The organism is Cellulosimicrobium composti, from assembly GCF_010287905.1.
Taxonomy (GTDB): domain Bacteria; phylum Actinomycetota; class Actinomycetes; order Actinomycetales; family Cellulomonadaceae; genus Cellulosimicrobium; species Cellulosimicrobium composti.
This window is the reverse complement of sequence record NZ_JAAFAN010000020.1, coordinates 1-55,819: the sequence shown is the minus strand read 5'-3', so window position 1 is coordinate 55,819 and position 55,819 is coordinate 1. Positions and strand designations below refer to the sequence as shown.

The 55,819-nt window shown below is 74.9% G+C and carries 55 protein-coding genes, 1 tRNA gene and 1 pseudogene (1 of these 57 cut by a window edge); 21 read left to right on the top strand and 36 right to left on the bottom strand.

Annotated elements, in window-relative coordinates; all coding sequences use genetic code 11:
- From GYH36_RS08025 to GYH36_RS08015, 3 genes are all read right to left on the bottom strand, one after another.
- Positions 1–880 carry the beginning of a ComEC/Rec2 family competence protein gene (locus GYH36_RS08025; RefSeq protein WP_162289586.1) on the bottom strand. It extends 1,796 nt beyond the left edge of the window, so only the first 880 of its 2,676 coding nucleotides appear in the window; the start codon lies at positions 878–880; the stop codon falls past the left edge of the window.
- Positions 877–2,145, bottom strand: a complete 1,269-nt coding sequence (locus tag GYH36_RS20315; protein WP_312028558.1) for a ComEA family DNA-binding protein — start codon at positions 2,143–2,145, stop codon at positions 877–879. Before GYH36_RS20315 ends, GYH36_RS08025 begins: the two co-directional genes overlap by 4 nt.
- Before the next feature lie 268 nt (positions 2,146–2,413).
- Positions 2,414–3,295, bottom strand: coding sequence for a DegV family protein (locus tag GYH36_RS08015; RefSeq protein ID WP_162289585.1), 882 nt, complete (start codon positions 3,293–3,295; stop codon positions 2,414–2,416).
- Between the two features lie 84 nt (positions 3,296–3,379).
- Between GYH36_RS08015 and GYH36_RS08010 the strand changes: the two genes are divergently transcribed.
- Complete coding sequence (locus GYH36_RS08010) at positions 3,380–5,344, top strand: helicase HerA-like domain-containing protein (RefSeq protein ID WP_162289584.1); 1,965 nt, start codon at positions 3,380–3,382, stop codon at positions 5,342–5,344.
- 130 nt (positions 5,345–5,474) lie between these two features.
- Here the strand turns inward: GYH36_RS08010 and leuS are convergent, their stop codons facing one another.
- Positions 5,475–8,474 carry a leucine--tRNA ligase gene (gene leuS, locus GYH36_RS08005; RefSeq protein ID WP_162289583.1) on the bottom strand — a complete coding sequence of 1,000 codons (3,000 nt, stop codon included), beginning with the start codon at positions 8,472–8,474 and terminating at the stop codon, positions 5,475–5,477.
- A 68-nt stretch (positions 8,475–8,542) separates the two neighbouring features.
- On the opposite strand from leuS, the gene GYH36_RS08000 reads away from it, so the two are divergent.
- Positions 8,543–8,983, top strand: coding sequence for a YbjQ family protein (locus tag GYH36_RS08000; protein ID WP_115942785.1), 441 nt, complete (start codon positions 8,543–8,545; stop codon positions 8,981–8,983).
- A gap of 10 nt (positions 8,984–8,993) precedes the next feature.
- Here the strand turns inward: GYH36_RS08000 and GYH36_RS07995 are convergent, their stop codons facing one another.
- The 6 genes from GYH36_RS07995 to GYH36_RS07970 all read right to left on the bottom strand — a co-directional run bounded on the left by GYH36_RS07995 (position 8,994) and on the right by GYH36_RS07970 (position 16,416).
- Complete coding sequence (locus GYH36_RS07995; protein WP_312028557.1) at positions 8,994–9,650, bottom strand: vitamin K epoxide reductase family protein; 657 nt, start codon at positions 9,648–9,650, stop codon at positions 8,994–8,996.
- A gap of 249 nt (positions 9,651–9,899) precedes the next feature.
- A complete protein-coding gene (locus GYH36_RS07990; RefSeq protein WP_162289582.1) occupies positions 9,900–11,168 on the bottom strand; it encodes an MFS transporter in 1,269 nt (422 codons plus the stop codon).
- A 100-nt stretch (positions 11,169–11,268) separates the two neighbouring features.
- Positions 11,269–12,012, bottom strand: a complete 744-nt coding sequence (locus tag GYH36_RS07985; protein ID WP_312028556.1) for a metal-dependent transcriptional regulator — start codon at positions 12,010–12,012, stop codon at positions 11,269–11,271.
- Positions 12,013–12,047: 35 nt separating this feature from the next.
- A complete protein-coding gene (locus tag GYH36_RS07980) occupies positions 12,048–12,752 on the bottom strand; it encodes a YceI family protein (protein ID WP_162289581.1) in 705 nt (234 codons plus the stop codon).
- Positions 12,753–12,803: 51 nt separating this feature from the next.
- A complete protein-coding gene (locus GYH36_RS07975; protein ID WP_162289580.1) occupies positions 12,804–14,750 on the bottom strand; it encodes a metallophosphoesterase in 1,947 nt (648 codons plus the stop codon).
- Between the two features lie 97 nt (positions 14,751–14,847).
- A complete protein-coding gene (locus GYH36_RS07970) occupies positions 14,848–16,416 on the bottom strand; it encodes an MFS transporter (protein WP_376739813.1) in 1,569 nt (522 codons plus the stop codon).
- Between the two features lie 225 nt (positions 16,417–16,641).
- Here GYH36_RS07970 and GYH36_RS07965 point away from each other — a divergent pair, with 225 nt between their 5' ends.
- Positions 16,642–17,286, top strand: a complete 645-nt coding sequence (locus GYH36_RS07965) for a TetR/AcrR family transcriptional regulator (RefSeq protein ID WP_024840814.1) — start codon at positions 16,642–16,644, stop codon at positions 17,284–17,286.
- Positions 17,287–17,396: 110 nt separating this feature from the next.
- Here the strand turns inward: GYH36_RS07965 and GYH36_RS07960 are convergent, their stop codons facing one another.
- Both GYH36_RS07960 and ku read right to left on the bottom strand, forming a co-directional pair.
- On the bottom strand, positions 17,397–17,849 hold the full coding sequence (locus GYH36_RS07960; protein ID WP_024840813.1) for a VOC family protein: 453 nt from the start codon (positions 17,847–17,849) through the stop codon (positions 17,397–17,399).
- Positions 17,850–17,982: 133 nt separating this feature from the next.
- The gene (ku, locus tag GYH36_RS07955) at positions 17,983–19,074 is read right to left on the bottom strand and encodes a non-homologous end joining protein Ku (RefSeq protein ID WP_162289579.1); all 1,092 of its coding nucleotides are present in this window, start codon (positions 19,072–19,074) and stop codon (positions 17,983–17,985) included.
- A gap of 101 nt (positions 19,075–19,175) precedes the next feature.
- Here ku and GYH36_RS07950 point away from each other — a divergent pair, with 101 nt between their 5' ends.
- Positions 19,176–19,478 (top strand): DUF1905 domain-containing protein, encoded by a 303-nt coding sequence (locus tag GYH36_RS07950; protein ID WP_024840811.1) that lies wholly within the window; start codon positions 19,176–19,178, stop codon positions 19,476–19,478.
- A gap of 37 nt (positions 19,479–19,515) precedes the next feature.
- Here the strand turns inward: GYH36_RS07950 and GYH36_RS07945 are convergent, their stop codons facing one another.
- Positions 19,516–20,214: a GTP pyrophosphokinase gene (locus GYH36_RS07945; protein ID WP_115943710.1), complete on the bottom strand. Its 699-nt coding sequence runs from the start codon at positions 20,212–20,214 to the stop codon at positions 19,516–19,518.
- 219 nt (positions 20,215–20,433) lie between these two features.
- Between GYH36_RS07945 and GYH36_RS07940 the strand changes: the two genes are divergently transcribed.
- The 3 genes from GYH36_RS07940 (at position 20,434) to GYH36_RS07930 (ending at position 24,505) form a co-directional block, all read left to right on the top strand.
- Positions 20,434–23,007 (top strand): ATP-dependent DNA ligase, encoded by a 2,574-nt coding sequence (locus tag GYH36_RS07940; RefSeq protein WP_162289578.1) that lies wholly within the window; start codon positions 20,434–20,436, stop codon positions 23,005–23,007.
- A 111-nt stretch (positions 23,008–23,118) separates the two neighbouring features.
- Positions 23,119–23,526 (top strand): VOC family protein, encoded by a 408-nt coding sequence (locus tag GYH36_RS07935; RefSeq protein ID WP_162289577.1) that lies wholly within the window; start codon positions 23,119–23,121, stop codon positions 23,524–23,526.
- Between the two features lie 43 nt (positions 23,527–23,569).
- A complete protein-coding gene (locus GYH36_RS07930; RefSeq protein WP_162289576.1) occupies positions 23,570–24,505 on the top strand; it encodes an NADP-dependent oxidoreductase in 936 nt (311 codons plus the stop codon).
- A gap of 10 nt (positions 24,506–24,515) precedes the next feature.
- Here the strand turns inward: GYH36_RS07930 and GYH36_RS07925 are convergent, their stop codons facing one another.
- Positions 24,516–24,896, bottom strand: a complete 381-nt coding sequence (locus GYH36_RS07925) for a cupin domain-containing protein (RefSeq protein WP_115942791.1) — start codon at positions 24,894–24,896, stop codon at positions 24,516–24,518.
- A gap of 109 nt (positions 24,897–25,005) precedes the next feature.
- On the opposite strand from GYH36_RS07925, the gene GYH36_RS07920 reads away from it, so the two are divergent.
- Entirely contained in the window at positions 25,006–26,172 is a 1,167-nt protein-coding gene (locus GYH36_RS07920; protein WP_162289575.1) for an aminopeptidase P family protein, read from the top strand.
- 9 nt (positions 26,173–26,181) lie between these two features.
- Here the strand turns inward: GYH36_RS07920 and GYH36_RS07915 are convergent, their stop codons facing one another.
- The gene (locus tag GYH36_RS07915) at positions 26,182–27,591 is read right to left on the bottom strand and encodes an MFS transporter (RefSeq protein WP_312028555.1); all 1,410 of its coding nucleotides are present in this window, start codon (positions 27,589–27,591) and stop codon (positions 26,182–26,184) included.
- A gap of 120 nt (positions 27,592–27,711) precedes the next feature.
- Here GYH36_RS07915 and GYH36_RS19640 point away from each other — a divergent pair, with 120 nt between their 5' ends.
- The 4 genes from GYH36_RS19640 (at position 27,712) to mqo (ending at position 31,458) form a co-directional block, all read left to right on the top strand.
- Positions 27,712–28,320, top strand: a complete 609-nt coding sequence (locus tag GYH36_RS19640; RefSeq protein ID WP_115942794.1) for a TetR/AcrR family transcriptional regulator — start codon at positions 27,712–27,714, stop codon at positions 28,318–28,320.
- On the top strand, positions 28,317–29,012 hold the full coding sequence (locus GYH36_RS07905) for a pyridoxine/pyridoxamine 5'-phosphate oxidase (RefSeq protein WP_162289573.1): 696 nt from the start codon (positions 28,317–28,319) through the stop codon (positions 29,010–29,012). Before GYH36_RS19640 ends, GYH36_RS07905 begins: the two co-directional genes overlap by 4 nt.
- Positions 29,003–29,806 (top strand): maleylpyruvate isomerase family mycothiol-dependent enzyme, encoded by an 804-nt coding sequence (locus GYH36_RS07900; RefSeq protein WP_162289572.1) that lies wholly within the window; start codon positions 29,003–29,005, stop codon positions 29,804–29,806. Before GYH36_RS07905 ends, GYH36_RS07900 begins: the two co-directional genes overlap by 10 nt.
- Positions 29,807–29,937: 131 nt before the next feature.
- Positions 29,938–31,458, top strand: coding sequence for a malate dehydrogenase (quinone) (gene mqo / locus GYH36_RS07895; protein WP_051471675.1), 1,521 nt, complete (start codon positions 29,938–29,940; stop codon positions 31,456–31,458).
- A gap of 60 nt (positions 31,459–31,518) precedes the next feature.
- Here the strand turns inward: mqo and GYH36_RS07890 are convergent, their stop codons facing one another.
- Entirely contained in the window at positions 31,519–31,926 is a 408-nt protein-coding gene (locus tag GYH36_RS07890; protein ID WP_162289571.1) for a hypothetical protein, read from the bottom strand.
- A gap of 90 nt (positions 31,927–32,016) precedes the next feature.
- On the opposite strand from GYH36_RS07890, the gene GYH36_RS07885 reads away from it, so the two are divergent.
- Positions 32,017–32,970: a helix-turn-helix domain-containing protein gene (locus tag GYH36_RS07885; protein ID WP_162289570.1), complete on the top strand. Its 954-nt coding sequence runs from the start codon at positions 32,017–32,019 to the stop codon at positions 32,968–32,970.
- 164 nt (positions 32,971–33,134) lie between these two features.
- Positions 33,135–34,244: a fatty acid desaturase family protein gene (locus GYH36_RS07880; protein WP_155099336.1), complete on the top strand. Its 1,110-nt coding sequence runs from the start codon at positions 33,135–33,137 to the stop codon at positions 34,242–34,244.
- Between the two features lie 54 nt (positions 34,245–34,298).
- Here GYH36_RS07880 and GYH36_RS07875 read toward each other — a convergent pair whose 3' ends face one another.
- The gene (locus GYH36_RS07875; RefSeq protein WP_312028554.1) at positions 34,299–35,126 is read right to left on the bottom strand and encodes a siderophore-interacting protein; all 828 of its coding nucleotides are present in this window, start codon (positions 35,124–35,126) and stop codon (positions 34,299–34,301) included.
- A 167-nt stretch (positions 35,127–35,293) separates the two neighbouring features.
- Here GYH36_RS07875 and GYH36_RS07870 point away from each other — a divergent pair, with 167 nt between their 5' ends.
- Entirely contained in the window at positions 35,294–35,512 is a 219-nt protein-coding gene (locus tag GYH36_RS07870) for an SCO4848 family membrane protein (RefSeq protein WP_024840795.1), read from the top strand.
- On the opposite strand, the gene GYH36_RS07865 is transcribed toward GYH36_RS07870, so the two are convergent.
- From GYH36_RS07865 to GYH36_RS07850, 4 genes are all read right to left on the bottom strand, one after another.
- The gene (locus GYH36_RS07865; RefSeq protein ID WP_162289568.1) at positions 35,499–36,377 is read right to left on the bottom strand and encodes an RNA polymerase sigma-70 factor; all 879 of its coding nucleotides are present in this window, start codon (positions 36,375–36,377) and stop codon (positions 35,499–35,501) included. The two genes, GYH36_RS07870 and GYH36_RS07865, sit on opposite strands and share 14 nt — an antisense overlap.
- Positions 36,374–36,967, bottom strand: a complete 594-nt coding sequence (locus tag GYH36_RS07860) for a carboxymuconolactone decarboxylase family protein (RefSeq protein ID WP_162289567.1) — start codon at positions 36,965–36,967, stop codon at positions 36,374–36,376. Before GYH36_RS07860 ends, GYH36_RS07865 begins: the two co-directional genes overlap by 4 nt.
- A gap of 146 nt (positions 36,968–37,113) precedes the next feature.
- Entirely contained in the window at positions 37,114–38,415 is a 1,302-nt protein-coding gene (locus GYH36_RS07855; protein ID WP_312028553.1) for an MFS transporter, read from the bottom strand.
- Complete coding sequence (locus tag GYH36_RS07850) at positions 38,412–39,422, bottom strand: LysR family transcriptional regulator (protein ID WP_024840791.1); 1,011 nt, start codon at positions 39,420–39,422, stop codon at positions 38,412–38,414. The genes GYH36_RS07855 and GYH36_RS07850 overlap by 4 nt, the downstream gene beginning before the upstream one ends.
- Positions 39,423–39,558: 136 nt before the next feature.
- On the opposite strand from GYH36_RS07850, the gene GYH36_RS07845 reads away from it, so the two are divergent.
- From GYH36_RS07845 to GYH36_RS07835, 3 genes are all read left to right on the top strand, one after another.
- Positions 39,559–40,419, top strand: a complete 861-nt coding sequence (locus tag GYH36_RS07845; protein ID WP_162289566.1) for an aldo/keto reductase — start codon at positions 39,559–39,561, stop codon at positions 40,417–40,419.
- A gap of 41 nt (positions 40,420–40,460) precedes the next feature.
- Complete coding sequence (locus GYH36_RS07840) at positions 40,461–41,393, top strand: aldo/keto reductase (protein ID WP_162289565.1); 933 nt, start codon at positions 40,461–40,463, stop codon at positions 41,391–41,393.
- Positions 41,394–41,472: 79 nt separating this feature from the next.
- Complete coding sequence (locus GYH36_RS07835) at positions 41,473–41,922, top strand: ScoMcrA-related endonuclease (protein WP_024840788.1); 450 nt, start codon at positions 41,473–41,475, stop codon at positions 41,920–41,922.
- A 77-nt stretch (positions 41,923–41,999) separates the two neighbouring features.
- On the opposite strand, the gene GYH36_RS07830 is transcribed toward GYH36_RS07835, so the two are convergent.
- Positions 42,000–42,845, bottom strand: coding sequence for an aldo/keto reductase (locus tag GYH36_RS07830; protein WP_162289564.1), 846 nt, complete (start codon positions 42,843–42,845; stop codon positions 42,000–42,002).
- A 247-nt stretch (positions 42,846–43,092) separates the two neighbouring features.
- Here GYH36_RS07830 and GYH36_RS07825 point away from each other — a divergent pair, with 247 nt between their 5' ends.
- Both GYH36_RS07825 and GYH36_RS07820 read left to right on the top strand, forming a co-directional pair.
- Positions 43,093–43,977 (top strand): SH3 domain-containing protein, encoded by an 885-nt coding sequence (locus tag GYH36_RS07825; protein WP_162289563.1) that lies wholly within the window; start codon positions 43,093–43,095, stop codon positions 43,975–43,977.
- A 69-nt stretch (positions 43,978–44,046) separates the two neighbouring features.
- Positions 44,047–45,054 carry a zinc-binding alcohol dehydrogenase family protein gene (locus GYH36_RS07820; RefSeq protein WP_162289562.1) on the top strand — a complete coding sequence of 336 codons (1,008 nt, stop codon included), beginning with the start codon at positions 44,047–44,049 and terminating at the stop codon, positions 45,052–45,054.
- Between the two features lie 117 nt (positions 45,055–45,171).
- Here the strand turns inward: GYH36_RS07820 and GYH36_RS07815 are convergent.
- From GYH36_RS07815 to GYH36_RS07765, 12 genes are all read right to left on the bottom strand, one after another.
- Positions 45,172–45,244, bottom strand: a tRNA-Ala gene (locus GYH36_RS07815).
- 68 nt (positions 45,245–45,312) lie between these two features.
- The gene (locus tag GYH36_RS07810) at positions 45,313–45,993 is read right to left on the bottom strand and encodes a histidine phosphatase family protein (protein ID WP_024840784.1); all 681 of its coding nucleotides are present in this window, start codon (positions 45,991–45,993) and stop codon (positions 45,313–45,315) included.
- A complete protein-coding gene (gene rsfS / locus GYH36_RS07805) occupies positions 45,990–46,436 on the bottom strand; it encodes a ribosome silencing factor (protein ID WP_162289561.1) in 447 nt (148 codons plus the stop codon). Before rsfS ends, GYH36_RS07810 begins: the two co-directional genes overlap by 4 nt.
- Before the next feature lie 21 nt (positions 46,437–46,457).
- On the bottom strand, positions 46,458–47,546 hold the full coding sequence (locus tag GYH36_RS07800) for a hypothetical protein (protein ID WP_162289560.1): 1,089 nt from the start codon (positions 47,544–47,546) through the stop codon (positions 46,458–46,460).
- Positions 47,539–48,144 carry a nicotinate-nucleotide adenylyltransferase gene (nadD, locus tag GYH36_RS07795; RefSeq protein ID WP_024840781.1) on the bottom strand — a complete coding sequence of 202 codons (606 nt, stop codon included), beginning with the start codon at positions 48,142–48,144 and terminating at the stop codon, positions 47,539–47,541. Before nadD ends, GYH36_RS07800 begins: the two co-directional genes overlap by 8 nt.
- A 42-nt stretch (positions 48,145–48,186) precedes the next feature.
- Complete coding sequence (locus GYH36_RS19280) at positions 48,187–48,342, bottom strand: hypothetical protein (RefSeq protein ID WP_154798364.1); 156 nt, start codon at positions 48,340–48,342, stop codon at positions 48,187–48,189.
- A gap of 191 nt (positions 48,343–48,533) precedes the next feature.
- Positions 48,534–49,874 (bottom strand): glutamate-5-semialdehyde dehydrogenase, encoded by a 1,341-nt coding sequence (locus GYH36_RS07790; RefSeq protein WP_115942805.1) that lies wholly within the window; start codon positions 49,872–49,874, stop codon positions 48,534–48,536.
- A 53-nt stretch (positions 49,875–49,927) separates the two neighbouring features.
- Complete coding sequence (gene proB / locus GYH36_RS07785) at positions 49,928–51,073, bottom strand: glutamate 5-kinase (protein ID WP_162289559.1); 1,146 nt, start codon at positions 51,071–51,073, stop codon at positions 49,928–49,930.
- Positions 51,074–51,144: 71 nt separating this feature from the next.
- On the bottom strand, positions 51,145–52,665 hold the full coding sequence (gene obgE / locus GYH36_RS07780; protein WP_024840778.1) for a GTPase ObgE: 1,521 nt from the start codon (positions 52,663–52,665) through the stop codon (positions 51,145–51,147).
- A 140-nt stretch (positions 52,666–52,805) separates the two neighbouring features.
- The gene (gene rpmA / locus GYH36_RS07775) at positions 52,806–53,063 is read right to left on the bottom strand and encodes a 50S ribosomal protein L27 (protein ID WP_115942806.1); all 258 of its coding nucleotides are present in this window, start codon (positions 53,061–53,063) and stop codon (positions 52,806–52,808) included.
- Positions 53,064–53,149: 86 nt separating this feature from the next.
- The gene (gene rplU / locus GYH36_RS07770; protein ID WP_197022549.1) at positions 53,150–53,458 is read right to left on the bottom strand and encodes a 50S ribosomal protein L21; all 309 of its coding nucleotides are present in this window, start codon (positions 53,456–53,458) and stop codon (positions 53,150–53,152) included.
- A gap of 241 nt (positions 53,459–53,699) precedes the next feature.
- On the bottom strand, positions 53,700–53,906 hold the full coding sequence (locus GYH36_RS07765) for a dodecin family protein (protein WP_021482381.1): 207 nt from the start codon (positions 53,904–53,906) through the stop codon (positions 53,700–53,702).
- 157 nt (positions 53,907–54,063) lie between these two features.
- On the opposite strand from GYH36_RS07765, the gene GYH36_RS07760 reads away from it, so the two are divergent.
- Entirely contained in the window at positions 54,064–54,696 is a 633-nt protein-coding gene (locus tag GYH36_RS07760; RefSeq protein ID WP_051471673.1) for a protein-L-isoaspartate O-methyltransferase family protein, read from the top strand.
- Here the strand turns inward: GYH36_RS07760 and GYH36_RS07755 are convergent.
- The gene (locus GYH36_RS07755; RefSeq protein ID WP_162289558.1) at positions 54,642–55,322 is read right to left on the bottom strand and encodes a thymidine kinase; all 681 of its coding nucleotides are present in this window, start codon (positions 55,320–55,322) and stop codon (positions 54,642–54,644) included. The genes GYH36_RS07760 and GYH36_RS07755 overlap by 55 nt on opposite strands.
- Positions 55,323–55,381: 59 nt before the next feature.
- A pseudogene (locus GYH36_RS07750) lies at positions 55,382–55,819 on the bottom strand (hypothetical protein); the annotation flags it as partial.

Here is a 55,819-nt window from a genome sequence, read left to right as displayed (position 1 = left end):
GCAGCACGCTGGGCTCCGGGTGGACGAGCACCACGAACCCGGCCATCGCGGCCCCGGTGACGACGACCCGCGCGGCCCGCGGCGCCCGGACGAGCACGCACAGCGCGGCGACGCACGCGACGACGATCGCGAAGTGCCCGCCCGAGACCGCCGTCACGTGCGTGAGCGACGTCGTCCTCATCGCCGCGTCGAGCGCCGGGTCGAGCCGGGACGTGTCGCCGACCGCCACGCCCGGCACGAGGCCGCGGGCCTGCGGGCTCAGCCCGTCGGTCGCGTCGAGAAGCCCCTGACGCATCGCGTGCGTCGCGCGCAGGAGCGCCCCGGGCTGCGCGACGACGCGCGGAGGGCCGTCCGTGCGCAGCACCGTACGGTCCCCCTGGTGCGCGAGCCGGCCCGTCACGACGACCGTCGCCCCGTACGCGAGGTCCGCCCACCCGTCGCCCGGTCCGGTGACGACGACCGGGCCGGACACGGCGGTGGTCACGCCGCGCGCGGTGACCTCGTGGAGCGCGACGTCGACCTCGTACCGGTCCGCCGCACCCGACCACGGGTTCGTCCGCGCGACGGCCGCCGAGCGCACCGTGGCGGTGACGGTCGCGGTCGCCTGCGCGTCGGCGAGGTCGTCGACCGGCGCCCGGGCGCCGAGCTGCGCTCCCGACGAGAGCAGCACCGCCGCCGCGCACGCCGTGACGAGCACGGCCTGCCCGGCCGCGCCCGAGCGCCGCGTCCGTCTCGTCGCGACCGCCCACGCGACGGCCCCGCCCAGCACGACGACCGCGACCGCCGCACCGCGCAGGACCGGCGGCGCCGCGACGGCCGTCGCCACGAACGCGGTCGCCCACGCCGCGAGCGCCGCCGGGACGAGCCGGAGGTCTGTCACACGCGGACGAGGTCGCGCACGTCCGCGAGGACGGCCGGGCCGATCCCGCTGACCTCGCCGAGCTCGTCGACCGCGGTGAACGGGCCGTTCTCCTCGCGCCACGCGACGATCCGCTCCGCGAGCACGGGCCCGATGCCGGGCAGCGCGTCGAGCGCCGCGACGTCGGCGGTGTTGAGGTCGAGCGGGCCGCCCGGCGTGCCAGCCGATCCGTGCGCGGGGGCCGCGGCGGCCGCCGGGACGGCCTCCCCGGGCCGCGGGACGTGGATCTGCTCGCCGTCGGTCACGGTGCGCGCGAGGTTGAGCGCCGCGAGGTCCGCCTCCGCGGTCGCGCCCCCGGCGGCCTCGATCGCCTCCGCCACGCGCGCGTGGGCCCCGACGGTCACGAGTCCCGGGGTGGCGACCTGCCCCACGACGTGCACCACCACCCCGGAGGACGGGCCCGTCCCTGCGTCGGCTCCTCCGGCAGCACCCGCTCCGGTCGTGCCGTCCGTGCTCGTGACGGGTGCCTCGGTCGCTCCGTCCCCGGCGACCGGGTCGGCGGCGTCGTCGGCACCGGCGCCCGACTCCCCGCCGGTCTGCGGTGCGCCGAGCGTGGCCACGGGCTCGACGCCACCCGCCGGTGCGCGCAGCAGGACGACCGCGGCCGCGAGGACGAGGACAGCGACGAGGGCCGCGACCGCGGTGCGCGGACGCAGCCCCCACCGCGGGCGCCCGCCGTCGTCGGCGAGGTCGGCGAACCCCGCGTGCGAGGTCGGGTGGCCGTGCGCGGCGGTGTACGCGCTCGCCGCGGTCCGGGTCGCCCGGTGCCGCAGCCGGGCCGCCGCGTCGTCGCCCGGCGCCGTCGCAAGCTCCTCGCCCGGGTCCGGACGTGCGGGTGCCGGGCGCCCGAGGACCGACCGGCGCTCGGGGACGTCGTGGGAACCCGTCTCGTCGGACGGACGCGGGTCGTCGCGGACGCCCGCGTCGTCGACGGGACCTCGGCCGCCCCCACCCGGGCGCGACGGGAGCCAGCCGCCTTCGTCACGGGCGCGTCCCGTGCCGTTCGCCTCGTCACCCACGACCCCGACGCTCTCCTCGCCGCCGGACGGGCCCGCCCCGAGGTCGTCGGACACCGCCGGACCGACGACGTCGGGCCCCGCCGGTCCGAGGACCTCGTCCCACGGCGCGCGGCGGGTCGTGCCGCGCGCCGCGTCCCGAGGGTCGACGCTGGGGAGCGCCGCGGTCGCGGGGTGCCACGCCAGCGCGGGGCGCCCGGTCCCTGTCACGGCCCGGAGGCGCTGCCGGACGACCGCCCCCTCCCGTGCGGGGTCGCGTCCGGGTCGGGCGTGCTGACGCGGCTCGTGCCGAGGTGTGCTCACGCCGCGCACGCTACGGAGCGGAGAGCGTCCGGTGCCGCACGGTCGCGGCAGCCTGGGGACGGGACGGCCTCCATGTGGGCTTGTGGACGGGGCGCACACTTCAGCAGCGGCCGCCTCTGCGCGAGCGCGTCGATCGGCGCGGCGCGGGACCGACCGGCAGCCGTCGACCCGGGGCTCAGCGCAGGGGCACGAGGTCCGCGACTCCGGACCCTCGGTCGGCGAGGTCCGCGACGACGACGGCGAGGACGCCGGGGCCGACGTGGGCGCCGAGCACGGCGCTCACAGGCGTGACGACCGCGTCGAGGCCGGTCCGGTCGGTGAGCTCGGCCGCGAGGCGGTGGGCGCCGTCGTCGTCCCCCACGTGGTGGACCGCGAGCGCGGGCCGGGTACGGCGGCCCGCGGAGTCGACCGCGACGGTCGTGAGCCGCTCGACGGCCGCGGCGCGCGTGCGGACCTTCTGGACGACCTCGATCCTCCCCTCGCGCACGGCCAGCAGCGGCCGGACCCCGAGCACGGTGCCGAGGGCTGCGGCGGCGGCGCTGAGGCGGCCGCCGCGGCGGAGGTGGTCGAGCGAGTCCACGAGGAACACGGCGCGGCTCGCGTCGGCGACCTCGATGGCGCGCCGTGCGACGACGTCGGTCGGGGCACCCGCGGCGGCGGCCTCCGCAGCAGCCCGGGCTGCGAAGCCGAGGCCCATCGCGACGGTGCGCGAGTCGACCACCCGGACGGGCACGGGGGCGTCCGAGGCCGCGAGCGCCGCCGCGTGCACCGTCCCGGACAGCTCGCCGGAGAGGTGCACGGAGACGATCTCGCGCGCACCGGCGGCCGCCGCCGCGGCGTACGCCTCGCCGAACGCGCGCGGCGTCGGCTGGGACGTCGTGACCCGGTGCCCGGCCTGGAGGTGCGCGGCCACGTCCTCGGCGGTGAGGCCGACGTTCTCGAGGTGGGGCTCGCCGTCGACCACGACGTGCAGCGGGACGGAACGGAGCCGCTCGGCGGTCCCGGGCGGGAGCGAGGCGGTCGAGTCGGTGACGACGTGCACGCGGTGGTCGGTCATGGCCGCGCCACCTTACGGCGCGCGCGGCGCGCGACGCATCCCGGCCCGGCTGCGCCGGCGCGGCGGCGCCCCTACGATCCGAGCATGGCCGACGACGCCGCACAGTCCCCGACCGAGCTCGCCGCCCTGCGAGCGGCCGCCGCGCAGGCGGCCGCGGAGGCCGCCGAGGCCCGCGCCGCGGCCGCGCAGGCCGCCCTCGAGGCCGCCGAGGCCGCCGCGCGAGCGAGCGAGGATCCCACAGGTGCCGAGCCCTCCGACACGCCCGCGGACGAGGCGTCCGACGAGCCCGCCGGAGGCGGCACGCCGGAGGAGGCCGCGCCGTCGGGCACGGGCTCCGCCCCCGAGCCCGCACCGGAACCCGAACCTGAACCTGAGCCCGAGAGCGGGCCGGACGGCGCGGCGCTGGAGGGCTACGCCGCCGAGGTCGCGGCCGGGTACGCGTACAAGGGCGGCACGCTCGCGCTCGGCGCGCTGCTCGAGGGCGAGGTGGGGGGCGAGCCCGCGCCGCGCGCCGACGTGCAGGTCGGGTTCGCGCTCTCCATGCTCAACCGGCACGGGCTCGTCGCGGGCGCGACCGGCACGGGCAAGACGAAGACGCTCCAGGGCATGGCGGAGGGGCTGTCGGCGGCAGGCGTGCCGGTGTTCCTCGCGGACGTCAAGGGCGACCTGTCGGGGCTGGCCGTGCCGGGCGCGTCGAGCCCCGCGATCGTCGACCGCTCGGCGTCGATCGGGCAGGACTGGACCCCGACGGCGTTCCCCGTCGAGGTGTACTCGCTCGGCGGGCTGGGCACGGGCGTGCCGATCCGCACGACCGTGACGGACTTCGGTCCGCTGCTGCTGTCGAAGGTGCTCGGCCTCAACGAGACCCAGGAGTCGAGCCTCGGGCTGATCTTCCACTGGGCCGACGCGCAGGGGCTCGCGCTGCTCGACCTCAAGGACCTCCAGTCGACCATCGCGTACCTCACGTCGGACGAGGGCAAGGGCGAGCTCAAGGGGATCGGCGGCGTGTCGAGCGCGACGGCCGGCGTCATCCTGCGCGAGATCGTCGCGCTCCAGGCGCAGGGCGCGGACGTGTTCTTCGGCGAGCCGGCGTTCGAGACGTCGGACCTGCTGCGCACCGCCCCCGACGGCCGGGGCGTGATCTCCGCGCTCGAGCTGCCCGCGGTGCAGGACCGCCCCGCGCTGTTCTCCACGTTCCTCATGTGGCTGCTCGCCGACCTCTTCCAGGAGCTGCCGGAGGTCGGCGACGTGGAGAAGCCGAGGCTCGTGTTCTTCTTCGACGAGGCGCACCTGCTGTTCACGGGCGCGTCGAAGGAGTTCCTTCAGCAGGTCGTGCAGACCGTGCGGCTCGTGCGCTCCAAGGGCGTGGGCGTGTTCTTCGTGACGCAGAGCCCCAAAGACGTGCCCGCCGACGTGCTCGCCCAGCTCGGCAACCGCGTGCAGCACGCGCTGCGCGCGTTCACGCCCGACGACGCGGCAGCGCTGCGCGCCGCGGTGCGCACGTACCCGACGTCCCCGTACAACCTCGAGCGCCTGCTGCAGTCGCTCGGCACGGGCGAGGCGGTCGTCACGGTGCTCACGGAGAAGGGAGCGCCGACGCCGGTCGCGTGGACGCGCGTGCGGGCGCCCCGGTCGTCGATGGACCCGGCCCCCGCGTCCGTGCTCGACGGCCTCGTCGCGGCGTCGCCGTCGTCGGCGCGCTACGGCACGCCCGTCGACAACGAGTCGGCGTTCGAGCTGCTCCAGGTCCGCGTGCAGGAGCAGGCCGCGGCGCGCGCCGCCGCCGAGGCCGCCGCCGCCGAGGCCGCGGCGCAGGAGAAGGCCGCCAAGGAGGCGGCGAAGGAGGCCGAGCGCGCCGCGAAGAAGGAGCAGGCCGAGCTCGAGAAGATGCGCGCGAAGCTCGAGCGCGACGCGGCGAAGAGCCGCTCGGGGTCGTCCGGGTCGTCGCGGTCGCGCTCGTCGAGCCCGCTCGACTCGTTCCTGCGCTCGGCGGGGACGCAGCTCGGGCGCGAGCTCACGCGCACGATCTTCGGCACCCGCCGACGCTGACCGCGCGCCGCCGGGCGGCACCCGGCGCCGCGGGTCGCCGCGGGTCGCCTGCGCCGGACGCCCGTGACGCACGAGGAGCCGCGTCCGAGCACCCCGGACGCGGCTCCTCCCCGCGTGTTGCGGGTCGTCGTCAGACGACGATGTTCACGAGCTTGGGCGCGCGCACGATCACCTTGCGCACCTGCGCGCCGTCGATCGCGCGCACCACGTTCGGCTCGGCGAGCGCGGCGGCGGTGAGGTCCTCCTCCGAGATCGACGGCGAGACCTCGAGACGGCCGCGCACCTTGCCCTTGACCTGCACGACGCACGTCACGGTGTCCTCGACGAGGTAGCGCTCGTCGGCCGTCGGGAAGGGCTCGTGCGCGAGCGAGCGCTCGTGGCCGAGGCGCTCCCACAGCTCCTCCGCGATGTGCGGCGCGACGGGCGCGGTCATGAGCACGAGCGGCTCCACGGCCTCGCGCGGCACCTTCTCGAGCGACGTGAGGTGGTTGTTGAGCGTGATGAGCTTCGCGATCGCCGTGTTGGGGCGCATGTGCTCCATCTCGACGCGCACGTCCGCGATCGCGCGGTGCACGGCCCGCAGGGTCTCGGGCGACGCCGGCTCGTCCACGACCGTGACCTCGCCCGTCTCCTCGGAGACGACGTTGCGCCACAGGCGCTGCAGGAACCGCTGCGACCCGACGACGGCGCGCGTCTCCCACGGGCGCGACAGGTCGAGCGGACCCATCGACATCTCGTAGACGCGGAACGTGTCGGCGCCGTACTCGGCGTACATCTCGTCGGGCGTCACGACGTTCTTGAGCGACTTGCCCATCTTGCCGTACTCGCGCTGCACGACCTCGCCGTTCCAGCGGTACACGACCTCGCCCGAGCCGTCGGCCGCGGGCTCCTCCGTGACCTCGGCGGCGGGCACGTACTGGCCGCGCGCGTCGGTGAACGCGTACGCCTGGACGTAGCCCTGGTTGAACAGCTTGTGGAACGGCTCGAGGCTCGACACGTGGCCCAGGTCGTAGAGGACCTTGTGCCAGAAGCGCGCGTAGAGCAGGTGCAGCACGGCGTGCTCGACGCCGCCGACGTAGAGGTCCACTCCCCCGGCGCGACCCGCGCTCGCGTTGTGCTCGGGGCCCATCCAGTACTGCTCGAGGCCCTCGTCGACGACCGTGTCCTGGTCGCCGCCGTCCCAGCTCGGGTCGAGGTAGCGCAGGTAGTACCAGCACGACCCGGCCCAGTTGGGCATGGTGTTCGTGTCGCGGCGGTACTGCTTGGGACCGTCGCCGAGGTCGAGCGTGACGTTGACCCAGTCCTCGTTGCGGCCCAGCGGCGCCTCGGGCGAGGAGTCGGCGTCGTCCGGGTCGAACGTGCGCGGCGCGTAGTCGGGGACGTCGGGCAGGTCGACGGGGAGCAGCGCGTCGGGGATCGCGACGGGCTGGTCGTTCTCGTCCCACACGATCGGGAACGGCTCGCCCCAGTAGCGCTGGCGGCTGAACAGCCAGTCGCGCAGGCGGTACGTCGTCGTGCCCTCGCCGATGCCCTTGTCCGCGAGCCACGCGGTGATGCGGCGCTTGGCCTCGGGCACGTCGAGGCCGTCGAGCGAGATCTCGTCGTTCGCGGAGCCGACGACGACGCCGTCACCCGTGTACGGGCCCGTGAAGTCCTCGGGCAGACCGTCGGCGGGCTCGACCGTGCGCACGACCGGCAGCCCGAACGCCTCGGCGAACGCGAAGTCGCGCTCGTCGCCGCCCGGGACGGCCATGATCGCGCCGGTGCCGTAGCCCATGAGCACGTAGTCGGCGGTGAAGACGGGGATCGCCTGGCCGTTGACGGGGTTCACCGCGAGGTGGCCGGTGAACACGCCCGTCTTCTTGCCGGCGTCGGCCTGGCGCTCGACGGCGGTCTTCGCGGCGGCCTCGCGGCGGTACGCGGCGACGGCCTCGACCGGCGAGCGGTGCCCGGACGTCCACGCGCTCGACGTGCCGTCGGGCCAGTGGGCGGGGACCTCGTCGAGCAGCGGGTGCTCGGGCGAGACGACCATGAACGTCGCGCCGAACAGCGTGTCCGGGCGCGTGGTGAAGACCTCGATCGTGGCGCCGGACTCCGCGGCGGCGTCGTTCGCGCCGTCGGGCGTGCCGAGCACCGCGAACCGCACGAGCGCGCCCTCGCTGCGACCGATCCAGTTGCGCTGCATCGCCGTGACCTTCTCGGGCCAGTCGATGAGGTCGAGGTCGTCCGCGAGGCGGTCGGCGTACGCGGTGATGCGCATCTTCCACTGGCGCAGGCTGCGCTGGAACACCGGGAAGTTGCCACGCTCGGAGCGGCCGTCGGCCGTGACCTCCTCGTTCGCGAGGACCGTGCCCAGGCCGGGCGCCCAGTTCACGGGCGACTCGTCCACGTAGGCGAGGCGCTGGGAGTCGACGACGGCGCGGCGCTGGCGGGGCGTGAGCGTCGCCCAGTCGGCGCCCTCCTCGACGCCGTCGACGCCACCGGGCACCGGCCGCGCGCCGGACGCGAGCTCCGCCTCGAGCTCGGCGATCGGGCGCGCACGGCCGACGCCGCCGTCGGGGCGGGGCGCGTCGGCGTCGTACCAGGAGTCGAAGATCTGCAGGAAGATCCACTGCGTCCAGCGCACGTACTCGGGGTCGATCGTCGCGAACGTGCGGCGCGAGTCGTGCGCGAGGCCGAGGCGGCGCAGCTGGCGCCGCATGTTCGCGATGTTCGCCTCGGTCGTGACGCGCGGGTGCTGGCCGGTCTGCACCGCGTACTGCTCGGCGGGGAGGCCGAACGCGTCGTACCCGAGCGCGTGCAGCACGTTCTCGCCGCACATGCGGCGGAAGCGCCCGACGACGTCGGTCGCGATGTACCCCAGGGGGTGCCCCACGTGCAGGCCGGCGCCCGACGGGTACGGGAACATGTCCATGATGAAGTACGGGCTCGCGCCCTCCGGGCCTCGGCCCTCGCCGTCGCGCAGGTCGCCCGTCGGGTTCGCGGCCCAGAACGTGCCGCGCTGCTCCCACAGCTCCTGCCACTTGAGCTCGATCTGCTCCGCGAGCGCCGGCGTGTAGCGGTGCGCGGGGCCACCGGCGGCGGGGGCGTCCTGGGCGTGCGGGAGCGAGGTGGTGTCAGGCGTGGTCACCCGGACGAGTTTACCGGCCGGCGGACGGCCCGACGGCGGCCGTCCGGGCCCGTGCGAGGATGTGCGCCGTGATCATCGTGACGACGAACGAGGTGCCCGGCTACCGCATCGACGCGGTGCTCGGGGAGGTCATGGGCATGACCGTGCGCAGCGCGAACATCGGGGCGAACTTCGTGGCGTCGTTCCGCTCGATCGGCGGCGGCGAGGTGAAGGAGTACACGCAGCTCGTCTACGAGTCGCGCCAGGAGGTCATGCACCGCATGGTGCAGGAGGCGCAGCGCCGCGGCGCGAACGCCGTGGTCGGCATGCGCTTCGACACGGGCGAGATCGCGGCGTCGTTCTCCGAGGTGTGCGCCTACGGCACGGCCGTCGTCGTGAGCCCGATCCCCGCGGGCCAGCCGGGCGCGACGGCGCAGTCCGCGCACCAGGCGCAGGGCGGCGCCCCGGCTCCGCAGCAGGGCGGGCACGCGCCCCAGGACGCCGCGCCGGACCAGCCGGCCTGGCGCTGAGCGATGCCGGTCAGAACAGCGAGACGATGACCGGGCCCTTGACGAGCAGCACCCACGCGACGAGCGCGACGTAGCCGATCGCGAGGAACAGGTGCCGGTTGCCGACGAGCGTGCGTCGTACGCCGTCACCGGCCGGCAGGTAGCCCTCCTGGACGGCGTGCACCACCTGGTACCAGAACAGCGGGAGCATGGCGACCCACACGACCATGCAGTAGGGGCACATCGCGGAGATCGCGTACATCGTCGTCCAGATGAGGAAGACGATGAGGCCCATGCCGAGGGTCGTGCCGCCGAGGAGCGTGAGCCAGTACCAGCGCGGCAGGCGGGCGCCGAGCAGCACGACCGCGCCCGTCGTGATGACGACGGGGAAGGCCGCGATCCCGATGAGCGGGTTGGGGAAGCCGAGCAGCGAGCCCTGCCAGGAGTCCATCGCGTCGCCGCAGTCGAGCAGCGCGTTGAGGCTGCACGACGGCACGTGGTTCGGGTCGGCGAGCTTGAGGTACTTCTCGATCGCGAGCGCGGCCGAGCCGAACAGGCCGATCACGCCGAGCACCACGAGCAGCCAACCCGTGGTGCGCGCGGTCATCGGGCGGGGGCCCGGCGCGGGCAGCAGCTCGTCGTCGGGGTCGGCGGACACGTTCGCACCGGCGGTGGCGCTCTTGCTCACGGGGGCGCTCCTCGTGGGTCACCGGCTCGCGCCGGACGTGACGGCGCGCACGGCGGTGCGCGCAGGGCACAACCTACCGCGGCTCGCTGGGTCCGGGCTGGGAGCGGTCCTCTCCTCCCCGCCGAACACGGGGTTGCTGTCGTTATCCCGTCGATAACGACAGCAACCCCGTGCTCGGCGCCGAGGAAGGCCGCGCTCGACGCCGAGGGTCGGGCCGGCCGGAGCCGGGCCGGCCGGAGCCGAGTGGTTCTACCGCGGTGCGCCGGACACGGCGGGCGCCGAGGCGTCGTCGGTCAGGGTGGCGACGACGACGCCCGCGGGGCGCCGGCCCACGAGGAGGATGATGCCCAGCCCGGCCACGGTGAGGACGACGCCGGTCCAGGCGGGCGCGAGGTAGCCCCACCCGGCGGCGATGACGAGCCCGCCGAGGAACGCGCCGTTGGCGTTGCCGACGTTGAGCGCGGAGTGGCACAGGGCCGCACCGAGCGAGGGCGCCGCGGGCGAGAGGTCCATGAGGCGCGTCTGGAGCGACAGGCCGAGCACCTGCGACGTGACGCCGAGCAGGAAGAGCGCGAGCACCGCGGGCACCGGGTGCTGGCCCGTGAGGGCGAACAGCGCGAGTGTCACCCCGGTCGAGACGAAGCCGAGGTAGACGGTGCGCATGACGGAGCGGTCGGCGAGCCGGCCCCCGAGCACCGTGCCGACCGTCATGCCGACGCCGAAGACGGCGAGCACGACCGGCACCGCCCCCGACGACAGCCCGGTGACGCGCGTGATCGTCGGCTCCACGTAGGAGTAGACGGCGAACATGCCGCCGAACCCGATCGCGGCGCCGACGAAGCCGGTCCACAGCGGGCCGTTGCGCAGCGCGCCGAGCTCACGGCGCACGGACGAGTCCTCGTTCCCCGCGCCCGCGGGGACGAGGCACCACAGGGCGGCGAGCGTGACGAGCCCGAGACCGCCCACGACGACGAACGCCGCGCGCCAGCCGAGCTGCTGCCCGACGAACGTCGACAGCGGCACGCCCACGACGTTCGCGATCGTCAGGCCCGCCATCATGGTCGCGACGGCGCGGCCGCGGCGGCCGGGGCCGGCGACCGCGGCGCCGACCGCCGCGCCGACGCCGAAGAACGCGCCGTGCGGCAGGCCCGCGAGGAACCGCCCGGCGACGAGGGTCTCGATGCTGCCCGCGGTCGCGGAGAACAGGTTCCCGAGCGTGTAGAACGCCATGAGCGCAAGGAGAAGCGTCTTGCGGGGCAGTCGCGCGGCCGCGACCGTGAGGAGCGGCGCGCCGACGACGACGCCGACCGCGTAGGCCGTGATGGCGTGCCCCGCGGTGGGGATCGAGACGTCGAGGTCGGTCGCGATGTCGGACAGCAGGCCCATCGTCGCGAACTCGGTCGTGCCGATCGTGAACCCGCCCATCGCGAGCGCGAGCAGCGCGGGACCGGCGCCGCGCAGGCGTCCGCCGCGCGCGTCGGGCTCGGCCGGGGCGGCGGGGGTGGTGCTGTCGGTCATCGGTGTCCTCGTGCGTCGGGCCGAGCCCGGGTCGGGTCGGTCGAATCGATTCGAGCGGTGTCGGCGACGTCGGCGACGAGTGTCAGGGCTGGTGGTCAGTCTAGGCGGGGACCGGCTCGCTGCGCACGACCCAGACGTGGTCGGCGGCGCGCAGGCCGAGCTGTGCGGGCGGCGTGGCACGACCGTCCGCGCGTCCCGCCTCCCCCGCGTCCGCACCGGCCGCGTCGGGGCGCGTCCACACGACCGACAGGATCCCGGCGTACTCGCGCCGCTCGCGCACCTCGACGCCCGTGTCCAGGCCCACGCCGATCTCCGCGAGGTAGCGCAGCACGTCCGGGTCCGCGTCGGAGATCCGCACGACCGTGCCGCGGTCACCCACGACGAGGTCGGCGAGCGGGACGGCGGGCGGGCGCACGACGGTCCCGTCCGCGCCGGGGATCGGGTCCCCGTGCGGGTCGCGCGTCGGGTGGCCCAGGCGCGCGTCGATCCGGTCGATGAGCAGGTCGGAGACGGCGTGCTCGAGCACCTCCGCCTCGTCGTGGACCTCGTCCCACCCGTACCCGAGCTCGGAGACGAGGTAGGTCTCCAGGAGGCGGTGCCGACGGACCATCGCGAGCGCGAGGCTGCGGCCGCGCTCCGTGAGCGTGATGGCGCCGTACGGCGCGTGCTCGAGCAGGCCCTGGGCGCTCAGGCGGCGCACGGTCTCCGAGACCGTCGAGGCGCCGACGCCGATCCGCTCGGCGAGGAGCTTGGTCGTCACGCGCTCGTCGGACCACTCCTGCGCTCCCCAGACGACCTTGAGGTAGTCCTGGGCGACGGGGGTCAGGTCGGTCGGGCGGTCCACCCGACCACCCTAGGTCACGGGGCCGCGCGGGCGGCTCAGGGGCTCACGGGGCGGACGAGCTCGAGCCGCACCTCGACCGTGCCGACGTCGTCGACCTGGACGGGCGCGTCGGGCGGCACGGCGATCCCGTAGTCCGAGAAGCGCACGCCGATCGCGCCCGTGGCGAGCACCCCGGAGCCCGACCGCTGCGCCTCGAGCGCGACGGTCACCGACAGGGTCTCGTCGCGGATCGTCAGCGCCCCGGGGGCCTCGAGCCGGACGGGCTCCGTCGTGGAACCGAGCGCGCTCACGTCGAGCGGCGCGGTGAGCGAGAAGAGCGTGGTCGGGTACAGGTCCGTCTCGAGCGCCTGCTGGAGCTGGCGGTCCGCGACCGACGAGCCCGTCCGCAGGGTCGTCGTCGCGACCGTGACCGTCGCCGTCCGGAGCTCGCCGCCCTGGACGCGGAACGACCCCGAGACGTCCGGGGTGACGCCGAGGAGCACCGCCTCGTCCGCGGGCACGTCCAGCACCTCGGCGCGGAACCCGGCCTCGGAGCCCGGTCCGACGACCCACACGCCGTCCACGTCAAACGGGCCGGGCGGCGCGGGCGCGGCGGACGCCGTCTCCTCCCCCGGCGACTGCAGGCCCAGCGGCGGCGGGGTGCGACCCTCCTGCACCTCCGAGTACACGAAGGGCGCGAGGAGCACCACGACGAGCGCGAGGACCACCGACACGACGATCCAGCGCGTGGACCTGCTCATACGCCCATCCTGCCGTCCGGGACGGCGCGCGGCGAGGACCGGCGCGCCGTCTCAGCCCTGCGGAGCACCGCCGGACGGCGCGTCGCCGGGCGTCCCGGCCGGGTCGCCGTCGTCCGTGCCGACCTCGCCGCTCTCGCCCTCGAGCGGCTCGTCGGGCACGGGCACGCCGGACGGGGTCGGCCACGCGATGCGCGGCCAGACCTTCGCCGACTCGTCCGTCCCGACCTGCACGAGCTGCCAGTCGACGATGCGCCGCTGCTGCGGGTCGAAGCGCAGCACGGTCATCTCCGCGGTGCCCTTGAGCGGGCCGATGCGCAGCTGGTCCTTCACGGCGCCGGCCGTGCTGCCGCTGACGTACCGCACGCCGCCGCCGAACCGGACCGGACCGGAGCGGGTGTGCATGTGGCCCGAGACCTGGTTCGGCACGCACGCCGAGTCGAGCGCCTCGTTGCCCATGCGCGGGGTGTGGATGAGCAGGAGGTCGACACCGTCGCCGTCCTCCTGCGCCGCGCACGCGACCTCCGTGAGCCGGGCCGCGTACTCCTCGGGCGTCTCCTCGCGCGGGGGCTGGCTCCCGAGGCCGAGCCGCGTCTCGAGCGGGTCGCGGTCGCCCAGGATCCTGATGCCCTCGACCTCGACGATCTTCCCGTCCAGGACGGTCTGGCCGTTGGCGCGCTCCTGCGCGGAGGTCTCGACGCTGTCGTGGTTGCCGTCGGCCACGACCATCGTCACGCCCTGGGGCACCGCGGACGCGAACGAGTCGACGCAGAACGACTCGACGGCGGTGCCGTTCATCGTCGTGTCGCCCGCGTTGAGGACGACGTTCGCGCCCGAGCGCTCGACGGCCGTCCGGATGAGCGGGGCCATGCCGGTGTTGCAGTGCAGGTCGCTGACCACGAGGAGCGTGACGAGGTCCTCCTCGGCCGCGGGCTCCGGCGTCGGCTCCTCGTCGTCGCCCGAGGTGTCGCCGCTCGCTCCGCCGTCCCGGTCGCCGGCGTCCTCCTCGCCGGTCGCGGCGTCGTCGGTCGCGTCACCCGTCGCGTCCGCGCCGGGCGCACCCTCGTCGGTGGTCTCGTCGCCCGTCGCGCCCTCACCGCCGGTGGTGCCGGTGTCGTCCGCGCCGGCGGGGGGCGCCTCGTCGGCGCCGGTCGCCGTACCGTCGCCGGTCGGCGCGTCGGTCGGGTCGTCGTCGGACGCCGGGACGGCGTCGAGCCGCGGACGCGTGAGGCGCTGGATGTGCTCCCGGCGCTCCCACGCCGCCTCGAGGTTGGCGTTGGCGCGCGCGTAGAAGTCCTCGTTCTCGCGGTAGAGGTCGATGAGCATCGCGCCGTACGTGTCGACGACGCCCGCGAGCCTGCCCGTGATGCGGGCACCCTCGAGCGGGGTCCCGTCGAAGACGACGGACGCGCGCTGGGACGGGCCGCGCGTCGTCCCGGGGTCGCTCGCGGCGAGGGACGCCGCGACGAGCGACACGAGGACGACGCTCGCGGTGATCTCGTACGTGCGCGGCGCGACGCGCTCGCTGAGCTCGCGCCGGCGCGACGCCCCGAGCAGGAGGTAGAGGCCGCCGCCCGCGAGCCCGACGACGACGATCGCGAACCCGGTGCGGCGCAGCGCGTCGGCCACGAGGGCGCGCGTGACGGAGCTGATCGTCTCCTGCGGGCCGCCGAAGAAGCGCAGGTAGTCCTCGAGGTCCTGCGTCAGCCCTTCGAGCGTGTCGGCCTGCCCGACGGCGGTGAGGTCGGCGGGGATCTCCTCGACCGTGACGTCCACGCCGAGGCCGAGCGGGAGCGGGGAACGGATCTGGATCGTGCCGAGCGGGCCCAGGTCGACGGTGACGAGGTCGTTCGTCGTCACCTCGTAGCGCGCCTCGTGCGGGCCGAGGCTGCGCTCGGCCGTCGCCGTCGTGACTCCCCACACGACGCACGGGACGAGTGCGAGGAGGACGGCGAGGGTCCAGCGGACCCAGCGCGGCGGGGTGCGGTGCGGGCGGCTCATCACCGCCCAGCCTCCCGGATCCGGGCCCGCGTCGCCAACTGCGTCCACCGCCCCGCGCCCCGCTCGCACGGGGCGGGGCGCAGCGGGCGGCGGGACGTCAGGACCGCGCGCCGCGCAGCGTGACGAGCGCCACGCCCGCGGCGACGAGCATGAGCACCACGCCGATGAGCGACGTCGTGCCCACGCCGCTGCCGAACGCCGCGTGCGCGGAGTCGAGCAGGGCCTGCGCCGGCCCGGCGGGGAGGGTCGCGGCGACCTGGGTCGCGCCACCGAGCGTCTCGGCCGCCGCGGCGGCGTCGGCCGCGGGCACGCCCGCCGGGACGACGACGTTCGCGTGGTAGGAGGCCGTGAGGATGCTCCCGAGGACGGCGGTCCCGAGCACGGCGCCCACCTCGTACGCGGTCTCCGAGATCGCGGACGCGGCACCCGCCTTCTCGGCCGGGACCGACGACACGATGAGGTCGTTGGAGACCGTCTCGGCCGCGCCGACGCCGAGCGACAGCACGACGAACGCCCCGACGAGCAGGCCGAGCGTGCTCTGCCCCGCGCCCGCGGCGACGACCGCGTACCCGACCGCGGAGAACACCAGTGCGACGGCGACGACGTGCGCGGGCCGCACGCGGCGCACGACCCGCACGACCGCGAGCCCCGCGACGATCATGACGAGCAGGCCGGGCAGCAGCGCGACGCCCGCCTGCATTGGCGTGAGGCCGAGCACGAGCTGCACGTCCTGGGAGACGAAGAACAGGAACCCGACGAGCGAGAACACGGACAGCAGGTTGACGAGCACGGCCCCGCTGAACGCGCCGCGCGTGAAGAGCCGCACGTCGAGCATCGGGTCGGGGCGTCGCAGCTGGCGGCGCACGAACAGCGCCCCCGCGACCAGCCCGACGACGACGCTGCCGACCGCGAGCGTGCTCACTCCGGACTTCGCGAGGGTCTTGATGCCGAGGACGACGGGGGTCATCGTCGCCATGACGAGCGCGATCGACACGACGTCGACGCGCCCCGGCGCGGGGTCGCGCGACTCGGGCACGAAGAACGGCGCGAGCGCGAGCAGGAGCACGAGCACGGGGACGGCGAGGAGGAAGACCGAGCCCCACCAGTAGTGCTCGAGCAGGAACCCGCCGACGATCGGGCCGAGGGCCGACCCGGCCGCGAACCCCGCCGCCCAGATCGCGATGGCGAGGCGGCGCTCCTCGCGGTCGACGAAGACGTTGCGCAGGAGCGAGAGCGTCGACGGCATGAGCATCGCGCCGAAGAGGCCGAGCGCGGCGCGGGACGCGACGAGCGCGCCGGCCGTCGGCGCGTAGGCGGCGACGACCGACACGGCCGCGAACCCCACGGCCCCGACGAGGAGCAGCCGACGGCGGCCCACGCGGTCGGCGAACGAGCCCATGGGCACGAGCAGGCCCGCGAGCACGAGGGGGTAGACGTCGATGATCCACAGGAGCTGCGTCCCGCTCGGGCGCAGGGACTCGGAGATCTGCGGCAGCGCGAAGCTCAGCACGGTGTTGTCGATCGACACGAGCAGCACCGGGAGCATGAGCACGGCGAGCGCGAACCAGCGGCCGGCGGCGCCGCGCACGGGTCCGCGCGTCGTGGACGCGTGTGGTGCGGGCGAGGTCGGGGTGGTCGTCGGGGTCGTCGTCACCGGGGTCGTCACGGCGAGGGTCCTTCCACGTCATTCCTGGCGGTCGGGGCGACGCGGTGGCGTCGAACTTCCAAACCGTCCGGACGGTACAGTAACAACGCCGGGCCGCGTGCTCATCCGCGCAGCGGTGTGACGTCGCGCACCACCCCTTCCCAGGCGGCCGCGCTCCCCCGGGCGGGGACCTCGGGTCGGGGCGCCCGGGTCGGGGCGCCGCGCCCTCCCACTACCCTCGGAACCATGCCGCCGCCCCCCGCAGCTCGCGCCAAGGTCCTGCGCGCGTACGCGTCCCTGCTCGTCGAGCAGGGCGAGCGCGCCGCCACGCTCGAGGCCGTCGCGGAGCGCGCCGGGGTCTCCAAGGGCGGCCTGCTCTACCACTTCGGGTCCAAGGACGCGCTCGCCGACGGGCTCACCGAGCACCTGCGCGAGCTCACCGCCGCCGACGTCGACGCGATGCGCGCCGCGTCCGCGGGTGCCGTCGACTACCTCATCCGCACCTCGACCCTCGTCGACACCGAGTTTGAGCTCGTCTACCTCGCCGTCTCACGCCTCGCGCAAGGGTCGTACCCGCACGCCCGCGCCGCGCTCGACGGCGCGCACGACGCGTGGACCCGCGCCGTGCTCGACGAGGTCGGCGACCCCGTCGTCGCGCGCGCGATCGTCCTGCTCAGCGACGGGCTCTACGCGCACGCGGCGCTGAGCAGCGACGCGCTCGGCCGTGCCGCGGCGGGCGCCGAGGCCGACGACGCCGCCCCCGCCCCCGGGGACGACCTCGCCTTCCGCGGCCCCAGGCCGGGCGACGACGTCGACGACCTCCTCGCGCTCCTCAACGAGATCGTGGACCTACGGCGCCCGGGTGGAGCGCACGAGGCGCTCGACGACTGAGTCAGCACGCCCGAGAGGCACCCTGCCGCGCGGGCGCACCGTCGCGTCGTCGCGGACTGGCGCCGGGGCCCCTCGAGCGTGGCCGGTCGAGAGCCGACGTCAGGGCGGTGTCAGCCGTCGTACGCCGCGCGCAGCGGCTCCAGGTCGAGCTTGGACTGGGTCATCATCACGTCGACGACGCGCTGCACCTTGGCCTGGTCGGAGTCCTGGAGCATGTCGAGGAACTCGACGGGGACCACCTGCCAGGAGAGCCCGAACCGGTCCTTGAGCCACCCGCACTGCGACTCCTCGCCGCCGTCGGTGAGCGCGGCCCAGTACTCGTCGACCTCCTCCTGCGACTCGCACTCGATGACGAACGACACGGCCTCGGTGAAGGAGAACTGCGGCCCGCCGTTGATGCCGACGAAGCGCTGACCGGCGAGGGTGAACTCCGCGGACAGGACCGACCCGTCGGGCTGGCGGAGCACGTCGCCGGTCTTCGCGTCCGGGAACACGCTCGAGTAGAAGGCGATCGCCTCCTCGAGGTCGTCGTCGAACCACAGGCTGGGCACGATCGCGCGCATCGTCGTCTCCGTCCGTCGCAGGTGTCGCGGAGGCCGGTCGGCCTCCCCTTCCCTCCGACCGTGCGGACCTCGCGAACTCATCGCCCGCGCACGTCGGCCCGGCCGGCCGCGGCGGACGGCGGACGCGCGAGCGCTACGCGGACGCCTTCTTGCGCGTGCTCTTGCTGGTGGTCGACGACGACTTCGACGCCGACTTCGAGCGGCTGCTCTTCGACGCCGACCCGCCCTTGTCGGACGTCGCGCTCTTCGAGCGCGACCCGGACGAGCCCTTGCCCGACGACGAGGACGCCGTGCGCCCGGAGCCGCTCTTCGCGGTCGAACCGCCCGAGGACTTCGACCCACCGGACGACCTCGACCCACCGGACGACCTCGACCCACCGGACGACCTCGACCCGCCCGACGACGAGCCGCCCGACGACTTCGACCCGCCCGAGCGCGCGCTCTTGGAGGACTCGACGGACTTGCGCAGCGCCTCCATGAGGTCGATGACCTCGGCGCCCTCGCCCTCCTCGGGCTGCTCGCCGAACGTCTCGGCGGTGTCGAGCGCGTCGCCCTGCTCGAGCTTGGCGTCGATGAGCTTGCGCAGCTGGACCTGGTAGTCGTCCTCGTACTCGTCGGGCGTGAAGTCCGCCTCGAAGCTCGTCACGAGCTGCGCGGACATGGCGAGCTCCTTGTCCGTGACCTTCGCCTCCTCGTCGAGCGACGGGAACGCGGCCTCGCGCACCTCGTCGGCCCACAGCAGCGTCTGGAGCACGAGCACGTCGTCGCGCACGCGCAGCGCGGCGAGCCGGGTCCGCTGCCGCAGCGCGAACTTCACGATCGCGGTGCGGTCGGTCTCCTCGAGCGTGCGCCGCATGAGCACGTACGCCTTGTTCGACTTCGAGTCCGGCTCCAGGTAGTAGCTGCGGTCGAGCAGGAGCGGGTCGATCTGCTCGCTCGGCACGAACTCGACGACCTCGATCTCGCGGCTGCGCTCGGCCGGCAGCGCGGCGAAGTCCTCGCTCGTGAGCACCACGGTGCGCTCGCCGTCGTCGTACGCCTTGTCGATGTGCTCGTACGGCACGACCTCGCCGTCGATCTCGCACACGCGCCGGTAGCGGATGCGGCCGCCGTCCTTGTCGTGCACCTGGTGCAGCGGCACGTCGTGGTCCTCCGTCGCGGAGTACACCTTGACGGGCACGTTGACGAGGCCGAACGTGATGGCGCCCTTCCAGATGGCCCTCATCCGTCCATGGTGGCGTCCCGTGCGCCGACCCGCGAGCGGATACCGGTCCCGGGCCGAGCCCGCCCCGCCCGCGTGTGGGTGGCGCGCGCGAGGATGGGGGTGTGGCGGGGACGAGGTTCGAGTTCGAGGCGGAGCTGTGGCGGTGGGAGGCGCGCACCGACAGCTGGGTGTTCGCCGCGCTGCCCGAGGACGTGAGCGACGAGATCGCCGACCTCCCGATCCCGACCGCCGGCTTCGGCTCGGTCAAGGTCGAGGTGACGCTCGGCGCGCAACGCTGGTCCACGTCCGTCTTCCCCGACGCGCAGCGCAAGACGTTCGTCGTGCCGATCAAGGCCGCCGTGCGGCGCGCCGAGGGCGTCGACGTGGGCGACCGCGTGCGGATCGGCGTCGAGACGCTCGTCTGAGCACGACGGCGGCCCGCCCCGGCCCGGCCGGCTCGCGTCAGCCGTCGTGCCGGCGTTCGTGGAACGCCTCGTCGGCGACCTGCGCCGTGCGCATGAACGTCGCGATCATCTCGCGCGGCGTCGTCAGCTCGTCCGTGTTCTCGACCGGCTCGGGCACGCCCTCGAGGCCGCGCACCTCGTCGTGGATGCGCTCCATCGTCGTGTCGAGGGTCGCGGCGACGTCGGCCGCGAGCTTGAGGGCGTCGGTGAGGTGCTGCGGCACCTCCCGCTGGTACTTGTAATAAATCTTGTGCTCGAGGCTCGCCCAGAAGTCCATGGCGATCGTGCGGAGCTGGATCTCGACGACGACGTCCTCGACGCGGTCCGAGAGGAACACCGGCACCTGGACGATGAGGTGCAGGCTCTTGTACCCGTTGCTCTTCGGGTGGGCGATGTAGTCCCGCTCCTCCAGCACCGTGAGGTCGCGCTGCCCCACGAGCAGGTCGCGCACGCGGTAGATGTCGGAGACGAACGAGCACGTCACGCGCACGCCCGCGACGTCGAACATGTTCTCCCGCACGCCCTCGGGCGTGAGCGGGATCCCCTTGCGCCGCGCCTTCGCGACGATCGAGTCGAGCGACTTCAGGCGCGAGCCCAGGTGCTCGATGGGGTTGTCGTCGTGGACGTGGCGGAACTCGTCGCGCAGGACGGTGATCTTCGTCATCACCTCGTCGATGCCGAACTTGTAGCACATCATCAGGCGCCGGAACTCGCGCACGCGCGGACCGAGCTCCGCGGGCAGCGGGACGTCGTCGGTCGTCAGGTGCGTCACGGTGGTCCTCTCGGTTCTGGTCGTCCCGGCGGCCGGGACGGGGTCGCTCCCTCCAGTGTCCACGGCCGGGGACGCCCGGAAGTTCCCGGGCACCGGGTGCGACGCCGACGCGCGGCGCCGCCGGGCCCGCGCCACGATGGGCGCATGGCCCCCTCCTCCAGCCGCGGCGAGACGGTGAGCGTCGGCGGCCACCGGCTGCGGCTGACGAACCTCGACAAGGTCCTCTACCCCGCGACGGGCACGACGAAGGCCGACGTCCTGGCCTACCTCGCGGCCGTCGCCGACGTCATGCTCCCCCACTGCGCGAACCGGCCCGCGACGCGCAAGCGCTGGCCCGACGGCGTCGACGGTCAGGTGTTCTTCCAGAAGAACGCCGGGCAGGGCGTGCCGTCCTGGGTCCGCACGCGCCGCATCCAGCACAAGAGCAGCGCGAACGACTACGTGCTCGTCAACGACCTCGCGACCCTCACGTGGCTCGGCCAGACGGCGTCGCTCGAGCTGCACGTGCCGCAGTGGCAGTTCGGGCGCACCGGCGCGCACCTGAACCCGGACCGGCTCGTGCTCGACCTCGACCCCGGCCCGGGGGCCGGGCTGCCCGAGTGCGCGGAGGTCGCGCGGCTCGCGCGCCGCATCCTCCAGGGCATGGGGCTGGAGCCGCTGCCCGTGACGAGCGGGTCCAAGGGCATCCACCTGTACGCCGCCCTGGACGGCAAGCAGGACGCGGCGGCCGTCTCCGCCGTCGCGCACGAGCTCGCGCGCTATTTGGAGTCCGAGCACCCCGACCTCGTCGTGAGCGACATGAAGAAGTCGCTGCGCGGCGGCAAGGTGCTCGTGGACTGGAGCCAGAACAACGGCAACAAGACGACGATCGCGCCCTACTCGCTGCGCGGGCGCGAGCACCCGACCGTCGCGGCGCCCCGCACGTGGGACGAGCTCGACGACCCGGACCTGCGCCACCTCGACGCGGACGAGGTCGTCGAGCGCGTCCGCACGATCGGGGATCCGCTCGCCGCGCTCACCCTCGGCCACCTGTCCGCCCTGGAGCCCACGCCCGAGCGCATGGCGACGTTCGAGCGCAAGGGCGCCGCGGCGTCGGGCGACGACGACCCCGGGGCGGGCGACGACGAGCGGCCCGACCGCCTGCACCGGTACCGCTCCATGCGCGACGCGCAGCGCACGCCCGAGCCCGTGCCGGACGAGGCCCCGCCCCCGAGCGAGGGCAACAGCTTCGTCATCCAGGAGCACCACGCCCGGCGCCTGCACTGGGACTTCCGCCTCGAGCACGACGGCGTCCTCGTGAGCTGGGCGCTCCCGCGCGGCGAGCCGACCGACCCGAAGAAGAACCACCTCGCCGTCCAGACGGAGGACCACCCGCTCGCGTACGGGTCGTTCGAGGGCACGATCCCGAAGGGCGAGTACGGCGCCGGCGAGGTCACCATCTGGGACGCGGGCACGTACGAGCTCGAGAAGTGGCGCGACGGCGAGGAGGTCATCGTCACGCTCCACGGCGAGCAGCACGGCACGCGCCGCCTCGCGCTCATCCACACGGGCGGCCGCGACGGCCGCGACGAGGACAACTGGCTCATCCACCTCATGGCGCCGCGTGGTGAGCCCAAGAAGGCGGGTGGGGCGAGCACCCCACCCGCCACCCGACCCGACCACGAGCAGCGCACGGAGCGCGACGGCGCCTCGGAGCCGCGGCCGGCGCGCACGGACTGGCGGCCGATGCTCGCGTCGCCCGCGTCGGCGGGCGACCTGCACGACGGCGACGCGTGGGCGTTCGAGATGAAGTGGGACGGGTTCCGCGCGCTCGCGCACGTGTCGCAGGGGCGGGTGCGGCTCGTGAGCCGGTCGGGCAAGGACATGACGGTGACGTACCCGGAGCTGCAGGCGCTCGCCGAGCAGGTGCCCGCCGAGGCGCTGCCGGTCGTGCTCGACGGCGAGATCGTGGCGCTCGACGCGCGCGGGCGCCCGAGCTTCCGCCGCCTGCAGCAGCGCGCGAACATCGCCAAGCCCGGCGACGTCGCCGCCGCGCGCCGGCGCGTCACGGTGGACCTCATGGTGTTCGACGTGCTGGAGACGGCGGGGCGCTCGCTCGCGAGGCGGACGTACGACGAGCGCCGCGAGATCCTCGAGGACGTGCTCTCGGGAGCGCGTGCTCCCGTGCACGTGCCGCCCGCGTTCGACGGCGACCTCGACGCGGCGATGGAGACGTCGAGGCGGCTCGGGCTCGAGGGCGTGGTGGCGAAGCGGCGCGACGGCACGTACTCGTCCGGGCGCCGGTCGTCGTCGTGGCTCAAGCTCAAGCACGCGCAGTCGCAGGAGGTCGTGGTCGTGGGGTGGCGCCCGGGCCACGGTGACCGGACGCACCTCGTGGGGTCGCTGCTGCTCGCGGTGCCCGACGACGGTCGGCTCGTGTACGTGGGGCGCGTCGGGTCGGGCTTCACGGACGCCGAGCGGCGCGACCTCGTCACCGAGCTCGGCCGGATCGAGCGCACGACGGCCCCGGCGACGGGCGTCCCGCGCGAGGACGCGCGCGACGCGCGCTGGGTGTCGCCGCGGCGCGTGGCGGAGGTCGTCTACGCGGAGTGGACCGGGCCCGGCGAGGGCGAGGGCGACGACATCCCGTTCGGCAAGCTGCGGCACCCGGTGTGGAAGGGGTGGCGCCGCGACAAGTCGCCGGACGACGTCGTGCTCGAGGCACCGGCATCGTCCTGATGCGCCGCCGGGGCGGCCGTGTGCCCCGGGCGATGAGTTGCGGCGGTCGTGCTCGTCTACCCCGACGACACCACGCACCGGGCACGCGCCCACGACGCCGGAGGACCTCGCATGAGCACCCAGATCTTCGTCAACCTGCCCGTCAAGGACCTCGACGCCTCCAAGGCCTTCTACACGGCGCTCGGGTTCACGGTGAACGACCAGTTCACGGACGAGAACGCGTCGTCGATCGTCATCAGCGACACGATCTACGTCATGCTCCTCACCGAGGGGTTCGCGAAGCAGTTCACCACCAAGGCGATCGCGGACGCGACCACGACGACGGAGGTCGTCAACGCGCTGAGCGTCGACAGCCGCGCGGAGGTCGACCGCCTCGCCGACGCGGCGTTCGCGGCGGGCGCGAGCCCCGTGAAGGAGCCGCAGGAGGAGGGCGGGTTCATGTACTCGCGCAGCTTCGCCGACCTCGACGGCCACCAGTGGGAGGTCCTGCACATGGACCCGAGCGCGTTCGAGGGCTGACCACGCCGGGAATCCGCAGGGCGGCCGCGGGGTTGGCGCCGGTATGCGAGCCATCACGTACTCCCGCTACGGCGGACCCGAGGTCCTCGAGACGACCGACCTGCCCACGCCGAAGGTCGGGCCCGACTCCGTGCTCGTGCGCGTGCGCGCCGCGAGCGTCAACCCGGTGGACTGGAAGGTCCGCGAGGGGTACCTCGACCAGGTCATGGACGTGGCCTTCCCCGTCGTCCCCGGCTGGGACGTCGCGGGCGTCGTCGAGCGCGTGGGCCTGGACACCCCCGAGCTCCGGGTGGGCGACGAGGTGTACGGGTACGTGCGCAAGGACGTCGTCGGCGGAGAGGTGTCGGGCGGGACGTTCGCGGAGCTTGTCGCGGCGCCGGTCCGCACGCTCGCGCGCAAGCCCGCCGCCTGGTCGTTCGAGGAGGCGGCCGCCGTGCCGCTCGCGGGCCTCACGGCGTACCAGACGATCCGGCGCGCGGGTGTCGCCGAGGGGCAGACGGTCCTCGTGCACGCCGCGGCCGGCGGCGTCGGGTCGTTCGCCGTCCAGATCGCGAAGGCGCTCGGCGCGCGCGTGATCGGCACGGCGTCCGAGCGCAACCACGACTTCCTGCGCTCGCTCGGCGCCGAGCCGGTGACCTACGGCGACGGGCTCGCGGACCGGGTCCGGGCGCTCGCGCCGGAGGGCGTCGACGTCGTCCTCGACTACGTGGGCGGCGACGCGCTCGACTCGGTGCCCCAGGTGCTGCGCGACGGTGGCACGGTCGCCTCGATCACGGACGCCCGTGCGCGCGACGAGCTCGGCGGGCACTACGTGTGGGTGCGCCCCGACGCGGACGACCTCGCGGAGCTCGCGCGCCTCGGCGACGAGGGTCTGCTGCGTCCGGAGGTCGCGGAGGTGTTCGACCTCGCCGACGCCGCCGACGCGCACCGCGCGAGCCAGACCGGCCACGTGCGCGGCAAGGTCGTCGTCCGCGTCTGACCCTGGCCGGTCAGGCGTCGGGCAGCTCGCGCAGCGGGGACGTGAGGTCGCCGCCCGCGTCGCCCGTGTTCACGGTCCCGCGCCGCTCGACGAGCACGGCGGACGTCTCCACGGCGGCGCGCGGGCGGTGCTCGACGCCGCGCGGGACCACGACGAGGTCGTGGGGGCCGAGCACGACGGACCGCTCGGCGCCGTCCTCGCGCAGGTCGATCGTCAGCTCGCCCGCGAGCACGAGGAACAGCTCGTCCGTGTCCGGGTGCGTGTGCCAGACGAACTCCCCGAGCACCTTGACCACCTTGACGTCCTCGTCGTTGAGGCTCGTCACGCGGTGCGGCTGCCAGTGCCCGTCGAAGGCGTCGAGGGCGGTGAGGAGGTTGCGCACGTCGCTCATGCGCCCACCCTGCCACGGCGGGCGCGCCCGAGAGCCCGCCCCCGCGCCCGACCTCCTGGCTCGATCCTCCTGGCTCGATCGCGGCGCCGGGCGGTGCGACGCTGGGGCCATGACGAGCACCGGTGCCGCACGCCCGGGGGCCGCGTTCGGCCCCGACGTCTACGCCGCGCGCCGCGAGCGCGCCGCCGCGCACGCGCGCGCGGCCGGGCTCGCGGGCCTGCTCGTCTCCCCCGGCCCCGACCTCGCGTACTTCACGGGGTACGCGCCGCCGGAGACGGAGCGGCTCACGCTGCTCGCGATCCCCGCGGACGGTCCCGGGGCGACCGTCGTCGTCCCGCTGCTCGAGCGCGGGGACCTCGCCGCCGCGCCCGGAGCCGACGGCCTCGACGTCGTGACGTGGCGCGACGGCGACGACGAGCACGACGCCGCGGCGCGCCTCCTGCGTGCGGACGGGTCGTACGCCGTCTCCGACGCGACGTGGGCCCTGCACGTGCTCGGCCTGCAGCGCGCCCTCCCCGGCGCGCGGTTCACCGCGTTCACCGACGCCGTCCCGACGCTCCGGGCCGTCAAGGACGCCCAGGAGGTCGAGCGCCTCGCGGCGGCGGGGGCCGCGGCCGACGCGGCGTTCGCCGACGTCCTCGGTGTCGCGTTCGCGGGCCGGCGCGAGCGGGACGTCGCGGCCGACCTCGACCGGTTCCTGCGCGCGCACGGGCACGAGCAGGTCGACTTCACGCTCGTGTGCTCCGGCCCGAACGGCGCCGACCCGCACCACGACGCGGGAGATCGCGTGATCGAGCCCGGCGACCTGGTGGTGCTCGACTTCGGCGGGCTGCGGGACGGGTACGGGTCGGACACTTCCCGGACGGTGCTCGTCGCGGGCGGCGCGGACGACGCCCGCGCGGCGCAGCAGCGCGAGGTCCACGACGTCGTGCGCCGCGCGCAGCAGGCCGGGGTCGAGGCCGTGCGCCCCGGTGCGACGTGCCAGGACGTCGACCGGGCCGCGCGCGCCGTGATCGTCGAGGCCGGGTACGGCGAGCACTTCGTGCACCGCACCGGGCACGGGATCGGGACCACGACCCACGAGCCGCCGTACATGGTCGAGGGCGAGGACCGCCCGGTCGAGCCCGGCATGTGCTTCTCCGTCGAGCCGGGCGTCTACCTCCCCGGCCGCTTCGGCGTGCGGATCGAGGACATCGTCGTCGCGTTCCCGCCCGACGCGCCCGAGGGCGCGCGCCGCCTCAACACCTCGACGCACCACCTCCTGACGGTCCGGTAGGACGACGGGTCAGGAGCCCTCGGCCCGGGCCTGGGTGGCGCGCACGTGCTCGTTGCGGATGCCGACCCAGCTCAGCACGCCGCCGAGCACGAGGAGCGCGGCCGTGACGACGAGCGAGCGGTGGAAGCCGTCGAGGTCGAGCACGCCGCCGACGATCACCCCGGCGAACGCGATGACGACGAGCCCGGCGACGCGCGACACCGCGTTGTTTACCGCCGAGCCGATGCCGGCGTCGGCCGCGGGGATCGAGCCGAGGATCGCCGACGTCAGCGGCGCGACCGTCATGGCGAGGCCGACGCCGAACAGGACGAGGCCGGGCAGCACCTGGGTGACGTAGACGGCGTCGTCGGTCGTCGTGAGGAGGAGCAGGTAGCCCGCGCCGCCGACGATCGGCCCGAGCGTCATGAACAGCCGCGGCCCGTACCGGCCCGCGAGCGCCCCGAACCGGGTCGAGAGCGCGAGCAGCACGAGCGTCACGGGGAGCTGGGCGAGCCCGGCGGCCGTCGCGCTGTACCCGCCGACCTGCTGGAGGAACAGCGTGACGACGAACCCCCCGAAGTACAGGGCCCCGTAGATCGCGGCGGTGGCGAGGTTGCCCCACGCGAAGTTGCGCACGCGGAACAGGCGCGGCGGGAGCATCGGGTCGGGCGCGCGCCGCTCCCACGCGACGAACGCGACGAGGCACGCCACGCCGACGGCGAACGGCCCCCACACGAGGGGGTTCGCCCAGCCGAAGCGGCCCTGCTCGATGAGCGCGAACACCGTCCCGGCGAGCCCGACGGCGGCGAGCGTCGCACCGGCGACGTCGATGCGACGTCGGCCGCCCGGGGTCTGCGCGGCGCCCGGCTCCTCCGCGGCGGAGCGCGGGACGCCGCGCAGGAGCCACAGCGTGACCGCGACGGGGAGCACGTTGATCCAGAAGACCCAGCGCCACGAGATCGCGTCGATGAGGATCCCGCCGAGCAGCGGCCCGACGATCGACGCGGTGCTGGTCCACGCGGTCCAGGAGCCGATGGCCCGGGACTGCCGCTCGCCGTCGAACGTGGAGATGATCATGGCGAGCGAGCTGGGCACGAGGAGCGCGCCCGCGACGCCCTGCAGCCCGCGTGCGACGACGAGGAACAGCCCGTCGGGCGCGAGGGCGCACGCGACCGACGTGACGGCGAACCCGACGAGGCCGATCGCCATGACGCGGCGCCGGCCGTGGACGTCGGACAGCGACCCGGCGAGGAGGATGAGCGCGCCGAGCGTGATCATGTACGCGTCGACGACCCACTGCTGGAGCGCGAGGCCGGTGACCGCGCCCGTGGTCAGCTCGTCGGAGATCGCGGGCAGCGCGACGTTGACCACCGAGCCGTCCAGGAACGACACGAACGACGCGAGGACCGCGACCACCAGCACCCGCTGCTGCACCGTCACCGACCCACCGTACGACTGGATCCTCATGGCGTACCGACCGGGCACCGGGCGGGGACGTGACGGGCATATCCGCGCCGACGCTCCCTCGACACCATACCTAGAGGTAGGTATGGTGCTCGCATGACGACGACCGACACCCGTGCGCGCCTCGTCGCCGCCGCGCAGGAGCTCTTCTGGGCGCAGGGCGTCGGCGCCACGAGCCCCCGTCAGGTGCTCGCGGCGAGCGGCGTGGGACAGGGCAGCCTCTACCACCACTTCCCCACCAAGCACGACCTCGCGGCCGCCGCCGTGCACGCCACGACGGCGGCCGGGCTCGACGCGGCGCGCCGCGACCTGGACGCCGACGGGACGGCCGTCGAGCGGCTCGTGCGCTACCTCGAGCGGCCGCGGCCCGCGCTCGCGGGGTGCCGGGTGGGCCGCCTCGTGAGCGACCAGGCCGTGATGGACGACGCCACCCTCGCGGCGGAGGTCCGCGACTACTTCCGCGGGCTCGTCGACCTCGCCGCCGCCGTCCTCGTCGAGGACGGGCTCGCCGCCGACGCCGCGCGCGACCGGGCGCACGCCGCCGTCGCGATCGTGCAGGGCGGGTACGTCCTCGCACGCGCCCTCGACGACCCGGACGCGATGGCGGCGGCGGCGCGCGGGTTCGTCGCGCTGCTCGCGCCGGGCCCCACGGCTCCCGGCCCCACGGCTCCCGACCCCGACGCGACCGCCCCGGAGGACTCGTGACCGCCACCCCCGACCACCCGGCCTCCGACCGCCCGACGCTGCGCGAGCGCCTGCGCGCGCTCCCCGTGCTCGGCGACGACCTGCCCGGCCTCGACGTCGACGCCGCGCCCGGAGAGCCGAGCGCGCTCTTCCTCGACTGGCTCGGGCACGCGATCGACGCGGGCCTGCCCGCGCCGCACGCCGCCACGCTGTCGACCGCCGACGCGAGCGGCCGGGTCGACGCCCGGACGCTCCTGCTCAAGGACGTCGACGGCGACGGCTGGGTGTTCGCGACGCGCGCGGACTCGCCCAAGGGCGTGGCGCTCGCGCAGAACCCGAACGCGGCGCTGACGTTCTTCTGGCGCGAGCACGGTCGGCAGGTGCGCGTGCGCGGTCCCGTCGTCCCGCTCGGTCCCGAGACGTCCGCGGACGACTTCCTCGCGCGCTCCGAGGCGAGCCGGGCCACCGCGCTCGCCGGCCCGCAGAGCGCCCCGCTCGCGTCACTCGACGCGTACCGGGAGGCGTGGGACGCGGCGCTCGAGCGCGTGCGGACCGACCCGGGCCGCGTGCTCGACGCGTGGTCGGCCTACGCGCTTGAGCCGACGACCGTCGAGTTCTGGGCGTCCACCGGCGCCGGCCAGACCCGCCTGCGCTACACCGCCGCGCCCGACCTTGCCCCGACCGGATGGACCAAGGAGCTCCTGTGGCCCTGACCGACACCCTCCCGCTCGCCGTGCCCGACGTCGAGGAGGTCCGCCGCGACGCGCGGGCCGCTCTCGACGCCGTGACCGCCGCGGCACGGCGTCTCGACGACCCGACCGCGCCCGGCGGCCTCGCGGGGCCGTCGGCCCTGCCCGGCTGGTCGCGCAGCCACGTGCTCGCGCACGTCACCGCGATCGGCGAGGCGATGGCGCGGCAGGCGGAGGTCGCCGCCCGCGGCGGGCTCGCCGAGGTGTACGACGGCGGCGCCGCGGGCCGCGAGGCCGGGATCCGGGCGGGCGCGCGGCGCTCGGTCGCGGAGCACGTCGCCGCCCTCGAGGCGCTCGCCGGACGGCTCGACGCGGCGTGGCCCGCTGCGGGCTCGCCGGACTGGGCGGCGCGCGTGACCTACCGCGACGGGACGGTCGTCGACGCGCTGGTCGCCTGGTGGCGCGAGGTGCGCGTCCACGCCGTCGACCTCGACGCCGGGATCGGGCTCGCGTCGTGGCCCCCGGCGCTCGGGCACCACCTGCTCGACTTCCTCGGTGTCCGGCTCGCGGACGACGTCACGGTCGAGCTCGCCGGGGAGCCGGACCGGCTCGTCGCCGGCCCGGGCGGGCTCCGCCGGCCGGACGCGCCCGGGGCGGTCGTCGTGCGGGGGGCGCTCGTCGACGTCGCCGCGTGGCTCGCGGGCCGCTCCCCCGGCACGGACCCCGTCGCGCTGCGCGCGGGCGAGCCGGTCGCGCTGCCCCCGATCGGCCCGTGGCCGTCGCCGTACTCCCCGCCCGCGGGCGACGCGCGAGCCTGATCCGGGCGACCGCCGCCCCGGCCGCGACGTCCGTCCTGCGCCTCTCGGGACGTTCGTCCCGCGGAAGTGTGACCCACGCCCGTGACGCACCGCACAGTTAGTGCACTCTTTCACAAGCGTAGAATCGAGGGGTGTCGAGTCGAGCGAGCAACCCCGCAAGCAGCGCAGACCAGATCGACGTAGCCCTCATCGGCGGTGGCATCATGAGCGCCACCCTGGGGGCACTCCTCAAGGTCCTGGAGCCCACCTGGACGGTGCGTATCTACGAGCGCCTGGGCGCCGTGGCGCAGGAGTCGTCGAACCCGTGGAACAACGCCGGGACGGGTCATGCCGCCCTGTGCGAGCTGAACTACACGCCCGAGAAGGCGGACGGCTCGATCGACATCACCAAGGCGGTGAAGATCAACGAGCAGTTCGAGGTCTCGCGCGAGTTCTGGCACCACCTGCTCACGACGGGCGCCCTCCCGCAGCCCGCGAGCTTCATCTCCCGCACGCCGCACATGACGTTCGTGCGCGGCGCGGAGAACGTGGACTACCTGCGCCGCCGCTACGAGACGCTGCGCCAGCACCCGCTGTTCAGCGAGCTCGAGTTCACCGACGACCCGGCGGTCATCGCCCAGTGGGCGCCGCTGCTCGTCGAGGAGCGCGAGGGCGACGAGCCGGTCGCCGCGACGCGTGCGACGAGCGGCACGGACGTCGACTTCGGCGCCCTCACGCAGCAGCTCGTCGACTACCTCGTCGCCCAGGGCACGCAGCTCTACCTGGAGCACGAGGTCAAGAACCTCAGGAAGACGAAGGACGGCCGCTGGCGCCTGACGGTCAAGGACCGCTCGTGGAACGCCCCGAAGCGCCGCTCGACCGTCGAGGCCCGGTTCGTGTTCGTCGGCGCGGGCGGCGGCGCCCTGCCGCTGCTCCAGGCCGCGGGCATCCCCGAGGCGAAGGGCTACGGCGGGTTCCCCATCAGCGGTGAGTTCCTGCGCACCGACAACCCCGAGCTCGTCGCGCAGCACCAGGCGAAGGTCTACGGCAAGGCCGACGTCGGCTCCCCGCCCATGTCCGTGCCGCACCTGGACACGCGCGTCGTCGACGGCAAGACGTACCTCATGTTCGGCCCGTACGCCGGGTTCAGCCCCAAGTACCTCAAGAAGGGCAAGTACCTCGGGCTGTTCACGTCGCTGCGCCTGCACAACCTCGGCTCGATGGTCGGCGCCGGCCTCAAGAACCTCGACCTCACCCAGTACCTCGTGGGCCAGCTCCTGGCGAGCCCGGAGACCAAGTTCACGGCGCTCCAGGGCTTCATGCCGACGGCGCACCCCAAGGACTGGGAGACCATCACCGCGGGCCAGCGCGTCCAGGTGATCAAGAAGGACAAGGACGGCAAGGGCGTCCTCGAGTTCGGCACCGAGGTCATCGCCGCGAGCGACGGGTCGATCGCCGGTCTCCTCGGCGCCTCGCCGGGCGCCTCGACCGCGGTCCCCGCGATGATCGACGTCCTCGAGCGCTGCTTCCCCGCCCGCTTCACCAAGTGGCGCCCCGAGCTCGCGACGATGATCCCGAGCCTCGGCCAGGCGCCGTGGGAGGCCGAGGAGCTCGAGGGCCTCGACCAGCTCACGGGCGGCGCGGACGTCGACGCGGTCGGCTCGCGCGCCTGACCCGCACGGACACCCGTCGACGACGGCCCGGACCTCCCCGAGGTCCGGGCCGTCGTCGCGTCAGCCCGCCGTCCGCTCCCGGCGCGGGCTGACGGGCGCCACCGCGCGGGGCGTCGCGTGCGACCGCGGTACCGGGAGCCGGCCCCGGACGCCGTCGCGCACGGCCGGGTTCGGGACGACCCGGCGCAGCACGAGCTCGGCCGCGACCTCGTGCGGGTCGGCCGGGACGGGCTCCGGTCGGCCGCCGGCCGCGCGCAGGTCCGCGTCCAGTCGCTGCGCGTCGCGGTCCCACGCGGCGCCGTGCACGGACCCGCCGCGCGCCCGGTCCCACCCGTCGGCGCCGGGCCACGCGCCGTCGGACCCCGCCGGGAACCACGGCCGCGTCGGGTCGTCGCGGCGGACCGCGAGCGCCGCGGCCGTCGAGCCGACGACGAGGAGAAGCACCACCACACCCCAGAGAATGTCCATGCCTTCACCCTCGTCGCGGGCTCCCCGCGCGACGAGTGGCAGGACTGACACCTCTCGACAAGATCCCGCCACCGGGCGTACGGTGCCCGCATGGTCCGCTCCGTCGCCGCCGTCGTCACCGACGGCCTGGCCCCGTTCGAGTTCGGCGTCGTGTGCGAGGTGTTCGGCCTCGACCGCAGCGAGGACGGCGTCCCGAGGTTCGACTTCCGCGTGTGCGGCCCGGCCGCCGGGCAGCCCGTGCGCACGTCGGTCGGCGCCCGCGTGGTCCCGGACCACGGGCTCGACGCGACGGACGACGTCGACCTCGTCGTCGTCCCCGCGATCCGCATCGGCTCGGCGTACCCGCCCGAGGTGCTCGACGCGGTGCGGCGCGCGGCCGCGCGCGGCGCGCTCCTGCTCAGCGTGTGCTCGGGCGTGTTCCTCCTCGCGGCGGCGGGCGTCGTCGAGGGGCGCCGCGTCACGACCCACTGGATGCACGCCGACGAGCTCCGGCGCCAGTACCCGAGCCTCGACATCGACCCCGACGTGCTCTTCGTCGACGACGGCAACCTCATCACGAGCGCGGGGACCGCGGCGGGGATCGACGCGTGCCTCCACCTCGTGCGGCGCGAGCTGGGCGCGAAGGTCGCCAACACGATCGCGCGGCGCATGGTCGTGCCGCCGCAGCGCGACGGCGGGCAGCGCCAGTTCATCCAGCGCCCCGTGCCGGAGTGCGAGGAGGACTCGTTCGCCGAGCTGCTCGAGTGGATGACGGAGCACCTCGACGAGCCGCTCACCGTGCGTGACCTCGCGCGCCAGGCCCACACCTCGGAGCGCACGCTCGCGCGCTCGTTCGTGGCCCAGACGGGCACGACGCCGCTCGCGTGGCTCACGTCGCAGCGCGTGGCCCAGGCCCAGTCGCTGCTGGAGGAGACGGCGCTCGACCTGGAGGAGGTCGCGCGCCGGTCCGGCTTCGGCTCCGCCGCGCTCCTGCGGCACCACTTCCGCCGGGCGGTCGGCATCACCCCGACGGAGTACCGCCAGACGTTCCGCTTCGCCGCGTGAGCGCGAGTCTCGGGCGCCGCCCGGGCGCGGCGTCTGCGCGAGGTCTTCACGTCGTCGGCTCGCGGCACAACCTACGGTCCCGTAGGGTGGGGTGATCTGCACCACCGAGCGTCTGCTCATCTCCGCGGCTGGGAAGTCGACACCGACCCCCTGCGAGGATGTTCATGACCTCTGCCGCCGTACGCCCGGGATTCCGGGCCACCCGCCCCCGTACCGACGACCCGGGCGCCGTCACGAGCACCTACAGCGCGCTGTCGCGCACCGTGCGTGACGCCGGGCTGCTCCGCCGCACGCACGGCTACTACTTCTGGATGCTCGGGGCGCTGACGCTCGCGCTCGGGGGTGCCGTCGCGGGCTTCGTCCTCCTCGGGGACTCGTGGTTCCAGCTCCTGGTCGCCGGCGCGCTCGGCCTGATCCTCACGCAGTTCGCGTTCGTCGCGCACGAGGCCTCGCACCGCCAGGTCTTCACGTCCGGCAAGGCCAACGACCGCCTGGGGCGTGTCCTGGCCAACGGCGTCGTGGGCATCAGCCACTCGTGGTGGATGACCAAGCACACACGCCACCACGCGAACCCCAACCGCATCGGCAAGGACCCGGACATCGCGCCGGACACGGTCGTGTTCCTCAGCGAGGACGCCGCGGCGGCGAAGGGCCTGCAGGCTCTCATCAACCGGTACCAGGGATGGCTGTTCTTCCCGCTCCTCACGCTCGAGGGCCTCAACCTGCACGTCACGGCCTTCCGGTCGCTGCTGACCGGCGGGCGCGCCCGCGGCGACGTCCGGATGCGCGTCGGGGAGCTCGTGACGATCACCCTCCGCCTCTCGCTCTACGCGGCCGCGGTCTTCTGGGTCCTCCCCCTCGGCATGGCGTTCGCGTTCCTCGGTGTGCAGCTCGCGGTGTTCGGCGTGTACATGGGTGCGTCGTTCGCGCCCAACCACAAGGGCATGGCGATCATCCCCGAGAACAGCAAGATCGACTTCCTGTCCAAGCAGGTGCTCACCTCGCGCAACATCCGCGGCGGCTGGTGGATGAACATCCTCATGGGCGGCCTCAACTTCCAGATCGAGCACCACCTCTTCCCGAGCATGCCGCGACCGCACCTCGCCCGGGCGCGCGAGATCGTGCGCGAGCACTGCGCGAACCTCGGCCTGCCCTACACGGAGACCTCGCTCGTGCAGTCCTACGGCATCGTCGTGCGGTACCTCAACCGCGTCGGGCTCTCGGCGCGCGACCCGTTCGACTGCCCGATGTTCAAGCAGCTGCGCGGCGTCTGACCGTTCTCGAGGCGACGCACCCGGCCCGGGCAGGGACGCCCGGCGCCGGCCGCCTCACGCGGTCGCCGCGCGGCCGTGCCGCCAGTAGCCGACGAAGTCGACGTTCGCCTTCGGCACGCCCCGGTCGCCGACCAGGTGCCGGCGCACGCCGGTCGCGAGCGACGACTCCCCCACCGCGTACGCGTAGACCGGCCCCGACGGCAGGTCCGCCGACCGCACGGTCTCGAGCGCGAGCCGCCCGGGCACGCGCCCGTGCGGGTCGCCCGACGCGCGGGCCGCGTCGCGCGGGACCCAGCGCAGCTCGACCCCGGCGGGGACGCGGAAGTCCTGGGCGTCCGCGGCCTCGGGGATCTCGACGACGGCGAGGCCGCGCGCGTCGTCGGGCAGGGACTCGCAGATGCCCGCGACCGCGGGCAGGCCGGTCTCGTCGGCGACGACGAGCGTCCAGTCGTGCTCGACGCGCGGGTGGTAGCCCACGCCCTGGTCGAGCAGCCCGACGCGGTCCCCCGGCCGCGCCGAGAGCGCGAACCTCGTCGCGGGGCCCTCGTCGCCGTGGACGACGAAGTCGACGTCGAGCTCGCGCAGGTCGGGCCGCGTCGCCCGCACCGTGTAGCTGCGCACCCACGGCCGGCGCGCCTTGGGCGTCGCGAGGTACTGCACGTACCACATGCCCGACGAGCGCGTCGGCAGGCGCAGCGCGTCCTGGTCGTCGCGCGCGAGGAACAGCCGGAACCACTGGTCGTAGCCCATCGGCGTGAAGAGGTCCATGCCCTCGCCGCCCAGGGTCACGCGGACCACGTTCGGGCTGACCCTCGTGCTCCCGACCACGCCCAGCGTGAGGACGTGCGCGTCGGCGGGCTTGACCATCGTGTAGGGGGACACCCTGCTCCTCGACATGCGGCCCGGCGGACGGGCGGACGGCGGACCGCGGACGCGGACTCCCGCAAAGGTTAGCCTCACCTCAGCGTGCCGTCGATGTGCGGGATCCCACACCTCGGAGGGCCGAGCACCGGACCGGCGCCGCACCGGCGACCTGTCATGCTCGTCGCGTGGAGCTCCCCGTCGTCTGGTCCCTCGTCCTCCTCGTCACCGCCGCGTGGAACCTGCTCGTCTGGCCGCGCTTCCTCCAGCGCGTCGCCCGGGACCCGCGGGCGCGCGACGCCGACGGCCGCGCGACCCGGTTCCTCACCGTCCACGTCGTGCTCGTCGTCGTCTCGCTCGCGCTGGCCGCCGCCGTGGGGGTGCTGGGCGTCCTCACGCTCGTCTGAGCCCCGCGAGCCGCTCGGGGTTGCGGAACAGCAGGACCCGGACGACGCGCTCGCCGTCGTACTCGACGCACGCCGCCATGACCGCCGCGCCGTCGAGCGTCCAGACCCCGCCCAGCGCACCGTTGACGAGCGCGGGCTCGAACGTCATCGCCGTCGTCTCGGGCTTCGCCGCGAGGCCGACGAGCATGCGCGCCACCTTGTCCGCACCCTCGACGGGCCGCAGCGCCGCGCGCGCCTTGCCCCCGCCGTCGCTCACGACGACGACGTCCGGCGCGAGGGACGCCACGAGCGCCTGCGTGTCGCCCGTGGCGCACGCGACCATGAACCGCTCGACGGCGGCACGCTGCGCGTCGTCGGGGGCGGTGAACCGCGGGCGCCGCGCCCGCACGTGCTCACGCGCGCGGTGCGCGGTCTGCCGCACGGCGGCGGCCGACCTGTCGAGCACCGCGGCGATCTCCTCGTACGGGAGGTCGAACACCTCGCGCAGCACGAACACGGGGCGCTCCAGCGGGCTGAGCGTCTCCAGGACGACGAGCAGCGCCATCGACACGTCCTCCGCGCGCTCGACCTGGAGCGCGGCGTCCGGCGTCGTGAGGAGAGGGTCCGGGAGCCACGAGCCCACGTACGTCTCGCGGCGGGACCGCAGCGCGCGCAGCCGGTCGAGCGCGAGGCGGGTCGTCACGCGGACGAGGTAGGCGCGCGGGTCGAGGACGTCGTCGCGCGCGGCGGCGGACCAGCGCAGCCACGCCTCCTGCACGACGTCCTCCGCGTCCGCCGCGGAGCCCGTCATCTCGTACGCGACCGTGAAGAGCAGGCGGCGATGGGCGGCGAAGGCCCCGAGGTGCGTCTCGACGTCGTCCGTCACCCGGCCAGCCTGCCAGCCGTCGCCGCGACGCGCAGGCCGCCCGCGGGCGGGACCGCGCACCGGTCGCTGAAGCCCTGGCTCGACAGCCCCAGGGCGGCGTTGACCCGGCTGCGCAGGTTCTCGAGCGCGACGAGCGCGGTGAGCTCGACGAACGCGGCCTCGCCCAGGTCGTCGAGCAGGGACGCCGCGAGCTCGTCGGTCACGGCCGGCGGCGTCGCCGTCGCCGCCTCCGCGAGCTCCAGCACGCGCCGCTCGACCGGCGTGTACGCGTCGCTGTCGCGCCACGCCGGGACGTCATGGAGCTTGCGGGGGTCGACGTCGCCGTGCTCCGACTCCCAGTAGCCGAAGTCCACGCACCACGTGCAGCCGATCTGCACCGCCGAGGCCATGACGGCGAGCGCCGAGAGGGTCGGGTCGAGGCGGCGCCAGCGTGCGGCCCCCGCCTCGAGCGCGCAGTAGGTCGTCGCGACCCGCGCGTTGTGCCCGACGGCGGCGAGCGGCTCGAGCACGGCACCGTACCGGCGCCGGGACAGGGCGGCGAGGACCCGGTTGAGCAGGGTCCGGGGCGGGTCGAGGGCGATGCGGGCCATGACGGTCTCCTTCCGTGGACCGGCGCGGCGCGCCGGTCGGCGACTGGTCGACCATCCAGACGCGGGCGGGCCGCACCGCGTGACATACGCCGGCGGTGACGTACGTCACCGCCGGTGGCCCGCCCTCGCCCCGCGTCGTCCCGCGGCTACGACGACCCGGACCGCACCGCCGGTACGCGCGAATCACCGTCCGGCACGGAGCCCGGCCCGCCCCGGTCGCGCCGCACGAGGTTCGCGAGCAGGGAGTACCGCGGGACCCACCGCGCGAGCGCGGCCGTGGAGCCCGCGCCGAGGGCCGCCGTCGCCCACACGCCCGCCGCGAGCGACCCGACCCCCGCGCCCGCGGCCAGCACGAGCGGGCCGAGGGCGTCGCCGGTGTCCTGGAAGAGCCGCCACACGCTGAGGAACGTCGGGCGCACGGCGGCCGGCGCGACGTCGGCCCCGAGCGTCATGACGATGCCCGAGCCCATGCCGTTGCCCACGCCCAGGAGCGCCGCGACGACCGTCACCGCACCGACGGTGTGGGCGAACGGGAGCAGCGCGAGCCCGCCCGCCATGGTGAGCATCGACGGGACCGCGACCCACAGGCGCCCGAACCGGTCCATGACCTTGCCCGCGGGGTAGAAGAGGAGCATGTCCAACGCGCCCGAGACGCCGAAGACGAGCGACGTGACCTCGGCGTCCAGGCCGAGGTGCTCGCCCCACAGCGGGATGACGGTCTGCCGCGCCCCGCGCACCGCGGCGACGAGCAGGATCGCGACGCCGAGCGTCGCGAAGAGGCGCCGGTGCTCGCGCGCCACGGCCGCGATGCTCACGCGGGGCGCGCCGGCCCGGCCCGCCCGCTCCCGGTCGGCACCGCCCGGCGCGGGCTCCGGACGCACCACGGCGAGGACCGCCACCGCGGCGAGCGCCGCCCCGGTCCCGAGCCAGAACGCACCCTGCACGTCGCTCGCGGCGATGACCGCGGCCCCGGCGAAGGGGCCGAGGAACAGGCCGACGCGGTGCACGCCCGCGAGCGTCGACAGGACCCGCGCGCGGCGCAGCGGCGGCGTGATCTCCGTGAGGTAAGCCTGGCGCGCGAGGTTGAAGACGGCCGTCGACGCGCCGAGGGCGAGGACGCCCGCGGCGAGGCCGGCCAGCCCGGGCGTGACGGCGATCGTCGTGAACGCGGCGGTCGCGACGCCGCCCGCGAGGAGCATCGCGACGCGGTCGCCGAGCCGCTGGGCGAGCGCGCCCGCGGGCAGGTCGAACAGGATCTTGCCGATCGGGACGAGCGCCGCGACGAGCCCCGCGACGGTGAGGTTCGCGCCGCGCCCGGTCGCGGTGACGGCGACGACGGGGAGCATCGCGCCGACGCCGGTCTCCAGCAGGAGCGTCGGGACGAACGCGCCGAGGACGACGCTGCGCAGGGGGAAGAGCGGGGCGGCGCCGCGGCCGGGCGCGGTCACCGCACCTCCGCCACGACGTCGGTGGGAGCGGGTGCGGCGTCGGGCAGCACGGTGGGCGCGGCGGCCACGGGCTCGACGACGGGCGCGGCCTCGGCGTCGGGCCGCGCGACCTCGACCCCCCGGCAGGCGGGCGCGTCGGCGAGGAGCTCGAGGAGCTGTGGCGCCGCCGAGGCGCCGCTGTCCCAGCGGCCCGTCACCACGGAGACGACCCAGCTCGGCGCGCCGCCCTCGGGCAGCGCGAGCGTGACGAGGCGCTCGGCCTGCGGCTTGGCGGCGACGTGCCGGGGCACGAGCGCGATGCCGAGGCCGCGGTCCACGAGCTCGAGGAGCGTGTGCACGTCGTTGACCGAGCAGCGCACGCGGCGGTGGACGCCGTGCGCGGCGCACGTCGCGTCGTTCACGGGGCGCGCTCCCCACGACGGGTCGAAGTCGACGAACTCCTGGCCCGAGAGGTCGGACCAGTCCACGCGGCCGCGCGCGGCGAGCGGGTGCTCGGGCGCGCACACGAGCACGAGGGGCTCGCTCCCGAGGACGGTCTGCGCGAGCGACCCGAGGTGGTCCGTGGTCGCGACGAACGCGACGTCGAGGTCGCCCTCGCGCACGCGCGCGAGGAGGTCGTGCGAGCCGGCCTGGGCGAACTGGATCTCGACCTGGGGGTAGCGGCGGTGGAAGCGCTCGAGCAGGGCGGTGACGTCGAGGACCCCGAGGCACTGCTCGGACCCGACGCGCAGCGAGCCGGACAGCGCGCGCGTCGCCCGCACGACCGCGTCGCGACCGGCGGCGGCCTGCGCGAGCATGGACCGTGCGTGCGGCAGCAGCGCGAGCCCGGCCTCGGTGGGCTCGACGCGGCGGGTCGTGCGCGTGAAGAGGCTCGCGCCGAGCTCCTCCTCCAGGCTCCGGACCGCGGCGGAGAGCCCGGACTGCGAGACCCCGACGAGCTGCGCGGCGCGCGTGAACTGGCGCTCGTCCGCGAGGGCGACGAGGTACTCCATCTGGCGCAGATCCATTGATCACTCACTCTTCTACGCATGACAACTGCTAGTCGTTGGACTTCTAGGTTATCGGTTCCTACGCTCGACACGGCCGGCCCGCTCGCGGCCGCCGCCGACACCCCCGCCTTTCCCCGACCCGTGAGGGAGCACCATGCAGCAGCGCACGCTCGGAACCCGGACGGTCTCCGCGATCGGCCTCGGCGGCATGCCGATGTCCATCGAGGGCCGCCCGGACGAGGCCCGGTCCGTCGCGACGATCCACGCCGCGCTCGACGCGGGCGTCACGCTCGTCGACACGGCCGACGCCTACCACCTGCACGCGCACGAGGTCGGTCACAACGAGGAGCTCATCGCGCGTGCGCTGCGCTCGTACGGCGGCGACACGAGCGACGTCCTCGTCGCCACGAAGGGTGGCCACCTGCGCCCCGGCGACGGGACCTGGACGCAGAACGGCGACCCTGCCTACCTCAAGCAGGCCGCGAAGGAGTCCGCGCTCCGGCTCGGCGTCGACGCGATCGGCCTCTACCAGTTCCACCGCCCCGACCCCGCGGTCCCCTACGCCGAAGCCATCGGCGCGCTCGTCGAGCTGCTCGACGACGGCGTGATCCAGCAGGCCGGCATCTCCAACGCCGACGTCGCGCAGATCGACCTCGCGAACAAGATCCTCGGCGGCCGGCTCGCGTCGGTCCAGAACCAGTTCTCGCCGCGGTTCCGCTCGAGCCAGGGCGAGCTCGAGCACTGCGCGGCCCTCGGCATCGCGTTCCTGCCGTGGAGCCCGCTCGGCGGGATCGCGAACGCCGCCGAGCTCGGGGCGCGGCACGCCGTCTTCCAGGACGTCGCGGCCGCCCACGGCGTGAGCGTCTACCAGGTGACGCTCGCGTGGGAGCTCGCGCTCGCGCCCGTCGTCGTCCCCATCCCCGGCGCGTCGCGACCCGCGTCGATCCTCGACTCGGTCCGCGCCGCGGACCTGACCCTGACGCCCGAGGAGGTCGCGCGGCTCTCCGCCGCGTGACGCACGCCCTCCGGACCCGCCCCAGCGAAGGAGCTGCACCCATGAAGACCTTCACCCTCCCCGGCACCGACCTCGTCGTCCCGAACGTCGTGCTCGGCCTCATGCGCATCCAGGACAAGACCGACGACGAGGTCCGCACGCTCGTGCGGACCGCCCGCGACGCGGGGATCATGTTCCTCGACCACGCCGACGTCTACGGGTCCGACCTCCACGGCTGCGAGCGCCGCTTCGCCGAGGCGCTCGACCTCTCCCCCGCCGAGCGCGCGGAATGGGTCATCCAGTCCAAGGCCGGCATCGTGCGCGAGGGTCCGTACTTCGACTTCTCCTACGAGCACCTCGTCGCGTCCGTCGAGGGGTCGCTCGAGGCCCTGCGCACCGACTACCTCGACATCCTCCTGCTGCACCGCCCGGACGCCCTCGTCGAGCCGGAAGAGGTCGCGCGCGCGTTCTCCGACCTGCACGCCGCGGGCAAGGTGCGCGCGTTCGGGGTGTCCAACCACACCCCGGGGCAGATCGAGCTCCTGCGCCGGTACATCGACCAGCCGATCGTCGCGAACCAGCTCCAGCTCTCCGTCACGCACGCCCCGCTCGTCGCGCAGGGCGTCGCGGCGAACATGCAGGGTCTCGACCAGTCGGTCAGCCGCGACGGCGGGACGCTCGACTACTGCCGCCTGCACGACATCACGGTCCAGGCGTGGTCGCCGTTCCAGGCCGGGTTCTTCACGGGCGTGTTCCTCGGCTCCGAGAAGTACCCCGAGCTCAACGCCGTGATCGACCGCCTCGCCGCCCGGTACGACGTGCCGCCGATCGCGATCGCGACGGCGTGGATCACGCGCCACCCGGCGCAGATGCAGGTCGTCCTCGGCACGACGAACCCCGAGCGCGTCGCGGGCGCGGCCCTCGGCTCGGACGTGCCGCTCACGCGCGCCGAGTGGTACGAGCTGTTCCGCGCCGCGGGGTACACCGTCCCGTGACGGGAGGGCCCGGCCGCCCGTGTCCCAGGTCACGCGCGGGCCGGCCGGGCGGCCCCGCCCGGCGGTCTAGGCTCGTTCCGTGGCAACCTTCTCGGCAGTGACCCGGCAGCACATCCTCCAGGCGATCGCGGACTGGGACGACCGCGGCCGGGACGCGTTCCTCGGGGTCTACGGGTTCGCCCCGAGCCCCGGCACCCCGCTCCTCCACGAGGACCGCGCGTACGACGCCCAGGCGATCCTCGGCGTCGCGCACCGGTACGCGACCGGACGCGTCGCGACCGCCGAGGAGTTCCGCAACAGCCCGGTCAGCGTCGCGGACCTGCTGCGCAAGCGCGGGTTCGACGTCCCGGGCGCCGCGCCCGCAGCGCCCGCTCCCGCGCGTCGCACGGCCGCACGGTCCACCTCGCCCGCGCGGGCACCGCGACGCACGACGACGGCACGCGCCGCCGAGCCCGAGAAGGCCCCGGCCGTGTGCCCGACGTGCTTCACGGTGCTGCCGGCCACGGGCATCTGCGACGACTGCGGCTGACCACCGCCCGCACCGAACGACACGGGGCGCCGTCCTGACCGGACGGCGCCCCGTGTCGTCGTGCTGGCGGGTCCGGGTCAGTTGACCTCGGACGGGTGCGCGCTCACGCGGCCCGAGCCGTCGCCCGGGTCGAGCGCGTCGATCGCCGCGACCTCGTCCGCCGTGAGCTCGAAGCCGAAGACGTCGAAGTTCTCCGCCATGCGCTCCTTGCGCGACGACTTCGGGAAGACGATGAAGCCCCGCTGCAGGTGCCAGCGCAGGACCACCTGGGCGGGGGTCACGCCGTGCGCGGCCGCGGCGTCGGCCACGGGCTGCCTCTCGAAGAGCGGGTACTTGCCCTGGCCGAGCGGACCCCACGACTCGATCCGCGTGCCGTTCGCCTCGGCCCACGCGAGGACGTCGCGCTGCTGGTACGCCGGGTGCAGCTCGATCTGGTCGACGGCCGGCACGACGCCCGTCGCGGCGACGATCCGGTCGAGGTGCTCGGGCAGGTGGTTCGAGACGCCGATCGAGCGCGCGAGACCCGCGTCGCGGATCTCGACGAGCTTCTCCCACGCGTTCGTGTACTGGTCCTGCGCGGGGGCGGGCCAGTGCGTGAGGTACAGGTCGACGTGGTCGAGGCCGAGCTTGTCGAGGCTCTCCCGGATCGCGTCGTGCGGCTGCTCGCCGGACTGGCGGTCGTTCCAGAGCTTGGTCGTGACGAACAGCTCGTCGCGCGGGATCCCGCTCTTCGCGATCGCGGCGCCCACGCCCTCCTCGTTGCGGTAGATCGCCGCGGTGTCGATGTGGCGGTAGCCGACCTCGAGGGCCGCGCTCACCGCCTTCTCGGCCTCGTCCGGCGGCACGAGGAAGACGCCGAAGCCGAGCTGAGGGATGGTGTGACCGGAGTTCAGGGTCACGGTCGGAACAGAGGGAACCGTCATACGGACCAGCGTAGGAAGCGCCCGTCCGCCCGTCCAACGACTGCGGGGCATGCGACCCATCGCTCCTGCTCATGAGTCCGCCCGGTAGGCGTCGGTGCCGAACGCGCGGAATGTCCGACTGGACTTCCCAGATCACGGTTTGGTTACACTGGCGCGGTCCTGCCCACGAAGAACCGGAGCGCTCATGTCTCGAGGCCGCCACAGCGCAGCCCCCGCCTCACCCGCGCGCTCCTTCCGGCTCCCGTCCTTGCCCACGCTGCCGGTCCGGTCGCTCAAGCTGCCCGCGCTGGCCCTCGTGACCCTGCTCGGCTCCGGCGTCGTCGGCACGGGCCCCCAGGCCGCCGAGGGCAACCCGGACGTCGCGCCGCTCAGCGTCGAGCCGACCGCCGAGCGCGCGCCGGCCGCCGCGAGCCGCTCGTCCGAGCGCACGGCACCGCCCCCCACCGCCAAGGAGGCCCCGGTCGTCGAGACGGCGGCGAAGATCATCGTCGTCCCCGCGGCCGAGGTCGCCCCGCCGCCCGAGCCGGAGCCCGTCGTCACCGGCCAGCTGTGGACCACCGACGCGGTGAACGTGCGGACCGGACCGTCGGCCGACGCCGAGCGCGTCGCGACCGCCGAGTTCGCCCAGGCCGTCGACGTCACCGGCACCACCGAGGGCGACTGGAGCCAGGTCGTCTGGGACGGCTCGGCCGCGTGGATCAAGACGAGCTTCCTGTCGTCCTCCCAGCCCGAGGCACGCACCGCCACGACCACGACGAGCGCGGGCGGCACGTCCGACGCCGCGTGCTCGGTGAGCAGCGGCATCGAGTCCTCGCTCCAGGCGAACGCACGGGCCGTCTACCGCTCCGTGTGCGCCCACTTCCCGCAGGTGACGTCCTACGGCGGCATCCGCCCGGGCGACAGCGGCGACCACGGCACCGGCCGCGCCCTCGACATCATGATCAGCGGTGACACCGGCTGGCAGATCGCGCGCTACCTCCAGGCCAACGCCGGCGCGCTCGGTATCACGTACCTCATCTACCAGCAGCAGATCTGGATGGCCGGCGACCCCGCGAGCGCGTGGTCCGGCATGGAGGACCGCGGCGGCACGACCGCGAACCACTTCGACCACGTGCACGTCAGCACGTCCTGACCCCCGCCCGAGGGCCCCTCCCCCGCCACCACCCTTGACGGCGCCCGGCGGCGATCGAACCATGGGGCCATGGTGACGACGACCGCGATCGGGTACGAGAGGAACCTGCCCTCCGACGCTGCGGACGCCCTCGTCGTGCGGGAGGTCGAGGTCCCCGCCCTCGGGCCGCACGACCTGCTCGTGGAGGTCGAGGCGGTGTCCGTGAACCCCGTGGACGTGAAGCTGCGCGCCGGCGCGCCGTCCGACGGGTTCCGCGTCCTCGGCTTCGACGCCGCGGGCGTGGTGCGCGACGTCGGGGACGCGGTGACGCTGTTCTCCCCGGGCGACGAGGTGTTCTACGCCGGGAGCGTCGACCGGCCCGGCACGAACCAGCGCCTCCACGTCGTGGACGAGCGCGTCACCGGGCGCAAGCCGGCGACGCTCTCCTTCGCGGACGCGGCGAGCCTGCCCCTGACGGCGATCACCGCGTGGGAGGCCCTGTTCGACCGGCTCGGCCTCACCGACGCCTCGACCGGGACCCTGCTGGTCGTCGGCGCGACCGGCGGTGTCGGGTCGATCATGCTGCAGCTGGCCGAGGCGCTCCTGCCGGGCGTCACGGTCGTCGCGACCGCCTCCGACGACGACCGCGCGGCCTGGGTGCGCGGCTTCGGCGCGGAGCACGTCGTCGACCATCGGGGCGACCTGGCCGCCCAGGTGCTCGGGATCGCGCCGGACGGCGTGGACTGGGTGTTCACCGCGCACTCGGAGGGACAGGTCGAGACGTACGCGACGATCGTGCGCCCCTTCGGCCACGTCGTCGCGATCGACGACGGACCGCGCGACGTGTTCCCGTTGAAGGACAGGAGCATCGCCTGGCACTGGGAGCTCATGTTCACGCGACCCGTCCAGCGGACCCCCGACATGATCGAGCAGCACCGCCTCCTGGACCGGGTGGCCGACCTCGTCGACGAGGGCCGTGTCCGCGCGACGACGACCAGGACCCTCGCCCCGATCGGTCCCGAGACGCTGCGCGAGGCGCACGCGCTCGTCGAGAACGGGCGCACGACGGGCAAGGTCGTCGTGCACGGCTGGCGGTAGCCGCCTCACCACCGGCCCGCACGGGTCCCCGGCCGACGCCGGGATCGCGGTGATCGCGGTATCGACCGCACACGACGAAGGCCGCCTCCTCGACGAGGAGACGGCCTTCGGTCTCGGTGGAGCTGAGGGGACTCGAACCCCTGACCCCCTGCATGCCATGCAGGTGCGCTACCAGCTGCGCCACAGCCCCGTGGATCCGTGAAGATCCAGGTCATGCACTCCTCCGGCCGGTTTCCCGTCCTGCGGAGCGTCGCTAGTCTACGCAGAAACCGGCTCCAGATTCCAATCCGGTCCGGCGTTCCACTCGTCGAGCGGGAACCCGGCCCCGACGTTGTGCGCCACGAGGCGCCACGCGGGCCGTGCGGTGGGTGCGGAACGGTGCAGGTGGGACCAGTGCACGTTGTGCAGCCCGGAGATCCCGCGCCACCCCTCGGCGTCGAGCCCGAGCAGCGCGGTGACGGCGAGCGTGATCGCGGCGCCGTGGGACACGACCACGAGGGTGTCGTCCTGCTCCAGCGACTCGACGTGCTCGGTGACGGCCTCGACGAGCCGCGCCGCGACGTCGGCCTTGCTCTCCGCGCCCGCGCGCGCGGGCTCCTCGCCCCGACGCCACGCGGCGTACTCCTCGGGCCAGCGCTCGGCGATCTCCGGCCCGGTGAGGCCCTCCCACTCCCCGAAGCCGCGCTCGCGCAGCCGGGGGTCGAGCAGGACGTCCGTGCCGATCGCGCCCGCGTACGCGCGCGCGGTGTCCGCGGCGCGCACGAGGTCGGACGCGACGACGCGCGTCGCGCGGTGGGCGCTCGCGAGCGCCTTCGCGCCCTGCTCGGCCTGCCACTGCCCCACCGCGTCGAGCGGGATGTCCACCTGGCCCTGCAGGCGCATCGTGGCGTTGTAGGCCGTGCGGCCGTGGCGCAGGAGGACGAGCGTGCCGGCGCTCACGCCAGGGGCTCCCCCGACAGGCGGATGGCGCCGTCACCCCGGGTCGTGTCGTCCGCGTCGTCGGCGGACCCGTCGCCCCCGCGCGCGTCCTCGGGCAGCGCGACGACCGGGCAGTCCTTCCAGAGGCGCTCGAGCGCGTAGTAGACGCGGTCCTCGGCGTGCTGGACGTGCACGACGACGTCGCCGAAGTCCAGGAGGACCCAGCGGGCCTCCTGCTTGCCCTCGCGGCGGATCGGCTTGGCGCCCGCCTTGAACATCGCCTCCTCGACCGCGTCGACGATCGCCGAGACCTGGCGCTCGCTCGACCCGGACGCGATGAGGAACACGTCCGTGAGGACGAGCTGCTCGCTCACGTCGAGCGCGATGATCTCCTCGGCCTTGCGGTCGGACGCCGCCCGGGCCGCGACGACGGCGAGCTCCACGGCTCGTTCGGTGGCAGTCACGTGTCTCCTTCTGATGGCCGCTCAGCGGCCGGGGTCGGGTGTGGCGTGGTCGTCCCACGTGCCGACGACGCTCGCCGAGGCGCTCGCGTCCTCCGTCGCCAGGCCGGGGTCGTCGCGCGAGACGAGCGTCCAGACGAGCAGGCCGAGGACGAACGCCACGGCGACGAGGATGAGGTAGTGCAGCCACGTGTACGACGGGCCGCGGGGGTCGTCGTCGAGGTCCTCCTCGGGCTCCTCGACCTCCTCGGCGCGCGAGCGGACGCGCGGGAAGAGGTCGTCCGAGGGCGCCGTGGCCGGGGCGGCCTCGCGGACGCCGCCGAACGGCGACGCGGCCTCGCGGCTCGCGCTCGCCGGCTCGGGCGCGGAGCCCGACGTGATCGCGGACCACGGGAGCGCCGCACCCGGGGCCTCGGCAGGGGCCGGGGCGGTCGGGGCGGAGGTCGGCGTGGAGGGGACGCGCTCGGGCGCGGCGGGCGCCCGGGTGGCCCCCCACGGCGACGGGGCGGGCGACGGGGCGGGGGTCGCCGGGGGCGGGGTGGGCGCCGCGGTCGGCGCGGAGAAGGCGGAGAGCCGCTGCGGCTGGGCGGCGGGGGCGGGCGCGGAGTCGGGCGCGCCCACGCGACCGACGGGGACGGACTGGCCGAACCCTCCCACGGGGGTCGCCGGCGCCGGGGGCCGCACCGGCCCGGCCGACCCGGGCACCGCGGGCCGCGGCGGCGCGGCGGGCGGGCGCGAGCTCGTGCGGGTCGGCACGACGGGCGTCGGGGACGGCGGGCGGATCGCGACCCGCTCGGCGGTCTCCTGCACGGGCGTGAGCCGCCCCGTCTCGTCCAGGCCCCGCATGCCGCCCGAGGCGGCCGGGGGGCGCACGACGGACGGCTGCGACGGGTGGTCGGTGGGCCCGGTCGTCTCGCGCAGCGCACGGCGCGACGGGGGCGGGGTCGCCGGGGCGGCGGGCCGCGGTGCGGCAGGCGGCTGCCACCCGCCGGCCGCGGGTGCCGGAGAGCCGGTCTGCGCCGCGCGCTCGGCGGCGGCGGCGGCCTCGCGCTCCCGGATCTCGCGCCGCGTGAGCGGGCGTACGGGCTGCATGTTGCTGCCGTTGTCACTCATCGTGCTGTCCTCGATACAAACCGTGCTTGGCGATGTACTGGACCACGCCGTCCGGAACCAGGTACCACACCGGCTGGCCCGCCTCCGCACGTCGACGGACGTCCGTCGACGAGATGGCGAGGGCCGGGACCTCGAGCGTGGTGACCACGCCCGGCGGCAGACCTTCGACGCTCAGGTGGTGACCCGGGCGGGAGACAGCCACGAAGTGTGCCATCTTCCACAGCTCGTCGGCATCCTTCCAGGTCAGGATCTGCTCGACGGCGTCCGCACCCGTGATGAAGAACAGCTCGGCGTCCGGTCGCGCGGCCCGCAGGTCCCGCAGCGTGTCGACCGTGTACGTCAGGCCGGGCCGGTCCACGTCCACGCGGCTCACCGTGAACCGCGGGTTGGACGCGGTCGCGATGACGGTCATGAGGTACCGGTGCTCGGCCGGGCTGACGGTCTGGTGCTGCTTGAACGACGGCTTCCCGGTCGGCACGAACACGACCTCGTCGAGGTCGAACCGTGCCGCGGCCTCGCTCGCCGCGACGAGGTGGCCGTGGTGGATGGGGTCGAACGTGCCACCCATCACCCCCAGGCGGGGTCGGCGCGGGCTCATCGAGGCGTCATCGGTCGCGGCGCGGGCGTCGTGCGCTGCCGGTCAGTGGCGGGTGCCGACGCTGCGGAACGCGTACGTCACGAGCAGCAGGGCCACGAGCCCGCCGAACCCGATCAGCCCGTACGCGAGCGGCGGGATGGGCAGGTGCGACGCGGCCTCGGCGCCTTCCTCGGCGGCCAGCACGACGGCAGAGATCACGACGTCCTCCTCGAAGGTCGTCCCCGTGACCTGCGGGCGGTGCCGCGGGACCGGGGTGGTGCGGTGGAGCGGTACACCCGCCGGGACCGGCCCGGCGGCGGACCGGACGGGCGCCGGTCGCCGACCAGTCTCTCACGACCGCCCGGCGACCCGGTCCGGCGGGTAGCAGGAACTACCCGGCGAACCGTGCGTCACGGACGAACGTGACCGTCGCCGTGCACGACCCATTTCGTCGTCGTCAGCTCGGCCAGGCCCATGGGGCCGCGCGCGTGGAGCTTCTGCGTCGAGATGCCGATCTCCGCGCCGAGGCCGAACTGGCCGCCGTCGGTGAAGCGCGTGGACGCGTTGACCATGATCGCCGCGGAGTCGAGCTCCGCGACGAAGCGCTCCGACGCGGCGAGGTCGCGCGTGACGATCGCCTCGGTGTGGCCCGACGTCCACGTGCGCACGTGCTCGATCGCGGCGTCGAGGTCGTCGACGACGCGCACCGCGATCTCGGGCGCGAGGTACTCGGTCGCCCAGTCCTCGTCGGTGGCCGGGAGCACGTCCGTGCCCTCGGGCGCGAGCCCGGCGGTGCGGTCGTCGCCGTGCACGACGACGCCCGCGTCCGTGAGCGCGGCGAGCGCGGCGGGGAGGAAGTCCGGGGCGGCGTCGGCGTGCACGAGCAGCGTCTCCGCGGCGTTGCACACCCCGACGCGCTGCGTCTTGGCGTTGAGCAGGATCTCGAGCGCCATCGCGCGGTCCGCGCTCGCGTCGACGTACACGTGCACGTTGCCCACGCCCGTCTCGATGACGGGGACGGTCGACTCGCGCACGACGGTGCGGATGAGGTCCGCTCCCCCGCGCGGGACGAGCACGTCGACCAGGCCGCGCGCGTGCATGAGCGCGACGGCGCCGGGGCGCCCGTACCGGTCGATCGACTGCACGAGGTCGCCGGGCAGGCCCTGCGCCTCGAGCGCGCGGGCGAGCACGCCCACGACGACCTCGTTCGAGCTCGCCGCGGCGGACCCGCCGCGCAGGATGACCGCGTTGCCGCTCTTGAGGGCGAGGCCCGCGGCGTCGACCGTGACGTTGGGCCGCGCCTCGTAGATCATGCCGACGACGCCCATCGGCACGCGCAGCTGGCGCAGGCGCAGCCCGTTGGGGAGCGTCGAGCCGCGCACGACCTCGCCCACCGGGTCGGGCAGGCCCGCGAGCGCGCGCAGCGCGTCGGCGATCGCGGCGATGCGGTCGGCGTCGAGCGCGAGCCGGTCGAGCAGGCCCTCGCTCATGCCGTTCGCGCGCTCGCGCTCGAGGTCCACCGCGTTCGCGGCGACGATCTCGTCGGTCGCCGCGACGAGCGCGTCGGCCAGGGCGTGCAGGGCGGCGTCCTTGGTCGCGCGCGTCGCGGTCGCGAGCGCGCGGGAGGCGACCTTGGCGCGGCGCGCGACGTCCTCGACGGCCGTCGCGACGCTCGTCGCGTCGTCGGCAGGACCGGTGGTCTCGGGCTGGGCTTCGCCCGCGACGACGGGCGCGTCCTCGGTGGTGGTCATGGTCCGAGCCTACGTCGGACGCCGCGCCACCGGGAGCGTCGTCCGCCCGCCGGTCAGCGGGTGCGCCGACGCACGAGCACGAGGTCGTCGCGGTGCACGACCTCGCGGTCGTAGCCCTCGCCGAGCTCGCGGCGCAGGTCCTTCGTGGACCGGCCCAGGAGCCCCGGGATGTCGCGCGACTCGAACGCCACGAGCCCGCGGGCCACGACGCGGCCGTCGGGCGCGACGAGCTCGACCGGGTCGCCCGCGTCGAAGTCGCCCTCGACGGCGGTGACGCCGGCCGGCAGGAGCGACGCGCGCCCGCCCTGCACGGCCTTCACCGCGCCGTCGTCCAGGACGAGCCGCCCGCGGGTGCGTGCCGCGTGCGCGAGCCAGAGCCGGCGGCGCGTGGTGCGCTTCCCGGTCGCGGCGAACCACGTGCCCACGGGCTCGCCCGCGAGCGCCGCCGCGGCGTTCTCCGCCTTGGTGAGCACGACGGGGATGCCGGTGCCCGTCGCGATGGAGACCGACTCGAGCTTGGTGAGCATGCCGCCCGTCCCGACGGCGCTCCCCCGCCCCGTCACCTCGATCCCCGCGATGTCGGCCGCCGAGCGCACCTCGGGGATCCGCCGCGTCCCGGGGCGCGACGGCGGCCCGTCGTAGAGGCCGTCGACGTCCGTGAGCAGGACCATCGCGTCGGCGCGCACGAGGTGGGAGACGAGCGCGGCGAGGCGGTCGTTGTCGCCGAAGCGGATCTCGTCGGTCGCGACGGCGTCGTTCTCGTTGACGACCGGCACGACGCCGAGACCCAGGAGGCGCTCCAGGGAGCGCTGGGCGTTGCGGTAGTGGCCGCGGCGGACCGTGTCCTCGGCGGTGAGCAGCACCTGGCCGACCCGCAGGCCGTGGCCCGCGAACGCCTCGGCGTACCGGGCGACGAGCAGGCCCTGGCCCACCGAGGCCGTCGCCTGCGCGGTCGCGAGGTCGCGCGGTCGGCTCGTGAGGCCGAGCGGCCCGATGCCCGCGGCGATCGCGCCGGACGTGACGAGCACGACCTGCCCGCCGTCCTCGCGTCGCGCCGCGAGGACGTCGACGAGCGCCCGCAGGGCCGCGAGGTCGAGGTGGCCGTCGGCGCCGGTGAGCGACGACGAGCCGATCTTCACCACGACGCGGCGGGCGGCGGCGATCTCGGAGCGGGAGGACAGGGCGTTCACGCGTCCCATCATCGCCGCCGGACCCCGACCGGCGCGCAGGATTTCACGGAGCAGGACGCCACGGGTCGCGCCGGGCGCGGTCAGTCGGCGTCCGGGTCCGTCCAGGTGCCTGCCTCGCGCTCGGTCCACAGCTCGCGGCGGGCCTCGGCCTTGGCGTCCATGCGCTCGTGGTGCTCGCGGCGCTTCTCCGACCGCGTGGGGCGCAGGCGCTCGTCGAGGCGGTTGTCGGAGCCGCGCGGCCCGCCGAGCAGCTCGGAGCCCGTCATGAGCGTGGGCTCCCAGTCGAACACGACGGCGTTGACGTCGCTGCCGATCCGGACCTCGTCGCCCGCGACGGCGCCCGCCTCGAAGAGCTTCTCCTCGACGCCCAGGCGCGCGAGACGGTCGGCGAGGTAGCCGACGGCCTCGTCGTTCGCGAAGTCGGTCTGGCGCACCCAGCGCTCGGGCTTGGCGCCGCGGACCTCGAACCAGTAGTCCGTGGCCCCGCCCTTGCGCGTCACCGTGAAGCCAGCCTCGTCGACGGCGCGCGGGCGCAGCACGACGCGCGTCGGCTCGGGCGCGGGCGCCTCGGCGCGCGCCTTCTCGACGAGCTCGGCGAGCGCGTAGGTGAGGGGGCGCAGCCCTTCGTGGCTCGCGGTCGACACCTCGAACACGCGCAGGCCGCGCGCCTCGAGGTCGGGCTTGACGAGATCGGCGAGCTCGCGCGCCTCGGGCACGTCGATCTTGTTGAGCACGACGAGCCGGGGGCGCTCCGTGAGCGGCACGCGACCGCCCTCGATGTCGAGGTCCTGCGCGTACGCCGCGAGCTCGGCCTCGATGACGTCGAGGTCGCTGATCGGGTCGCGACCCGGCTCGAGGGTCGCGCAGTCGAGGACGTGCACGATCACGGCCGTGCGCTCGATGTGGCGCAGGAACTCCAGGCCGAGGCCCTTGCCCTCGCTCGCGCCCGGGATGAGCCCCGGCACGTCCGCGACGGTGAACCGCGCCGAGCCGGCCTGGACCACGCCGAGGTTCGGCACGAGCGTCGTGAACGGGTAGTCGGCGATCTTGGGCCGCGCGGCCGAGACCGCGGCGACGAGCGAGGACTTGCCCGCGCTCGGGTACCCGACGAGCGCGACGTCCGCGATGGTCTTGAGCTCGAGGACGACGTCGCGCTCCTCGCCGGGCTCGCCGAGCAGCGCGAAGCCGGGCGCCTTGCGTCGGGGCGACGCGAGCGCGGCGTTGCCGAGACCGCCGCGACCGCCCTCGGCGACGACGTACTCCGCCCCCGCGCCGACGAGGTCCGCGAGGACCGTGCCGTCGGGCGTCTTGACGACCGTGCCGTCCGGCACGCGCAGGACGAGGTCCTCGCCGTTCGCGCCGTCGCGGTCGTCGCCCATGCCCTGGGTGCCCGACGTCGCGTGCCGGTGCGGCGAGTGGTGGTACTCGAGCAGCGTCGTCGTCTGCGGGTCGACCACGAGCCGGACCGTGCCGCCGTCACCGCCGTTGCCGCCGTCGGGGCCGGCGAGCGGCTTGAACTTCTCGCGGCGGACCGAGGCGCACCCGTTCCCGCCGTTGCCGCCGGAGACGTGCAGGACGACACGGTCGACGAAGCTGGCCATGGGTGGATCCTCTCAGAGGTGGGTCGTGCGGTGCCGCGGGGCGCGGCGGTCCCGGGCCGGGGCGCGGCCGGGGGGAGATACGGCAGGAGGGGCGCACCGCGTCGGTGCGCCCCTCCTGCTCGAAGACTGCCGGTTGTGGCTCAGGCCTCGACGGTGACGATGTCGACGACCTTGCGGCCACGGCGCGTGCCGAACTGCACCGCGCCGGCGGCGAGGGCGAACAGCGTGTCGTCCTTGCCGCGGCCGACGTTCTCACCGGGGTGGAAGTGCGTGCCGCGCTGGCGGACGATGATCTCGCCCGACTTGACGACCTGCCCGCCGAAGCGCTTCACGCCGAGGCGCTGGGCGTTCGAGTCGCGACCGTTGCGCGAGGAGCTCGCGCCCTTCTTGTGTGCCATGACGAACCTGCTTTCGTGCTGGTTGCTGAGGGAGGGTGCCGGTCGGCGCGGGGCGGCCCGTGGCCGCTACCTCGCGCCGGGCGAGATCACTTGATGCCGGTGACCTTGAGGCGGGTCAGCTGCTGACGGTGACCCTGGCGACGGCGGTAACCGGTCTTGTTCTTGTACCGCAGGATCGTGATCTTCGGACCCTTCTCGTCCCGCACGACCTCGGCGGTGACCTTGACCTTCGCGAGCTTCGCGGCGTCCGTGGTCACCTTCTCCCCGTCCACCAGCAGGAGAGCGGGCAGCTCGACGGAATCACCGACGCCGGCGGACAGCCTGTCCACCACGACGATGTCGCCGACGGAAACCTTCTCCTGACGGCCACCGGCCTTGACGATCGCGTACACCACGTTGCTGCTCATCTCTCCTAGTCTTGGCGTGCTCGTCACGGCGAGTTCGTCTTGGAGACTCCGACCACGCCGCGGCGTGCGAGTGCGAGTCGTCCGTGGGCACACGGGACCGGCGCGCCTGGGCGCGCCGACGTTCAAGACTACGGAAATGCGGCGGGCAGGTCAAACCGCGCGGGCGGTCGCCGCGCGCGGACGTCCCGCACGCGGCGACCGGGACCGTGCGAGCCGCCCGGGCACCGTCCTACTCGAGGACGAACGTGACCTCCAGCACGACCTGCCAGGCCGTGATGCGGCCGTCGGCCACGTCGACCTTCTGCTCCTTGACCCACGCGCCCGAGACGTTGCGCAGCGTGCTCGCCGCGCGCTCGACGCCGATCCGCACCGCGTCCTCGAAGCTCGTGTCCGACCGCGCGCTGATGTGCGTGATCCGTGCCACCGTGCCGCTCATACCGGTCTCCCCCGTCCTGGCGGGCGCTCCGGTGCGCCCGCGCACCCGTCGAGCATCCCGCCGCGGGCCCGCCCTCGCCACCGGGGCGCCGGGCCGGGCGGCGGCCACGAGCGCACGGGTGCGCGTGCGTGCCTACGCTGGCCGGGGAGGTGGTCGCATGGGTCCCGCAGACCCGACCCGCGGCGCCCTGGGCGCGGACGACGCCGTGGCCGCGGCCCTGCGCGCGGTCGACCGGCGCTCGTTCCTCCCGCGCGCGCAGCGCCGCTGGGCGGGACAGGACCGGCCGCTCGCGATCGGGCACGGGCAGACCAACTCCCAGCCCTCGACCGTCGCGGCCATGCTCCGCCTGCTCGACGTCCGGCCCGGCGCGCGCGTCCTCGACGTCGGCTCGGGGTCGGGCTGGACGACGGCGCTCCTCGCGGTGCTCGTGGGCCCCGAGGGCAGCGTGCTGGGCGTCGAGCGCGACCCCGACCTCGCCGCGTGGGGCGCGGCCAACGTCGCGCGCGAGCGCACCCCGTGGGCGCGCGTCGTCACCGCGACGCGCGGCGTGCTCGGCTCCCCCGGGGAGCGCTACGACCGGATCCTCGTCTCGGCCGCGGCGCAGGCGCTGCCGCGCGCGCTCGTCGACCAGCTCGCCCCGGGCGGCCGCATGGTCGTCCCCGTGCGGCACACGATGGTCCTCGTCGAGGCGGACCCCGAGGCGCCGGGAGGCTTCCGCACGAGCGAGCACGGCTCCTACTCGTTCGTCCCGCTCGTCGAGGACGCGCCCGCTCCCCCGCCCCCCGGCTGACCGCGCCACGGCGGGTCCGGGAGATGGGTGCGGCAGCGCGCCTCGTACGTCTCGGCGCCGCCCACGTGCGCCGCGACGGGCGCCAGCGGGTCGCCCGGGTCGCCCGCGCCGGTCGGCGCGGCCAACCGGACGTGGAACGCGGCGTCCTCGCCGCACACCGCGCACACCGCCGTGAGCTTGTCGACGCGCTCGGCGAGCGCCATGAGCGCGGGCAGGGGCTCGAACGGCCGCGCGTCGAACGTCACGTCGAGCCCCGCGACGACCACGACGAGCCCGCGGTCGGCGAGTCGCTGCACGACGTCGACCAGCCCGGGGCCGAAGAACTGCGCCTCGTCGACGGCGACCAGGTCGAGCGGTCCCGCCTCGCGCACGAGGCGTTCCAGGTCGTCCGCGTCGCGTGCCGTGCGCGACGGCGTCGCGAACCCGGAGTGCGAGCTCACCGTGCCCGCGCCGCGCCGCGTGTCGAGCGCGTGGCCCACGACCTCGACGCGCCGGCCCGCGATCTCGGCACGGCGCACGCGCCGCAGGAGCTCCTCCGTCTTGCCCGCGAACATCGGGCCGCACACGACCTCGACGCGACCGCCCGCGCGCGGGCCGGGGGGCTGCGGACCTGCTGCGCCGCTCATGCGAGCAGTGAACCACCCCCCGCCCACGCCGTGCTCGGCGGCGCGGGACGACGGTGCGGTCAGTGGTGCCGGGCGGACCCGTTCGAGGACGGCCGCACGGGCAGCGGCTTCGGCTCCGCTCCCGCACCGAGCACCGAGACGCGGTCCGGGGAGCCCGGGCGCGCGGCGTCGCGGCGGCTGAGGATCGTGGTGCCGGACGACCCGGCCGGGACGTCGGCCGCGGGGCCCTCGGCCGGAGCGGTGCTCGCGTCCCCGGCGACGGGCTCGCCCTCGGTCGCCGCTCGGTCCGTGGCGGGGTCGGCGGTCGCGTCCGGCGCGGTCGCCTCGGGGCTCGCTCCGGGCCCGGCCTCCGCCGGCGCCACGGGCACGGCCGCGATCCCGGCAAGGCCCCCGCCGCCGACGCCCGGCACCGAGCGGACGAGCGGGAGCTCGCGCGTGCCCGTGCCGCCCGGGCGCGCGGCCGCCTCGGGTCCGGTCGCGCCCGCCGGGGCGTCTCC

What these genes read in the sequence shown, in the direction of transcription:
- GYH36_RS08015 (WP_162289585.1), bottom strand. Translation starts at nt 3,295, where the DNA reads ATGACCGACCACCGCGTGCACGTCGTCACCGACTCGACCGCCTCGCTC.
- GYH36_RS08010 (WP_162289584.1), top strand. Translation starts at nt 3,380, where the DNA reads ATGGCCGACGACGCCGCACAGTCCCCGACCGAGCTCGCCGCCCTGCGA.
- GYH36_RS07990 (WP_162289582.1), bottom strand. Translation starts at nt 11,168, where the DNA reads ATGACCGACAGCACCACCCCCGCCGCCCCGGCCGAGCCCGACGCGCGC.
- GYH36_RS07980 (WP_162289581.1), bottom strand. Translation starts at nt 12,752, where the DNA reads ATGAGCAGGTCCACGCGCTGGATCGTCGTGTCGGTGGTCCTCGCGCTC.
- GYH36_RS07975 (WP_162289580.1), bottom strand. Translation starts at nt 14,750, where the DNA reads ATGAGCCGCCCGCACCGCACCCCGCCGCGCTGGGTCCGCTGGACCCTC.
- GYH36_RS07965 (WP_024840814.1), top strand. Translation starts at nt 16,642, where the DNA reads ATGCCGCCGCCCCCCGCAGCTCGCGCCAAGGTCCTGCGCGCGTACGCG.
- GYH36_RS07960 (WP_024840813.1), bottom strand. Translation starts at nt 17,849, where the DNA reads ATGCGCGCGATCGTGCCCAGCCTGTGGTTCGACGACGACCTCGAGGAG.
- ku (WP_162289579.1), bottom strand. Translation starts at nt 19,074, where the DNA reads ATGAGGGCCATCTGGAAGGGCGCCATCACGTTCGGCCTCGTCAACGTG.
- GYH36_RS07945 (WP_115943710.1), bottom strand. Translation starts at nt 20,214, where the DNA reads ATGATGTGCTACAAGTTCGGCATCGACGAGGTGATGACGAAGATCACC.
- GYH36_RS07940 (WP_162289578.1), top strand. Translation starts at nt 20,434, where the DNA reads ATGGCCCCCTCCTCCAGCCGCGGCGAGACGGTGAGCGTCGGCGGCCAC.
- GYH36_RS07935 (WP_162289577.1), top strand. Translation starts at nt 23,119, where the DNA reads ATGAGCACCCAGATCTTCGTCAACCTGCCCGTCAAGGACCTCGACGCC.
- GYH36_RS07930 (WP_162289576.1), top strand. Translation starts at nt 23,570, where the DNA reads ATGCGAGCCATCACGTACTCCCGCTACGGCGGACCCGAGGTCCTCGAG.
- GYH36_RS07925 (WP_115942791.1), bottom strand. Translation starts at nt 24,896, where the DNA reads ATGAGCGACGTGCGCAACCTCCTCACCGCCCTCGACGCCTTCGACGGG.
- GYH36_RS07920 (WP_162289575.1), top strand. Translation starts at nt 25,006, where the DNA reads ATGACGAGCACCGGTGCCGCACGCCCGGGGGCCGCGTTCGGCCCCGAC.
- GYH36_RS19640 (WP_115942794.1), top strand. Translation starts at nt 27,712, where the DNA reads ATGACGACGACCGACACCCGTGCGCGCCTCGTCGCCGCCGCGCAGGAG.
- GYH36_RS07890 (WP_162289571.1), bottom strand. Translation starts at nt 31,926, where the DNA reads ATGGACATTCTCTGGGGTGTGGTGGTGCTTCTCCTCGTCGTCGGCTCG.
- GYH36_RS07885 (WP_162289570.1), top strand. Translation starts at nt 32,017, where the DNA reads ATGGTCCGCTCCGTCGCCGCCGTCGTCACCGACGGCCTGGCCCCGTTC.
- GYH36_RS07880 (WP_155099336.1), top strand. Translation starts at nt 33,135, where the DNA reads ATGACCTCTGCCGCCGTACGCCCGGGATTCCGGGCCACCCGCCCCCGT.
- GYH36_RS07860 (WP_162289567.1), bottom strand. Translation starts at nt 36,967, where the DNA reads ATGGCCCGCATCGCCCTCGACCCGCCCCGGACCCTGCTCAACCGGGTC.
- GYH36_RS07850 (WP_024840791.1), bottom strand. Translation starts at nt 39,422, where the DNA reads ATGGATCTGCGCCAGATGGAGTACCTCGTCGCCCTCGCGGACGAGCGC.
- GYH36_RS07845 (WP_162289566.1), top strand. Translation starts at nt 39,559, where the DNA reads ATGCAGCAGCGCACGCTCGGAACCCGGACGGTCTCCGCGATCGGCCTC.
- GYH36_RS07840 (WP_162289565.1), top strand. Translation starts at nt 40,461, where the DNA reads ATGAAGACCTTCACCCTCCCCGGCACCGACCTCGTCGTCCCGAACGTC.
- GYH36_RS07830 (WP_162289564.1), bottom strand. Translation starts at nt 42,845, where the DNA reads ATGACGGTTCCCTCTGTTCCGACCGTGACCCTGAACTCCGGTCACACC.
- GYH36_RS07820 (WP_162289562.1), top strand. Translation starts at nt 44,047, where the DNA reads ATGGTGACGACGACCGCGATCGGGTACGAGAGGAACCTGCCCTCCGAC.
- GYH36_RS07800 (WP_162289560.1), bottom strand. Translation starts at nt 47,546, where the DNA reads ATGAGTGACAACGGCAGCAACATGCAGCCCGTACGCCCGCTCACGCGG.
- nadD (WP_024840781.1), bottom strand. Translation starts at nt 48,144, where the DNA reads ATGAGCCCGCGCCGACCCCGCCTGGGGGTGATGGGTGGCACGTTCGAC.
- GYH36_RS07790 (WP_115942805.1), bottom strand. Translation starts at nt 49,874, where the DNA reads ATGACCACCACCGAGGACGCGCCCGTCGTCGCGGGCGAAGCCCAGCCC.
- proB (WP_162289559.1), bottom strand. Translation starts at nt 51,073, where the DNA reads ATGGGACGCGTGAACGCCCTGTCCTCCCGCTCCGAGATCGCCGCCGCC.
- obgE (WP_024840778.1), bottom strand. Translation starts at nt 52,665, where the DNA reads ATGGCCAGCTTCGTCGACCGTGTCGTCCTGCACGTCTCCGGCGGCAAC.
- rpmA (WP_115942806.1), bottom strand. Translation starts at nt 53,063, where the DNA reads ATGGCACACAAGAAGGGCGCGAGCTCCTCGCGCAACGGTCGCGACTCG.
- GYH36_RS07765 (WP_021482381.1), bottom strand. Translation starts at nt 53,906, where the DNA reads ATGAGCGGCACGGTGGCACGGATCACGCACATCAGCGCGCGGTCGGAC.
- GYH36_RS07760 (WP_051471673.1), top strand. Translation starts at nt 54,064, where the DNA reads ATGGGTCCCGCAGACCCGACCCGCGGCGCCCTGGGCGCGGACGACGCC.
- GYH36_RS07755 (WP_162289558.1), bottom strand. Translation starts at nt 55,322, where the DNA reads ATGAGCGGCGCAGCAGGTCCGCAGCCCCCCGGCCCGCGCGCGGGCGGT.